36 protein-coding genes and 7 tRNA genes (2 of these 43 running past the window's edge) are annotated in these 57671 nt (G+C 34.0%); 23 read left to right on the top strand and 20 right to left on the bottom strand.

Features of this window, described 5'->3' with window-relative positions; all coding sequences use genetic code 11:
* Both RT99_RS02290 and RT99_RS02285 read right to left on the bottom strand, forming a co-directional pair.
* Positions 1–918, bottom strand: the 5' portion of a protein-coding gene (locus RT99_RS02290; protein WP_042563109.1) for an LETM1-related biofilm-associated protein. 285 nt of this gene lie to the left of the window's left edge; only the first 918 of its 1203 coding nucleotides appear in the window; its start codon is at positions 916–918; the stop codon falls past the left edge of the window.
* A 106-nt stretch (positions 919–1024) separates the two neighbouring features.
* Complete coding sequence (locus RT99_RS02285; RefSeq protein ID WP_042563108.1) at positions 1025–1552, bottom strand: superoxide dismutase family protein; 528 nt, start codon at positions 1550–1552, stop codon at positions 1025–1027.
* Positions 1553–1740: 188 nt separating this feature from the next.
* Between RT99_RS02285 and RT99_RS02280 the strand changes: the two genes are divergently transcribed.
* Both RT99_RS02280 and RT99_RS02275 read left to right on the top strand, forming a co-directional pair.
* Positions 1741–2166: an META domain-containing protein gene (locus tag RT99_RS02280; RefSeq protein WP_042563165.1), complete on the top strand. Its 426-nt coding sequence runs from the start codon at positions 1741–1743 to the stop codon at positions 2164–2166.
* A gap of 5 nt (positions 2167–2171) precedes the next feature.
* A complete protein-coding gene (locus RT99_RS02275) occupies positions 2172–2690 on the top strand; it encodes a DUF4251 domain-containing protein (RefSeq protein ID WP_042563107.1) in 519 nt (172 codons plus the stop codon).
* 54 nt (positions 2691–2744) lie between these two features.
* On the opposite strand, the gene RT99_RS02270 is transcribed toward RT99_RS02275, so the two are convergent.
* The 6 genes from RT99_RS02270 to RT99_RS02245 form a co-directional block, all read right to left on the bottom strand.
* Positions 2745–3839 carry a glycoside hydrolase family 18 protein gene (locus tag RT99_RS02270; protein ID WP_042563106.1) on the bottom strand — a complete coding sequence of 365 codons (1095 nt, stop codon included), beginning with the start codon at positions 3837–3839 and terminating at the stop codon, positions 2745–2747.
* A 335-nt stretch (positions 3840–4174) separates the two neighbouring features.
* Positions 4175–5980 (bottom strand): acyl-CoA dehydrogenase family protein, encoded by a 1806-nt coding sequence (locus tag RT99_RS02265; RefSeq protein ID WP_042563105.1) that lies wholly within the window; start codon positions 5978–5980, stop codon positions 4175–4177.
* Positions 5981–6216: 236 nt separating this feature from the next.
* A complete protein-coding gene (locus RT99_RS02260) occupies positions 6217–7398 on the bottom strand; it encodes an acetyl-CoA C-acyltransferase (protein WP_042563104.1) in 1182 nt (393 codons plus the stop codon).
* Positions 7399–7501: 103 nt separating this feature from the next.
* Positions 7502–9892 (bottom strand): 3-hydroxyacyl-CoA dehydrogenase/enoyl-CoA hydratase family protein, encoded by a 2391-nt coding sequence (locus RT99_RS02255; RefSeq protein ID WP_042563103.1) that lies wholly within the window; start codon positions 9890–9892, stop codon positions 7502–7504.
* Positions 9893–9962: 70 nt separating this feature from the next.
* Positions 9963–10409: a MarR family winged helix-turn-helix transcriptional regulator gene (locus tag RT99_RS02250; protein WP_042563102.1), complete on the bottom strand. Its 447-nt coding sequence runs from the start codon at positions 10407–10409 to the stop codon at positions 9963–9965.
* A 248-nt stretch (positions 10410–10657) separates the two neighbouring features.
* Positions 10658–11671: a YafY family protein gene (locus tag RT99_RS02245; RefSeq protein WP_042563101.1), complete on the bottom strand. Its 1014-nt coding sequence runs from the start codon at positions 11669–11671 to the stop codon at positions 10658–10660.
* Between the two features lie 278 nt (positions 11672–11949).
* On the opposite strand from RT99_RS02245, the gene RT99_RS02240 reads away from it, so the two are divergent.
* Together RT99_RS02240 and RT99_RS02235 are read left to right on the top strand one after the other, a co-directional pair.
* Entirely contained in the window at positions 11950–16350 is a 4401-nt protein-coding gene (locus RT99_RS02240) for a T9SS C-terminal target domain-containing protein (RefSeq protein ID WP_042563100.1), read from the top strand.
* 15 nt (positions 16351–16365) lie between these two features.
* Positions 16366–17370 (top strand): type IX secretion system membrane protein PorP/SprF, encoded by a 1005-nt coding sequence (locus RT99_RS02235; RefSeq protein ID WP_042563099.1) that lies wholly within the window; start codon positions 16366–16368, stop codon positions 17368–17370.
* 75 nt (positions 17371–17445) lie between these two features.
* On the opposite strand, the gene RT99_RS02230 is transcribed toward RT99_RS02235, so the two are convergent.
* A complete protein-coding gene (locus tag RT99_RS02230; protein ID WP_042563098.1) occupies positions 17446–18060 on the bottom strand; it encodes a hypothetical protein in 615 nt (204 codons plus the stop codon).
* A 506-nt stretch (positions 18061–18566) separates the two neighbouring features.
* Here RT99_RS02230 and RT99_RS25240 point away from each other — a divergent pair.
* The 7 genes from RT99_RS25240 (at position 18567) to RT99_RS25235 (ending at position 27630) form a co-directional block, all read left to right on the top strand.
* Positions 18567–18683, top strand: a tRNA-OTHER gene (locus tag RT99_RS25240).
* 245 nt (positions 18684–18928) lie between these two features.
* Positions 18929–21169, top strand: coding sequence for a prokaryotic RING finger family 4 (locus tag RT99_RS02225; RefSeq protein ID WP_042563097.1), 2241 nt, complete (start codon positions 18929–18931; stop codon positions 21167–21169).
* A gap of 395 nt (positions 21170–21564) precedes the next feature.
* Positions 21565–22986 carry an RtcB family protein gene (locus tag RT99_RS02220; protein WP_042563096.1) on the top strand — a complete coding sequence of 474 codons (1422 nt, stop codon included), beginning with the start codon at positions 21565–21567 and terminating at the stop codon, positions 22984–22986.
* A gap of 234 nt (positions 22987–23220) precedes the next feature.
* Positions 23221–24021, top strand: a complete 801-nt coding sequence (locus tag RT99_RS02215) for a TatD family hydrolase (protein WP_042563095.1) — start codon at positions 23221–23223, stop codon at positions 24019–24021.
* A gap of 211 nt (positions 24022–24232) precedes the next feature.
* Positions 24233–25189, top strand: a complete 957-nt coding sequence (locus RT99_RS02210) for a hypothetical protein (protein WP_042563094.1) — start codon at positions 24233–24235, stop codon at positions 25187–25189.
* Positions 25182–27242, top strand: a complete 2061-nt coding sequence (locus RT99_RS02205) for an AAA family ATPase (RefSeq protein WP_042563093.1) — start codon at positions 25182–25184, stop codon at positions 27240–27242. The genes RT99_RS02210 and RT99_RS02205 overlap by 8 nt, the downstream gene beginning before the upstream one ends.
* A 241-nt stretch (positions 27243–27483) precedes the next feature.
* Entirely contained in the window at positions 27484–27630 is a 147-nt protein-coding gene (locus tag RT99_RS25235) for a hypothetical protein (RefSeq protein ID WP_165587173.1), read from the top strand.
* A 128-nt stretch (positions 27631–27758) separates the two neighbouring features.
* Here the strand turns inward: RT99_RS25235 and RT99_RS02200 are convergent, their stop codons facing one another.
* Both RT99_RS02200 and RT99_RS02195 read right to left on the bottom strand, forming a co-directional pair.
* Entirely contained in the window at positions 27759–29087 is a 1329-nt protein-coding gene (locus tag RT99_RS02200; RefSeq protein WP_042563092.1) for an SWIM zinc finger family protein, read from the bottom strand.
* A 5-nt stretch (positions 29088–29092) separates the two neighbouring features.
* A complete protein-coding gene (locus RT99_RS02195) occupies positions 29093–32185 on the bottom strand; it encodes a DUF6493 family protein (RefSeq protein ID WP_042563091.1) in 3093 nt (1030 codons plus the stop codon).
* A 903-nt stretch (positions 32186–33088) separates the two neighbouring features.
* Between RT99_RS02195 and RT99_RS02190 the strand changes: the two genes are divergently transcribed.
* The 6 genes from RT99_RS02190 (at position 33089) to RT99_RS02180 (ending at position 35537) form a co-directional block, all read left to right on the top strand.
* Positions 33089–33161 (top strand) — tRNA-Asn (locus tag RT99_RS02190).
* Between the two features lie 20 nt (positions 33162–33181).
* Positions 33182–33254 (top strand) — tRNA-Asp (locus tag RT99_RS25230).
* Between the two features lie 120 nt (positions 33255–33374).
* Positions 33375–33446, top strand: a tRNA-Pro gene (locus tag RT99_RS02185).
* A 5-nt stretch (positions 33447–33451) separates the two neighbouring features.
* Positions 33452–33534: transfer RNA gene (locus RT99_RS25225), tRNA-Tyr, on the top strand.
* 373 nt (positions 33535–33907) lie between these two features.
* Positions 33908–33969, top strand: a tRNA-Ser gene (locus tag RT99_RS25220).
* A 470-nt stretch (positions 33970–34439) separates the two neighbouring features.
* The gene (locus RT99_RS02180; RefSeq protein WP_042563090.1) at positions 34440–35537 is read left to right on the top strand and encodes a slipin family protein; all 1098 of its coding nucleotides are present in this window, start codon (positions 34440–34442) and stop codon (positions 35535–35537) included.
* Between the two features lie 136 nt (positions 35538–35673).
* On the opposite strand, the gene RT99_RS02175 is transcribed toward RT99_RS02180, so the two are convergent.
* A complete protein-coding gene (locus RT99_RS02175; RefSeq protein ID WP_042563089.1) occupies positions 35674–35991 on the bottom strand; it encodes a hypothetical protein in 318 nt (105 codons plus the stop codon).
* Between the two features lie 23 nt (positions 35992–36014).
* Positions 36015–36551, bottom strand: a complete 537-nt coding sequence (locus RT99_RS02170; protein WP_042563088.1) for a hypothetical protein — start codon at positions 36549–36551, stop codon at positions 36015–36017.
* A gap of 220 nt (positions 36552–36771) precedes the next feature.
* Between RT99_RS02170 and RT99_RS02165 the strand changes: the two genes are divergently transcribed.
* The gene (locus RT99_RS02165) at positions 36772–37401 is read left to right on the top strand and encodes a hypothetical protein (protein ID WP_042563087.1); all 630 of its coding nucleotides are present in this window, start codon (positions 36772–36774) and stop codon (positions 37399–37401) included.
* Positions 37402–37458: 57 nt separating this feature from the next.
* Here the strand turns inward: RT99_RS02165 and RT99_RS02160 are convergent, their stop codons facing one another.
* From RT99_RS02160 to RT99_RS02140, 5 genes are all read right to left on the bottom strand, one after another.
* Positions 37459–39237, bottom strand: a complete 1779-nt coding sequence (locus RT99_RS02160; protein WP_042563086.1) for a long-chain fatty acid--CoA ligase — start codon at positions 39235–39237, stop codon at positions 37459–37461.
* 168 nt (positions 39238–39405) lie between these two features.
* Positions 39406–39837, bottom strand: a complete 432-nt coding sequence (locus tag RT99_RS02155; RefSeq protein WP_042563085.1) for a hypothetical protein — start codon at positions 39835–39837, stop codon at positions 39406–39408.
* 751 nt (positions 39838–40588) lie between these two features.
* A complete protein-coding gene (gene purL / locus RT99_RS02150; RefSeq protein ID WP_042563084.1) occupies positions 40589–44254 on the bottom strand; it encodes a phosphoribosylformylglycinamidine synthase in 3666 nt (1221 codons plus the stop codon).
* Positions 44255–44665: 411 nt separating this feature from the next.
* Positions 44666–46510 carry an endonuclease gene (locus tag RT99_RS02145; RefSeq protein ID WP_042563083.1) on the bottom strand — a complete coding sequence of 615 codons (1845 nt, stop codon included), beginning with the start codon at positions 46508–46510 and terminating at the stop codon, positions 44666–44668.
* Positions 46511–46879: 369 nt separating this feature from the next.
* Complete coding sequence (locus RT99_RS02140) at positions 46880–48394, bottom strand: hypothetical protein (RefSeq protein ID WP_042563082.1); 1515 nt, start codon at positions 48392–48394, stop codon at positions 46880–46882.
* A 220-nt stretch (positions 48395–48614) separates the two neighbouring features.
* On the opposite strand from RT99_RS02140, the gene RT99_RS02135 reads away from it, so the two are divergent.
* From RT99_RS02135 to RT99_RS02115, 5 genes are all read left to right on the top strand, one after another.
* Entirely contained in the window at positions 48615–49043 is a 429-nt protein-coding gene (locus RT99_RS02135) for a PaaI family thioesterase (RefSeq protein ID WP_042563081.1), read from the top strand.
* 4 nt (positions 49044–49047) lie between these two features.
* Positions 49048–50553: a P-loop NTPase fold protein gene (locus RT99_RS02130; protein ID WP_042563080.1), complete on the top strand. Its 1506-nt coding sequence runs from the start codon at positions 49048–49050 to the stop codon at positions 50551–50553.
* Between the two features lie 74 nt (positions 50554–50627).
* Complete coding sequence (locus RT99_RS02125) at positions 50628–51710, top strand: chorismate-binding protein (protein ID WP_042563079.1); 1083 nt, start codon at positions 50628–50630, stop codon at positions 51708–51710.
* Positions 51711–51858: 148 nt separating this feature from the next.
* Complete coding sequence (gene bshB1, locus RT99_RS02120; protein ID WP_042563078.1) at positions 51859–52575, top strand: bacillithiol biosynthesis deacetylase BshB1; 717 nt, start codon at positions 51859–51861, stop codon at positions 52573–52575.
* 76 nt (positions 52576–52651) lie between these two features.
* Positions 52652–52725, top strand: a tRNA-His gene (locus tag RT99_RS02115).
* A 358-nt stretch (positions 52726–53083) separates the two neighbouring features.
* Here the strand turns inward: RT99_RS02115 and RT99_RS02110 are convergent.
* Complete coding sequence (locus RT99_RS02110) at positions 53084–53932, bottom strand: neutral zinc metallopeptidase (protein ID WP_042563077.1); 849 nt, start codon at positions 53930–53932, stop codon at positions 53084–53086.
* Positions 53933–54021: 89 nt separating this feature from the next.
* Positions 54022–57671: the 3' portion of a response regulator gene (locus tag RT99_RS02105; RefSeq protein ID WP_042563076.1), read on the bottom strand. Its footprint extends 34 nt past the window's final position; only the last 3650 of its 3684 coding nucleotides appear in the window; its start codon lies beyond the right edge, outside the window; its stop codon occupies positions 54022–54024.

Genomic DNA, 57671 nt, shown 5'->3' with positions numbered 1-57671 from the left:
CATTTGGTCGTAAAAATGCTTTACTGGGTTTGAGTAATTAAAATAAGGAATTTTATGTTTATGGGTTGTAATAAAACTATGTGTAGTATCAATACTTTGCGTTACAAAATTATCAGAAACGCGCAACATCGATCCTAATGAATATAGAAAATAAGCTTCTTCATTTTCTACAACACCATCGCTCCATAAAGCCATTCCTGCCATATCAATCAAATAGTATTGCTCTAATCTGTTGATGAAATAGTCTAATTGTAAGGTTTCTAAAGTCTCAACAGTAACTTTTGAAAATTTTGAATAGCGAATAGAGGCCTCAAAAAGTTTAATCAATAAATCGTCATGTTGTGATTTTACTGTTTTGGTTTTTAAAGCCAAACCAACAATACCAAGCACCGTTTCTTCAATTCGTTTTAAATATTTCTCGGGAATTTCACCATGAGCCAAATATTGTCTGAAAGCCAAAACATCAATAAACAACAAAGCGTTGGTTACTAAATGCGAAAAGTTTTTACTAATAATACTATCATTAGTCTGAACTCTTTCATCGATTATATTTTCTAGAGAAAGGGAAGGAGTATCTTTTGGAAGTAAAATTTTAAAAAGATTAAAGCCTTCAGGATTCATTTCATTGTAAAATCTTAAAACCTCTGCGATAAAATTTTTTGGTTCCGAATTTCTTTTTTCTAAACAAAAAACACCATATAAAGTATTTAATAAGGCAATTTTAGAAATTTCGGTTTTAAACCAGCCTTTTATCGGAATTGGAATTTGGGAATCAATCGAAATAATGTGTCCATAGATAAAGCCGGTTTCTCTTACTTTATAGTAAAAAGAATCCACAGTTTCAAAAGGAATTGCTTCTGAGAACTTTTGTTCGCTAAAAAATTTATCGATCCAGCCGGATGCCGATGGGTTAATCATTATTACTAGTTTGAGGCTACAAAGCTATATCTTTTTCTTGTGGTATGTTTAAATTTTAAATGAAATAACCACTAAATTTTGTGAAAAAATAGTGGTTATTGTGTTTTTACTTGATAATTCCTGCACAAGCCGCTCGACCGCCTGCATTTCCGGTTGGCTGAGTGGTAAAATCATCCGTTCCCTGATGCACGATTAAACCTTTTCCCAGGATATTTTTGGTTTCATCTTCACATCCTATACACCATTCGTCAGTAGTCAATGTGATAGAACCATTACCCTGAGCATCTGCGGTAAAGTTTCCGATATCACCTTTGTGATATTCTCCAACGCCCCATTTTCCGTGTTTTTTAAACGTTGGGTTCCAGTGTCCGCCTGCAGAACTTGCATCAGCAGCAGAACAATCTGCTTTTTCGTGAATATGTATAGCGTGAACTCCGGGTTGTAATCCGGCCATTTTTGCTGTAAATGTTACTTTTCCATTTTTCTCAGTAAAAGTTGCGGTTCCGGTAACAGTGCTGCCACTTTTTGGTTCCAGTGCAACTGTTAAAGTTTTAGCATCATTAGATTTTGTACTTGTTTTACAACCAACAATTAAGGCTGTAATTATAGCGAAAGAGAGGATTATTTTTTTCATTTTTAAGGCATTTAATTAAATAATAAGTAAATTTAGCATAAAATTACTGAAACTCTCTGAGGCCAAAAGTTAAAAAAAACCAAAACTATTGGTTTTGCTTTGTTCCTGTTTTTATAAAAATGATTCAGTTCTGGGTACGATTTTACGTAAATAATTCAATTGAAATTTTTAATTTAATCAGTAATATTATGATAAAGAATGCTTTAATTTTAGTTTTTTTAGGGCTTGTATTGATCTCATGTAAATGCACAAAAACAGGTACAGTTTCTAAACTTGACGGAACCTGGGAACTTAATTATATTTCAGGACCAAGAATTGCTTTTGATGGTTTATACCCAAATAAAAAACCAACAATAGTTTTTGACTCAAAAGAAAACCGTGTTTCGGGTAATAGCAGCTGTAATTCATACACAGGAAAATTGAGCGTTGACGGTAACAAAATTGATTTTACACAACCAATGGCAATGACCAAAATGATGTGTGGAGATGGACAAGGGGAGCAGACATATATGAATACGCTGCAAAAAATAACTTCGTACGATATTACAGATGATGGCAAAACACTGAATTTAATTTCCGGTGATATTGCCATGATGCGATTCACTAAAAAATAGAAATCATGAAAAGGGTAGCAATTTTATTGATGCTGTTTTGTTTCTTTAGCTTTGATGGTTTTGCGCAGGAAAAAACCAAAAAAGAATTAAAACAAGAAAAAGAGCTTCAAAAACAAAAAGAAATTGAAGCACTTATCAATTCTAAAAATTTTGTTTTTGATGCAGAGAAAGCGTATCCGCAAGGAACCAGAATGCTTAATTTAGATTACAATACCTATTTTATAAAATTTACTTCAGAAAATGTAGTTTGCGATTTGCCTTTTTTTGGAAGAGCATTCAACGTAGGGTATGGGGCAGATGGCGGAATAAAATTTGAAGGAAAACCGGAAAACATCAAAGTAGAACAAAAGGGAAAAAAATACCTGATCAAAACAACCGTTAAGGGAACAAATGATGTGTATGATCTTTTGTTTACTATTTTTTATGATGGCGGTATATCGGTTAGTATCAATAGTAATAACAGAGCATCCATTTCTTACGATGGAAGAATTCGTGCTCCGAAAGAGAGCGAAACTAAAAAATAAAAAAACGGCAGTTATCTCTAAGACAACTGCCGTTTTTTATTCTTTTAAATGAATTTATTTAGCCGTTTTAACTTCATAAATAGCATTAAGCATTCCGTTTTTTGGGCTATCCAAAGTAAGTTCCCAGAACATAATTCCGCCTAATTTTTTAGCTTTTACATATTCAGTTTTTGCTTTGATAGACTTAATATCATCAGATGTTGCAAATGTTTTTGTACCCGCATTATACCAATATGGTGCTTGTGCTTTTTCATCATAAAAATATTTCCAACCGTTTGCTTCTGTATAAGTGGTAGCAAAGTTTTTGAAATCAGCACCCTGAATATGTTCTCCGGCTTGATATAGGCCATTATTTACGTTTTCTACATTTTTCCATGTTCTAGAATAAAAGGCACCGCCAATAATCAATTTTTCAGCAGGAACTCCTTGTTTTAGTAAAAAAGTAACGGCTCTGTCTGTAGATTCTTCATTCGGGTTTGTGCTGTATAATGGCGTGTGATGTCCGGTAACTTTAGAATAACCGTTTACCAAATCGTAACTCATAATATTGATACGATTTACTAATGGCGCAACAGTTTTCCAATCGATAGATTCGTCAAGATATTTTTGAAAACCTCCGGCAGCAAAACTCAATTCGTATTTTTTTCCTAAAGTAGAACGCAGTATTTTAATTAATTCCGTAAAATTAGGTTTGTCGGCAGGTTGGAATAAATGACCAGGAAGTCCTTCAATTGCAGGATATTCCCAATCAAGGTCTAAACCGTCAACTTTAAAATAAGTACTTACTTCTTTTACAGACTTTGCAAATTTCAATCTTCCTTCAGCAGTCGAAAATGCAGCAGAACAAGGTTCGCAACCTCCCCAGCCACCAAGTGACAGCACAATTTTAAGTTGTGGATTTGATGCTTTTAATGAAACCAGATGTTTAATAGTGGTAGAATCCTTAGCAGAATCTACACTTAGTTTTCCGTCTTTTAGATGACAAAAGCTAAAAATAATTTGATCTAGTTTTTTTACTTCGTATTCGTTAATTAGTTTATCATCACCAGTATAGTAAGCAATGACATCCATTTTTTTATTTTTTTGTGCAAAAAGATTTGTAGTAAGAGCACAAAAGAATAAAAGGGCAATCAGGTTAATTTGTTTCATTTTTAAGCTATTAGTTTTTTGAAATGCTAAATATAAAACATTAGAATATAAAAATCGCTATAGAATGTGTAACAGAATTGTAATTTTAATAAAGATTTGTGATTGTTTAAACCATATAAGTTATATAAGAAAATATAAGCTATATGTTTTAAATGCGTTTTAGAAAATATAAGTAATTAAAATCGCAAACAATATCGGCAAAATATATTTAAATGAACTTATATAACTTATATGGTGAAAAAAAAATCACATAGTGAAAAAATAAAAAAAATAAACCCGCACTGTTTCGGATTAGTGCGGGTTTAAACAAATTAAAAGCTAAAAACTATTTTATATTAGAAGCAGTATTCGTTTTCTGCAACTAATTTATTGGTAATTGTTTCTCTTAATGCCACTACGTTTGGCAAGTTGGTGTATTTTGTAAAACGTTTTAATCCCATTAACATCATACGTTGTTCGTCACCTTCAGAGAAAGAAGCGATTCCTTCTTTTCCTCTTAAGTTCACGATATCTACAGCTTTGTATAAGTATAATTTTGCCATAGCAATTTGCTCTTGTACTTTAGCTTCACCTTGATTTTTGGCTAATTTTTCAGTTCTAAGAATAGTACTTTCAGCCATATAGATCTCAATTAAGATATCAGAAGCAGCCATTAATAACTGTTGGTGAGAATCCAAATCCGGACCATATTTTTGAACTGCACTTCCGGCAACCATTAAGAATACTTTTTTCAGGTTAGCGATGATTCCTTTTTCTTCAGCAAATAATTCAGAGAAATCCGGAGTATCAAAAGATGGAATCCCCATTAATTCTTCCTGAACTTTCATTGCTGGTCCAAGTAAATCAACATGGCCTTTCATTGCTTTTTTGATTAACATACCTACAGAAAGCATTCTGTTGATTTCGTTTGTTCCTTCGTAGATACGAGCGATACGGGCATCTCTCCATGCACTTTCCATTGGAGTGTCTTCAGAGAATCCCATTCCACCAAAAACCTGAATTCCTTCGTCGGCACAATTCTGAACATCTTCAGAAACAGCTACTTTCAAAATAGAACATTCTATAGCATATTCTTCAACACCTTTCAATTCAGCTTCCTGATGACTTGTGCCTTCTGCTTCACGAGCAGCGATTCTGTCTTCGATATCTTTTGCAGCTCTGTAAGAAGCACTTTCTCCGGCATAAGCGCTAGTTGCCATTTCAGCCAATTTAGAGCGAATTGCTCCAAAAGATGAAATTGCAGTATTAAACTGGATTCTTTCGTTAGCATATTTTACAGCTCCAGAAGTAACTCTTCTTTGTGCATCAAGACATGCAGCAGCCAATTTAATACGACCAACGTTTAATGCGTTCATTGCAATTTTGAAACCGTTTCCTCTTTCAGACAACATGTTTTCAACCGGAACTTTCGTTTCGTTGAAGAAAACCTGACGTGTAGAAGAAGCACGGATTCCTAATTTATGCTCTTCTTCATTCATAGAAATTCCGTTAGACGGATCGTTTTCAACGATGAAACCTGTAATGTTTTTATCATCTCCAATACGGGCAAAAACGATGAAAACGCTGCAGAAACCTGCATTCGAAATCCACATTTTTTGTCCTGTAATTTTATAATGCGTTCCATCTTCAGATAAAACAGCTTTTGTTTTTCCTGAGTTAGCATCAGATCCTGCGCCTGGTTCTGTTAAGCAATAAGCTCCAAACCATTCTCCGGTAGCTAATTTAGGAACGTATTTTTTCTTTTGTTCTTCAGTTCCATAAAGTGTAATTGGCATAGTTCCAATTCCTGTATGTGCACCAAAAGCAGTTGAGAAAGATCCTGTAGCACCAGAAATGTAATCGCAAACCAACATTGTAGATACGAATCCCATTCCTAATCCGCCGTATTCTTCAGGAACAGCAACTCCTAGAAGTCCTAGTTCACCAGCTTTACGCATACTTTCTTCTGTAAATGCGTAATCTTTTTTCTCAAAACGATTTTTGTTAGGCCAAATTTCTTTGTCTACAAACTCTTTCACAGAGTCACGCATCATTAACTGCTCTTCCGAAAAATCTTCTGGTGTAAAGATATCTTCGCACTTTGTTTCTTTAACTAAAAACTGACCACCACGGGTTACGTTTTTTTCGATTGTATCTGCCATTGCTTTTGTTTTTTGTATGTTTTTATATTTTTATAACCTTGTTATAATTTAGTATTTCCGGCTTTTTTGTCATTCCGACGGAGGAGGAATCTCCGCAAGTAACTCCGTAACGATTAACAAACTATGCGGATAATTGTCGCGGAGATTCCTCGTTCCTCGGAATGACAAACTAGATGGTTACTTTGTCGAAATACTAGTGCGATTTCTCGTTAGTCGAAATGACAAACAAGACGTCTTTACAATACTTCGTAAATTCCAGCGCTTCCCTGACCCGTTCCAACACACATCGAAACAATTCCGTATTTACTACCTCTGCGTTTCATCTCATCGAATAGCTGAACAGAAAGTTTAGCACCTGTACATCCCAGAGGGTGTCCTAAAGCGATTGCTCCACCGTTTACGTTTACGATATCAGGATTTAAACCTAACTCGCGAATTACAGCCAAAGACTGAGAAGCAAAAGCCTCGTTTAATTCAACCAAGTCAATATCTTTCAATTCTAAACCGGCTTGTTTCAATGCTTTCGGAATTGCTTTTACAGGACCAATACCCATAATTCTTGGCTCAACACCAGACGAAGCAAAATTTACTAATCTGGCGATTGGCTCAAGGTTTAATTCTTTAACCATGTCCTCACTCATGATTAAAACAAAAGCAGCACCATCACTCATTTGTGATGAGTTACCTGCTGTAACACTTCCGTCAGCAGCAAAAACAGGTCTCAATCCGGCTAAAGCGGCAACTGATGTTCCGGCTCTTGGACCTTCGTCTTGTTTTACAACGTATGATTTAGTTTCTTTTTTACCATTTTCATTGATGAAAGTCTGATCAACAGTAATCGGAACGATTTGTTTGTCGAATTTCCCTTCAGCCTGTGCTTTCAAAGCTTTCATATGAGAATTGTAAGCAAACTCATCCTGATCTTCTCTTGAAATTTTGTATTGGTTAGCAACCGCTTCAGCAGTTAAACCCATTCCCCAATAGTAATCTTCGTGACCTGCAGCAGCAACTTTATAATCCGGAGTTGGTTTGTAACCTCCCATTGGAATAAAACTCATGCTTTCAGCTCCACCAGCAATGATACAATCTGCCATTCCAGATTGGATTTTAGCAGTTGCCATTCCGATAGTTTCTAATCCGGATGCGCAATAACGGTTAACCGTTACACCAGGAACGTCTTCAACTTTTAATCCCATTAAAGAGATTAAACGTCCAACGTTAAGTCCTTGTTCTGCTTCCGGCATGGCATTTCCTACCATAACGTCATCGATACGTTTTTTGTCAAAATCAGGCAGTTCATCCATCATAAACTGAATGGTTTCTGCTGCTAATTCATCAGGTCTTTTAAATCTAAAAACCCCTTTTGGTGCTTTTCCAACTGCGGTTCTATATGCTTTTACTATATATGCTGTTTTCATTTGTTTTTGTTTTTTTAAGATTTTTAGAAGAAAGAGGCAAGAGGCAAGAGAAAAGACAAAACTAGTTTTGAAGTCTTGCTTCTTGCATCTTTGTTCTATTTTTCTAATTACGAAGTGGTTTTCCTTTAGTTAACATATATTGAATTCTCTCTAAAGTCTTTCTCTCAGTACATAAACTCAAGAAAGCTTCACGTTCGATATCTAATAAATATTGTTCAGATACTAAAGTTGCTTCAGATAAATCACCACCGGCCATTACATAAGCCAGTTTGTTAGCGATTTTTTTATCGTGCTCAGAAATGTATTTTCCAGCTTCCATTTGGTCTGTTCCAACTAAGAACATTCCAAGTGCTTGTTTACCTAAAACCTTAACATCAGTTCTTCTGATAGGCTGTGTGTAACCCGCTTCTGCCATTAACAAAGCATGTTTTTTAGCTTCAGCGATCTGACGGTCTTTGTTTACTACAATAACATCTTTACCATGCTGCAAAAGTCCTGTATCAAAAGCTTCATAACCAGAAGTCGAAACTTTTGCCATAGCGATTGTTAAGAAATATTCTTGAAGAACGTTCAATTCCACGTCGTTTTTGCGGAATAAATCTGAAGCTCTCAAAGCCATTTCTTTAGATCCGCCACCACCAGGAAGTACACCAACACCAAATTCAACTAATCCCATATAAGTTTCAGCAGCAGCAACGACTTTATCAGCATGTAAGCTCATTTCGCATCCACCGCCAAAAGTCATTCCGTGAGGCGCAACCACAACCGGAATTGAAGAATAACGAACGCGCATCATCGTGTCCTGGAACAATTTAATAGCCATGTTCAATTCGTCATATTCCTGCTCAACTGCCATCATGAAAATCATTCCGATATTGGCTCCAACAGAGAAATTCGCTGCCTGATTACCAATAACCAAACCTTGATATTCTTTTTCAGATAAGTCGATTGCTTTATTGATAGCCTGAAGAACATCGCCACCAATTGTATTCATTTTAGATTGGAATTCTAAGTTCAAAATTCCATCTCCTAAATCCTGGATAATTGCACCACTATTGCTCCAAACTTTTTTACTTTCGCGAATGTTGTTCAGAATAATGAATGAATCTTGTCCAGGAACTTTTACTTGTGATTTTGTTGGAATATTGTAGAAGAAGGTCGCTCCTTCTTTAACAGAATAGAAACTTTCGCTTCCGGAAGCTAACATTTCAGTAACCCATGCAGCAGGCTCTAAACCTTCAGCTTTCATGATTTCGATTCCTTTGGCAACACCAATCGCATCCCAAATTTCGAATGGACCATTTTCCCATCCAAAACCGGCTTTCATAGCATCATCAATTTTGTATAATTCGTCTGAGATTTCAGGAATTCTGTTTGACACATAAGCAAACATTCCGGCGAAACTCTTACGGTAGAATTCACCCGCTTTATCTTTTCCTTTCACTAAAACTTTAAAACGATTGATTGGTTTATCGATAGTTTTAGTTAGTTCAAGCGTAGCAAAATTTGCTTTTTTAGCAGCGCGGTATTCTAATGTATCTAAGTCTAAAGAAAGAATATCTTTATCTACTTTTTTATAAAAACCTTGTCCTGTTTTGCTTCCTAACCAATTATTTTCCATCATTTTGGTGATGAAATCAGGAAGTTTAAACAATTCGTGTTGTTCGTCTGTCGGGCAGTTTTCATAAATACCGTTGGCAACGTGTACCAAAGTATCCAAACCAACCACGTCAACGGTACGGAAAGTAGCCGATTTTGGACGACCAATTACCGGACCAGTCAATTTATCTACTTCTTCAATCGTTAATCCCATTTCTTTTACCAAATGAAATAAACTCTGAATCCCGTAAATACCAATTCTGTTTCCAATAAACGCCGGAGTATCTTTAGCAACAACCGAAGTTTTTCCTAAAAATTTAGAACCATATTCGTTTAAGAAATCCAATACTTCAGTAGAAGTTTTTGGACCAGGAATAATTTCAAATAATTTTAAGTAACGCGCAGGGTTAAAAAAGTGGGTTCCGCAGAAGTGTTGTTGAAAATCTTCGCTTCTTCCTTCGCTCATAAAATGAATCGGAATACCAGAAGTGTTAGAAGTAACCAAAGTTCCCGGTGTACGGAATTTTTCAATTTGTTCAAATACCAGTTTTTTGATATCCAAACGTTCAACTACAACTTCAATAATCCAGTCAACATTGGCAATTTTTGCTATATCATCAGTCGTATTTCCAGTCGTGATTCGGCTTGCAAATTTTTGACTGTAAATAGGAGACGGTTTCGATTTTAATGAATTCGCTAAGTGCTCGTTTACCACTCGGTTGCGAACAACTTTGCTTTCAAGCGTTAATCCTTTTTTAGTTTCAGCTTCTGTCAACTCGCGTGGTACGATGTCAAGCAGTAAAACTTCAACACCAATATTGGCAAAATGGCAGGCTATTCCTGAACCCATGATTCCGGATCCAATTACAGCAACTTTTTTAATCGTGCGTTTCATAGTAGTTAATATTTGTTTTTTATTTGAATTTGAAGTTTCCCGTTTTGATAAAAATCAGGTTATTCATTTTCTATTTTTCTGTTTGGGTAAATATGTTTTTGTCCTGAATTAATTCGTTTATAATTTCAGAAACTTCGATAAAATGTTTCAGTTTTTCGTCAGAAACATGTTTTCTAATTGTTTCATTAAATTTCAGAACTGTATTTTTAGATAAATCTCTTTTTTCTTTTCCAAATTCAGTCAGGTAAATTAAAACACCGCGACCATCACTTGGGTTTTTTTTGCGAACAATCAAACCTTTGTCTTCCATAGATTTCAATGTTCTGGTAAGGCTCGTAGCTTCCATTCCCATTCTTGGCCCTAAAGCTGTCGACGGGGTTCCTTCTTCTTTGTCAATACTTAAAAGAGCAAATCCGGTCGCCATTGTTGCGTCGTATTTGGCTGCTTCTTCATTATACATTCTTGATACAGCTTGCCAGGTGGCTCTTAAAATATAATCTATCGTTTTGTCTTTCATATTGTAACTATATCGATTTCAAATATAATCAAAAAATACTATGCATGCATATAATTTTTTAATAAATTTTTGGTTAGTAAAAAAATCCCTCTGAAATAGAGGAGTTTAGGGTTAGTTTTGGAATTGAAATATACTATTCTTTTTTGAGATTTATACAAATTTAAGATTCTAAAAAAAGATTATGCCTCTTAAATAGCCCTTTAATTATTCTTTATGTAAAATAATAAGAGTTTAAATGCGAATAAATTTTATTCATCATAACGGTTTAATGCCTTTTGAAGTATCTTTTTCATGCGATTTCGAAGGTTTTCCGGACGCAGAATTTCGATTCCGTCGCCAAAGCCCAATAAAAGGCGTTCCATTTCATAATTAGGCGAAATAAACAAATGCACAATAACACTTTTATCTTCGTTTTCCTGAATCAGTCTTTGACTTTGATGCAAGGGTTTCGTTAATACATAAGGTGCATTTTCAGGGTTTACCCAAAGTTCAATGCGTCGCGGCTGCAAACCAGAATTTACCGTTACGCCAATAATATTCTTATAAAACGATTCAGCATCAAAATCTTCTTCTAAATACGGAAGATTAAAATCGTAGTCAATCGCAATAATTCTGTCCAAAGCCAAATTGCTCACAGGAGCAGAGCCTTTTTTCTTCCCGATAAGAAACCAGCGATTATTGAATTCTTTTAATATAAAAGGATGAAAATGAAACTTACTTTCCTCAATAGATTTAAATGATTTATATGTAATAACAAGCGTAACCTTTTTAATAATCGCCTGATAAATTTCGTCCAGATAATGAAGTCCTTTTAAATTGTCGTTTTTATCGAGATAAATAACCGGTTTGGTATGCGATTTTTCGGCGTAGATTTTATCCTCCAAACGCTGCAGAATATCTGATACATCATTAAATAACGAGAAATCCTTAAATTGTTTCAACATCGAAACCGTCTCCGTCAAAACATTCATATCGGTTTCCGTTAGTGGAATATCCGTTATCGAAAATTCGTCATCTTCATATTTGTAATACTTTTTATCGTAAACCACAATTGGCGCGTTATAACCCAGTTTTTCACTTCGCATTAACTGAATATCCATTTGAATGGTTCGTTTGCTAATAGAGTTTTCGCGGCCTTCGTATTCAAACAAAGCTTCAGAACAAGCTTCAATCAAATCCTCCAAAGTCCATTGCCGGTATTTATTTTGTAGACATTTGTCTATCGTTTTATACCGAATTAAGGCGTTTTTATTTTGAGACATTTTTATATGTTTAAACTTTAAATTATGAATTGATTTTGATTACTTTTTTAGTGTAAATAAAATCTTATAATTAGCTGATTGCGTTATTTTTATTAAAATTTATTGAATAGGCATTAATTCTTGATTTGTTAACTTAAGTGCTAAAAATACACTTTTTATTGTACTGCGCAAAATACTTGCGCATTGGGTTGGTTACTTCTTTTTAAAATGGGTATTTGTACTATTTTTTTGTTTAAGAAAAACGTATACTTTTACGCCTCAAAAACAAATTCTTTTCTATGAGGAAACTCTACCTATTACACCTATTTTTTGTTTTATTAATTACTTCTTCGGTTTTCGGTTTTAATACAACCGATAAGAATTTACCAATTCATAACAACAATATCAACTTTGTTGCACCACCCAATGTAGATTTTACTTTTACCAATGACGGTGCATGTTCCGGAGCTCCGGTTAGCTTTAATCCTGTTGTAAGCGGCGGTGCTGCCCCATATAAATATGTATGGAATTTTGGAGATGGAACTCCTAACTCAACAGAAAGTAATCCGAGTCATAGTTACACAGCGTTAGGTTGTGGTTTTCAAAATTTTAATGTAACACTTACCGTAACAGATGCTAATGGCGAAGTAAACTCGAGAACAAGAACTGTTTCTGTAAAACAAAAACCCGATTTAAAATTTGTAGACCAGAATAATCCAGGATCTAGCAAACCTTTTGAAAGATGTGGAGATAATAACTCGAATCCTAAATATACGATCAATGTTGGAAATAATTCTACTTCAGTAGGTTGTATATCAGCATACAATGTAGATTGGGGCGATGGAACTTCTGAAGCCAATGTTATTTTTCCAAAAACGCATGAATTCCAAAAATTGGGTTCTTTTAATATGGTCATAACCGCAAACGGAAGTAATGGTTGCAGCAATTCAATTACGTATGTCGTTAAAAATTCCAATAACCCAATTGGAGCTCTTATCGCTCCGGGTAATACAACCAATTTATGTATACCGGTTCCGGAAATGAATTTTGCGATAGGATCGTGGGGATTAAATCCCACAAGTACTAGATATGAGATTAATTATGGCGATGGTGCGGGACAATCATTTACGCAAGCTCAATTAGAAAGCTCATCTTACTATAATGCAGCAAATCCTCAAGCTTCATTAAATTTCCCTATACCTCATAAATTTACCAGAGCTAACTGTCCAAATGGAAATAAAGTTACATTAATTATATATAATGATATTTGTGGAACATCTACAATTCTAGAAGCTGGACCTATTATTATTTTAGATGTTCCACAAGTAAGTTTTAATGTAAATAGTATTGCATGTGCTAATACATACACCTCTTTTAACAATACAACTTACGCAGGATATACTAACGGATGTAGTACTACGAATGTTTACACCTGGAATTTTGGTGACGGAACTCCTGTATCAAGAGAAGTTAACCCAACGCATGTTTATACAACACCCGGTACATATACCATTACATTAAATGCAACAACGCCTTGTGGAGCAGGAAGTGCATTTCAAAGACAAATATGTGTAGAGCCTATACTAGAGCCTAATTTTACTTATGGTAATGCTTGTGCGTCGAGTAATCTTCAAATTACAAATACGACAAATACCACTTTAAGCTGTGGAACGGAAACTTATTATTGGGAAGTTTATTATTATGTTGAAGGTTTTTGTGGTAAAGAAGCAGTTACTGGAACCGGAAGAGGCCAGTGGAATTTTGCCAATGGAACCAATTACTATTCTAAAGACCCTGTTTTTAATTTTATAATGCCGGGCACTTATTATGTTAGGTTAACAACAAGGAATTCTTGTGGAATAGACCGATCTATTTCAAAAGAAATACAAGTTAAAAAACCGCCTGTTATTACTTTGGCACCTATTTCTGATTTTTGTAATTCGGCAACCATAAAACCTGTTGGAAAGGTAGAAGAAACTTGTTCCCCAAATAGTGAAATTACTTATAAATGGACTTTTGACGGAGGAACTCCATCTTCCTCTACTTCGTTGAATCCGGGATCGATAAATTACACCACGAGTGGGGATTATAAAGCTGTTTTTGAAGTTACAAATAGCTGTGGTACTACTAGAGCGGAGAGAAATTTTTCGGTCAATACTGTTCTTTCGCCAGTAATAACGCCAAAAACAATACAAATTTGTAGTGGTTTGTCGTTTCAGGTTACGCCGTTTTCAAACGGAACAGACAATGTACCTGCAGGAACAACTTATATTTGGTCTACGCCAATAGTTTCGCCACCAGGTGCTGTAAGTGGAGCAAATGCACAATCAAGTCCTGTTTCAACAATTAGTCAGTTTTTAACCAATAATACAAATAGCCCTGCTACCGTAACGTACACAATATCGCCGATATCTAAGGTTTGTCCGGGACCTAATTTTACCATTACCGTTACCGTTGATCCTTTGATAAAAGTGGTAGAAACTATAAAAACCGTAACCTGTTATGGGTTAAGTGATGGGGCAATATCAATAACCGTAGCTGGAATTCCTTTTCCTACTGGAAATCCGTACAAATTCTCGTGGACAGGTCCTAACTTTAGTAGTACAGATCAAAATATTTCGAATTTAAAAATGGGTACTTATTACTTGACTGTTACCGATAACGGAAAATGTCCTTTTGTAAAAAGCTATTTTGTTGGCGAGCCAGATCAATTTCAAATTCTATCACAACCTAAAACGGACATTACATGTTTTGGAGCAAATGACGGAAGGATTAATCTAAATGTTATCGGCGGAACTCAGCCTTATAAATATGTATGGACAAAAGACGGAGCTGCGTTTCCAATTAACTCCGGCAATCTTTCTAATTTAGCACCCGGAAAATATGATGTAATTATTACAGAGGCAAATAGCTGTAATACGCTAACAGGAAGTTATACCATTATCGAACCGCCATTATTAGAATTAACCTATATAAGCCAGACTAATATTTTATGTTATGGATATGCTACGGGAGAAATTAATGTAAAAACAGTTGGTGGTCGGGTAACCGAAATATCTCCGGGTGTGTTCAATTACAGATACAGATGGACAGGTCCAAACGGATATGTAAGTACAGTTCAAAATCCGAGAAACTTGTATGCAGGAACTTATAATTTAACCGTTACCGATAATTCTGGTTGTACGGATAATTTGCAGGTTGTTGTACTTCAAAATGATGAAATAAAATTAAACTACACCAAAACAGAGATCGCCTGTTATAATTATGCCGATGCTTCGATTACCATTAATAGTATTACAGGTGGAGTTCCGTTTACAACCGGAGATCCTTATATTATTAAATGGAGCAATTTAGGTACAGGACTTGTGCAGAATAATTTATCTGCAGGAACGTATATAATTACCATTACAGATTCATTGGGTTGCCCTAAAGTGTTTACCATAATTATTGACAATGCGCCTGTATTTACCATTAATCCAAACGTAAAACAAATTACTTGTTTTGGGCAAAAAGACGGGCACATCCGTTTAAATCTAGTTGGAGGAAAAGCCCCTGTTAAACTCGTTTGGGATGATGATGCAACAGCAGGAATTGAAAGAAATAATATTGGGCCCGGAGATTATTCGGTAACGATTACCGATGCCAAGAATTGTCAAATAAAAGAAACATTCAAAATTGTAGAGCCTTTATTGCTGGAGATCAGAGCAGATGTTTCGAATCCGTTAGAGTGTGAGAGGGCAGATACTGGGCAAATCAATTTGGTAGTAACCGGTGGTACGCAGCCGTATTCATACAGTTGGTCAAACGGACAAAGAACCGAGGATTTAGCGAATCTTGTACCGGGAAAATATACCGTAACCGTAACAGATGCCAATGGCTGTAAACAATCAGATACCTGGACAATTACCCGATTTGACCAGCTTACGCCAACTGTTGAGGTTTTAACCGATTTTAATTGCGAGACTAAATATGTAAAACAAACTTTCGTTGGACACGTAAAAGGTGGTATTCCGCCTTACACCTTAAGCTGGTCTGATGGTGTTATTACAGGAGCCAATAACGAAATTATGAATACCGAGAATAACGGTTTAATCATCTTTAGTGTTACAGATAGTTTTGGCTGTAAATCAGATTATGCATTGAATGTCGATACGCCTGTTTTGGGTGAGGCTAATTTTTCAACGGGTTCTTATGGTAAAGAAATGTTCGATTTATACTCGATTTATGATCCGGTGAAATTTACAAATCTGGCAACAGGCGATTTCGTTAGTACTTCATGGGATTTTGGAGATGGTGTTTTTTCAACAGAAGAAAGTCCGGAACATATTTATACCCGAGTTGGAACTTATACCATAAAACAAACCGTTAACTATCCTTTTGGATGTCAATACAGTTATAGTGCAACAATAGTGGTTGAAAAAGGGTATAATCTTATTATGCCGAATGCGTTTACACCTAATAATGATGGTTTCAACGATACATTTGCGCCCGTATTTTTGGGATTGTCCGACATTACTCTTGACGTTTTTGATACGTGGGGAGCCGTTGTATATTCAGAATCCGGGATAAATATTAGAGGATGGAATGGAAAGATAAAAGATTTAGATGCCGAAAACGGTAACTACTATTACAAAATCACCTTAAAAACCTTTTACAATCATACGGTAGTAGAAAAAGGACCATTCACATTAATTAAATAAGCAACAAGATTTACAATGAAATTAAAACTATTTTTTATACTAATAACATGTTGCTTTTTTTCGCAGGCAAGAGCGCAAGATCCAATTTTTACACAATATTTTTTAATTCCCGAAACGCTTAATCCAGGATTTTCGGGTTTTATGGAAACCACTTATGCCGGTATAATTCACCGCGAACAATGGCCGGATCTTGATCTGAGAATAGATACAGATTATGCATTTGTAAACACGTGGAGTGATGAAATTAACAGCGGTTTTGGAGTCAGTGTCTTAAACCAGAGAGAAAATGTAACCAATTATAATTTTTTTGAAATCAATGCCAATTATGCGTACAAAGTACGACTAAATGATTATTGGTTCTTTAGACCTGCTATAGAAGTAGGTTACGGAATAAAATCGTTTGCATTTCAGAATTTATTGTTAGAAGATCAGATTAATATAGGAACGGGCGTTATAAATCCAAATTCAAACGACCCCATTTTATTAAACAGTAAAGTCAACTTTTTTGATGTTTCTGCGGGAATGGTTTTTAATACCGATGAAATCTGGATTGGACTTTCGATGAAACATTTGAATAAACCCAACATTGCCTTTAGCTCACAAGGAAATCTGCCTTTAAATACTTTTTTCTCCCTAAGCGGTGGTTACGAATTTCTTATTGCAGATTATATAGATGCGGTATTCCTGCCGTATGAAACTAAGTTTTTTGTAACATCAAACTACATGCAACAAGGTCGTTATAACCGATTTGATTTGGGAGCTTCGATACTATTCGAAAAAATATTTTTTGGTGCTACAGCCGTAACAAATCCTGCAAAAAACGGAATGAATGGCGATTTGCTAACCTCTGTAAACTTATTTACGGGATTGCAGTATGAAAACCTAAGACTAGGATTATCATACGATTTAAACACTACCAAAATTGGTAAAACGGGAGGTATTTATGAATTATCCCTAACGTATCAATTTAGCTTAGCTAAAAAATGTTTTGGCTGCCCAAATTACGAAGGCAAAAGATAAAAGAAAAAGACATTTTTACGTATAGCAAACCCGACAGGTTTTAACAACCTGTCGGGTTTAACAACTGTTACGATATCAAGTCAATAACAAAATCTCCTTTTCAATATTCGTTCTCGCTTTTTCTTCAAACAAATCTCTAAAGGTTTTAGTTTGAAAAATAAATTCATTTTCCAAAAAATGTTTCAGGGCTTTTGCGCGTCCGGGTTTGTATAGAAAATCAGGATAAATGCTATATTCCTTTCTAATCTGTTCAAAATAAATTTGATATTCATTCCAGTCTCGCGCGAGAATTTTCAAATCAAAATCAATTAGCCAGTTAATATCTTCAATTTTATTGCGTTGATGAAGCTGCGTAGCGCAAATCATATCAAAAACCAATTTTGCATTGAGATTGGTTTCTTTCGGAAGAATCTTTACGGCATATTCGGCACTTTTCAGTTCATTATCTTTTTTACTGCTTTTATAAACGTAATCGTGATAAAAAATAGAAAATAAAACTTCGTTGGGAAATTTTAATTGATTACCATACGTTTCAAAACATTCAATCATGTCTTTTATATGAGTCAGATTATGATAATGTCTTGATTTATTGGAATATGCCTTTTCTAAATCTAACCAATTTTGCTCAATTTCACTTTCTCTGAAACCAATATTGGTCAATAATTCAGAATATATTTCTTTTAAATTCATGTTGTTTTTATTTAAATCTGATGAAAAGCTCTATCGGAGTTTCATATTTATAGCCAATTTTATACGGTATAGTAGTTTAGCTCCAGCGGAGCGTAATATTTATAGCCAATTTGTAAGGGATAGTAGTTTGGCTCCATCGGAGCGTAATATTTATAGTTTATTTAGGTATTCTACAAAAGCTCCATCGGAGCGATATTTTAGGTTTTTATTTTTATTAATAAAATAATCCCACCCCCATGGGTTTTTTCAATAAATTCCTAAAAACTATAAATATGCTGTTCCTATGCGACTTAAGCTATTTTGATAAAATAATCTTTACTCAAATATAAAATTCTTTTTTTACTGCGCAAAATAATTGCGTAGTGATATTGAAATCTTTGTTCAAGAAATAAAAACAAACGTTCATACAAATAAAAAAAAAGAATAAAACAGGTCAAGTTTAAGTTACTTCGAAAACACTTTCCAATGTACACACTTACACCATTACCTTTTATTCAATTTAAATTGAGGCAGTAGCTCAGCGGTAGAGCAGGTAGTTTTGAAATTATCCTTCAAAGGTCAATCACAACTTACTTCGTACACTTTTAATGTCCGGGTCGTGGGTTCGAATCCCATCTGCTTCACTATTAATGGTCAATTAAAACTTACTTCAGAACACGGCTAATTTCGGTTCGAATCCGAACATAGTTTTAAAATCATCATTAATAAAATGAGGGTCAAGATTAACTTACTTCTTCGGGGAAACCCGACAGCCCATTTATGTTAGTTAATCCATTACACTCAAATTTCAGGTCAAGTGTTTCTTACTTCAAAATCTTTTAGGTAGAAATCAGAAACGCAATTATCTAAATTTTAAAAATTAAAAAAAATGAAAACAAAAGAATTATTAAAAATCAGTTTGCGTCAAAACGCTATTTTCATTCCATCAGAAATGATTGCGAATGACAACAAAAATTTATCAGGAACAACATCGGTTTTATTGGCCAATGTTTCAAAACTTGGATTTACATTTTCTGAATCGTTGTTATACGCTTTAAACAATGTAAAACCAAATTATAAAGTGGAAGTTTTAGAAGTACTAAGAGAAGTTTTAGGAACCGATAAAAACTGGACGCCTTTGGTGAAAGAATGGAATATCCCAACGGGAGAATCTGTTTTAGATCATGTTGTGACGTATTTCTGGAATGTTTTAAATATAAAAAGAGGCACAACTTTGCAATGCGGACATATTATTCCGGATAATACTTTTCCTTTAGAAAGATACAACGGTTGTCCGTTTTGCGGAACTCCGTTTGAATTCGGTAAAATCGAAAACTTAGGTCAGGGAAGTAAATTAAAAGTATTGGATTTATGGTCAGAAAAAGAATTGCAAGATTTCTATAAATCGTTATTGCAATCCAAAACTGCTCTTGACGCTACGCAGGTAGAAAGTTTAAAAACGGCTTTGAAATATTTGCCTTTGCCAAAAACAGATATCGCCATGAAGGAAACTTTAATGTTGGTAATCGATATTTTAATTGAAGAAGGTCAAGCCGAAAATGCATCTCAGTACTTTAAATCGCCAACAGATATTTTAAGATATTTATGGTTTAAAAATACAGGTTTATTGCAGATAATCGAACCAAAAACAATAATCAAAAGAACATCAAAAAACGCCCAACATTTTTATAATGTTTTGGATACAAGCGCGCAGGCAAAAATTGCATCTCAAAAAGATTTGAAACTTAAATATTCAAGAAAAGAATGTTTGATGGTGGCAAACTGGTTGAACAATCTTGATATGGATGTTGAAACGATATGCGAAATCATGCACCCAAAAAGAGGAATGTGGGTTCGTGTGATCAGAGCGTTGCGTTTGGCAGAATACAGCAAAAGAAAAGGCTTTGAAAAATTGGCTTTTTTAATGGATGTATTTTACAACCAGGTTTATGACGTTTGGCAAAGTAAAGTAAACACATCAAGATTGAAGTTTGATGCCGATAAAACATTTGCGTTGTTAAAACAACGTCCAGGATTGTTTGCGCGTTCTTTATTTTCGAATATGCTTTGGTTTGGTGCAGACGAAACGGTGGCACATTTTGAAGGAATTATTGATAAAGTTCCGGCCAGATTAGTGTTTACTTTAAATATGTATGCACAAAATTATTTTGATAAAAACATGCAAAGAAGCGTGAAACCTTTAGGCGGAACAAACAAACGTATTGCGCCAAATGCATTATTGAATTTGTACGACGAAGCACAATTAGAAGCGATGAAAAATCAAATTGAAGCGTTGTGCCTTTTAGCGATGAAGCAGCGATTTGTGGCAATCGCAAACCCAAACAAAACGATTTATATTGATCCGCAATTGTTTAATATGCCAGTTTCGATTGGTGATAGAAGCGAGACGGTTCAGGATTTACCGGTTGCTTTGATGGGAACACGTTTCCCGATTGAAGGTAACGAAGTACGATTGTTTATGCAATGGGGAAAAGATTTGCAGGCACAGCATTTAGATATGGATTTAAGCTGTCATATCGCTTATGAAGATAAAGCCGATATCTGTTCTTTCAGCCGATTGGAAACTGTTGGTTGTAAACATAGCGGTGATATCAGACATATTCCGAATAAAATTGGAACGGCAGAATACATCAACATCAACATCGACGAATTGGCGAAAGCCAGCGCCAAATTTGTAACTTTTACCTGCAATGCGTACAGCAACGGAAGTATTACACCAAATTTGGTTGTGGGTTGGATGAACAGCAAATACCCGATGAAAATCTCTGAGAAAACCGGAGTTGCCTACGATCCGTCGTGTGTAGATCATCAGGTTCGCGTTACGCAAAATGTTGCCAAAGGTTTGGTTTTCGGAGTGTTGGATGTAGCCAAAAGAGAAATCGTTTGGTTAGAAATGACTTTCGGAGGACAAGTTGTCGGAGGTTTGGATTTTAAAGGAGTTCAGGCATTATTGGCAAAATTAAGCAGTAAATTGAATATTGGTAAATTGTTAGAACTTAAAGCAGAAGCCCAAGGTTTAACAATCACCGAAGATCAAAACGCTGATGAGGTTTATGATTCAAAATGGGCGATAAATGCTGCGGCAGTTACGCAATTATTAATTGATTAGTAAGAAGGTACAGAGTTACAAAGTGACAAAGGTTTTTGTGGAGTAGCGCTGCAGTGCATTTTCGCAAAGTGTGGTAAATTTAATCTCGCAAAGTCGCGAAGTCGCAAAGTTTTATTGAAGCTGTAAACCTACTGTTTGTCATCTCGACAGAGGAGAGATCACATAAAGTGAAGACACACAGTACGTCGCTCTCTGGATGCGATTTCTCCTCTGTCGAAATGACACAAAATGAGTTGACATAAAATAAGGAAAGAAAATCTGCTCAATCTGCTCAATCTGCGTGAACAAAAAAACTTTGCGCCTCTGCGTCTTTGCGCGAAAATTAATAAAAATAAAACTACGCAAAATAACTGCGCAGAACAAAACAACCTTTGTACTATCAAAATACAAAAAACATGAAAACACAAATAAACGGTACAGATATAATAGAATTAGGATTCCCTGAAGGAAAAATAATTGGAATCGCATTAAAAATAAACAGCAAAAGACACGGGTTTAAACGTGATGAAATGATAGCCAATTTCAAAAACGTTTTAGAAACACCGGAAAATTATATAGACGACGCTATTTTTAGCAAATTAGCCATTGCCTTAATCGAAAAAGCAAATGAAAAACCGGAAGATTTCATCGCTTTAAATCAAAACCCGAATGCATATGCTTCTTACGGAGCAGAACATATCGAAGACGGCGCGAGAAAGCAAATGGAAGTAGCGATGCAATTGCCCGTTACGGTTGCCGGAGCATTAATGCCAGACGCGCACCAAGGTTACGGATTGCCGATTGGCGGAGTTTTAGCGACCAAAAATGCCATTATTCCGTATGGTGTTGGAGTTGATATTGGGTGTAGAATGGCGTTATCGGTTTATGATATTGCAGAAGATTTTTACTTTGAAAACGAAGCCAAATTCAAAAAAGAATTAATTGCCAATTCCATTTTTGGAGCGGGTCACGGTTTCCACGGACAATACAAATCAGATCACGCGGTTTTAGAAAACGATGCTTTTAATATGACTCCGTTTGTGAAGAACTTAAAAGATAAAGCGTGGTCGCAATTGGGTTCTTCCGGAGGTGGAAATCACTTTGTCGAATTCGGAATCATGGAATTTGCAAAAGACGATGCGGTTTTGAATATTCCGAAAGGAAAATATGTCGCTTTGTTAACGCATTCCGGTTCACGCGGAATGGGCGCCACAATTGCCGGACATTATACGAAAATCGCCAAAGACGTTTGTAAACTTCCAGAAGTGGCTAAAAATTTAGCCTATTTGGATATGAACTCACAATTGGGTCAGGAATATTGGATGGCTATGAATTTGGCGGGAGATTACGCTTCGGCTTGTCATGAAATTATCCATAACAAATTGGAACGCGCTTTAGGTGCCACAATTTTAGCCAAAGTTGAAAACCACCATAATTTTGCCTGGAAAGAAATCTGGAACGGCGAAGAAGTGATCGTGCATAGAAAAGGCGCAACTCCGGCCGGAAAAGGCGTGATGGGAATCATTCCGGGAAGTATGACAGCACCGGGATTTTTGGTGAGAGGAAAAGGTGAGGAGAACGCTATAAATTCGGCTTCGCACGGAGCAGGAAGACAAATGAGCCGAACACAAGCCATAAAAAACATCACAAAAAACGAGATGAAATCGATTCTGCAGCATCACGGCGTTACGCTTATCGGAGCAGGTCTTGACGAAGCCCCAATGGCCTACAAAGATATCAATCAGGTGATGGAAGCGCAACAGGATTTGGTTGATGTTGTAGCAAAGTTCACCCCAAAATTGGTAAGAATGGCGGATGACGGAAGTAGAGAAGATTAAAAAGAGATGCAAGAAGAAAGAAGCAAGAGAATAGAGTAAAGAGAATAGATGCAAGAAACAAGAAGAAAGAAACAAGAGAATAGAGTAAAGAAAATAGACTTTAGAACTAAGTTTTGTAGAGTCTTTTTTCTTTCATCTTTGCTCTTTTCTCTCTCTTAAAACAAAAAACATAAAGACTAAAAGAGCTAAAACCATAGAACCTTAGCCTCTTAGAATCTTAGTAACTTAAAAAAAATGAAAACATACATAGATATCGGAATTAATTTAACGAATAAACAATTCCACAACGACATAGACGATGTCGTACAAAACGCTTTAGATGCCGACGTATCGCAAATGATACTAACCGGAACAAGCGTAAGAAACAGCGAAGAATCATCGCGGATAGCAAAAGAATATCCCGGAATATTATATTCCACAGCTGGAATTCACCCGCATGATGCGCAGCGTTTTGATGCGCAAAGCATTTCGAAACTGCGAAATTTACTAAAACAAAAACACGTAGTTTCAGTAGGCGAGTGCGGACTCGATTTTGATCGTGACTTTTCGCCCAGAAATATTCAGGAAACGTGTTACAAAGCTCAATTAGAATTGGCGATTGAAGTGCAGAAACCTTTGTTTTTGCACGAAAGAGCTGCTTTTACAAAGTTTCTGGACATTACAAAAGACTATTTGCCACGATTGCCAAAAGCCGTTGTGCATTGTTTTACGGGAACTTTGCCCGAAGCCAAAACCTATCTCGATAACGGATTCTATCTTGGTTTTACCGGAGCAATATCCGACAGTAAACGTTTTGATCATTTAAAAGAAGTGATTCAGTACGTTCCGCTTGACAGAATGATGATCGAAACCGATGCGCCATTCATGCTTCCGAAAAATACACCAAACAATCTCCTCAAAAAATACCACGAACGCCGTTGCGAACCTGCTTTTCTGCCTTTTGTTGCAGCGACGGTTGCGCAGTTTAAAGGGGTTTCTTTGGATAAAGTAGTGGAGGAAACAACTCTAAGTTCTAAAAGCTTTTTTGGGATTTAAGGTTTTCAAACCTTTTAGATATTTTTATAGAGATTTTATTTGTTGGCTTTTAAATTCAGGTATTTGTACTGGGTTTAGAGGCTTTTTGTTTATATATATTTGATGAAGAAAATGTTTAAAGAATTAAAAAAGTTATGAAAAACCGTAAAATAATTAGTGAAATTTTGTGCATCTTTGATGAAAGTGATCTTTAAAGCAACAGCAACAGGCTATGATTTATATAAACCCAAATGATGATAAAATTAAAGAGGCTTCAATAAAACATTATCATTTTATTAGATATGTTATAAAAAAAAAGCTAAACGGAGATATTTTTGATGAAATAAAGCCTCACGAAGACATTCCAAGAATTTATAAGGTCAAAGTTTCAGGGAAAATTTTAAATTTCCTTAATGATGAAGATAATTTAAGAAAAATTTTAATTGGAATGCCTGATGAATTAAATGAAATTAAAGATTTTTTTTCTGGGGATGAAAACAAATCTTTAAAACTTCTTTTTAATTATGATAATTGGGTTAAAAAAGAAGCATTTTATGAGTTTTACCATCCATATGATTTGGCAAAAAGTTTAAATATTAATACCTGTATCTATTGTAATAGATTATATACAAAAACTGTAATAAAAGAAGATACAACAACAATTACTAGACCTGAATTTGATCATTGGTTTCCACGAAGTGAGTTCCCTCTTTTAAGTCTTTCTTTTTATAATTTGATTCCAAGTTGTCATGTCTGTAATAGTTCTGTTAAAAGAGCTAATTTAATGACTTTGGAAAATCATTTTCATCCATACTTAGATAAAAATTCAGTTATCAATGAAGAAATTAAATTTAGTTATTATAATAAATCACTGAATGAATATGGATTTAAGTTAATAACAAAAGAAAATTCAAAAGGAAGAAATACAGTTGAAGCTTTTAGACTTCAAGAGATTTATCAAACCCATGAGGATGAAATTGTTGATTTAAGAAAAATTAGAGATACTTATTCTGAAAGTTATTTGCAAAAACTTACTACCCAATTTACTGGACTTGCTATTTCAGAAGAAGAGATTTACAGATTGGCTTTTGGAGTTTACAAAGATGAGTCAATGTTTGATAAAAGACCATTAAGTAAAATGAAGAGAGATATTTTAATTGAATTAGGAATAATTAAAAAAGATGGATAAAAAAAATATAAATAATTTTCAAATTATTGCTATTAAAGCTTTGCCAAAGTGTTCGGATGATTTTACTAAAATTTTAGAGAAAGATAAACTATATTATTTTTACCAAAATTATGAAATTAAGAAAATTAAAAGAGTTGAAACTATTATTCAAAAAAATAAAGAAAGTTACCCTGAAAGTTTGTTTGACATAAAAGGTGAAAATGGTGATATTTCGATAAATGTTTCGGCAATTGTTGGTAAAAATGGATGTGGAAAAAGTTCGATAATTGATTTACTATTTAGAGCAATAAACAATATTGCCTATAATTTTAAATATGTCAAAGACGATAAGCATAAAACTATAACCGCTGATTTGAAAGTAGTAATGGGAATTCATGTTGAATTTTATTTTTTTACGGATAAATTTTATAAAATAGTAGTTGAAGATGAAAAATATGAAGTTTTTAATTTTGACAATAAAGGAAGAATAATTCAGAAATCTAATAAATATTTTTTCTCTTTAGAAGATTTTTTTTATACTGAAGCAGTAAATTATTCCCATTATGCTTATAATAGTAATGAATTTGGATTTATTCATAAGAGTAAATTTATTGATTGGTTAAAAGAATTATTTCATAAAAATGATTCTTATCAAACACCTTTAGTTCTTAATCCTATGAGAACTAACGGTGATTTTGAAATCGCTAGAGAAAATGAATTAGTAAAACAGAGAATTTTAGGAAATTTATTAAGACCCATTAAAAATGGGAATGTAAATTTCAGAAAGATTGGTGATAATTTGATAGCTACTAATCTTAGTTTGAAATTAAAACCAATAAAAAATAATGTCGAATACTGGGACAAAGAGATAAAAAATAAGAATAATAGGCCACATATATTTGATTTAAGTGTTTTTACAACAGAGGAAAGAAATTATATAGTTAAGATATTAATGTGTAAAATTGTTAATGTTCACAATTTTGATTTAAATATTTTTTCAGAAAAAAAATATAAAACTGCCAGATCATATATCATTTATAAATTAATAAGTATTTGTAAAAAATACGATGATTATAAAGACTATTTATTACCAAAACATCTTAAATTCGATTTGACATTATTTATGCAATTTATTGATAAATTATGTCTTGATACAAGTCATATTACTTTTAAATTAAAGCAAACATTAAATTATTTAAAAAATGATTATTTAAATTTTACGGATAATAGTACAGAAATAACTTTAAATGAAGTTTCTAAATCAATTGAAGAAATTAGATTAGATAATCAATCAATATTAGAATTAATTCCCCCTCCAATTTTTGAAATAGAAATATTGTTAACACCCATAATTGGAAATTATAAGATAATAAAATTTAGTTCTTTAAGCTCGGGTGAAAAACAACAAATTTACATGGTAAGTTCATTATTGTATCATTTAAGTAATTTAGATTCTGTTGCTGGCGATAAAATAAAGTATAAAAATATAAATATTGTTTTAGAGGAAGTAGAATTGTATTTTCACCCTGAATTACAAAAAACTTTTATTAAGTATTTTTTGGATAGTATTGCAAGAATTGAGTTGAAAAACATTAAATCTATAAATATCTGTTTTGTTACTCACTCACCATTTATTTTATCGGACATTCCAAGAGATAATATTATGTATTTAGAAATTGAAAAAGGAAAAACGACTCAGATACAAAAAGAGAGAAAGTCATTTGGAGCAAATATTCATGAATTGTTAGCCGATAATTTTTTTATGTCAGATGGTTATATTGGTGCATTTGCTCAATTTAAAATAAACAAAACTATAGAATGGTTAAATGATGAACTTCAAAGGAAAAATGTAGTAAAAAAACAAAACGAAAGTATTAGTTTTATATATAAATCTCAGCCTGAAGAATTATTATATCACAAAAATTTAATATCATTAATTGACGAACCAATTGTAAAAATAAAACTTGCCGAAATGTTGGCAGAAATTAATTCTGATGAAGATATTTACTTCGATGCATTGATCGATGAGCAAATAAAACAATTAAATAATCGCAGGAAGATTATAAAACCATGAAATATCTAAGCTCTGACATTCTAATTCAGCAAAACCTCCTGACTTCGTCTTAAGAGTAAAAGGTAACCTTTTCCCTTTCAGCCAAAACCAAACACTCATAAAGCCCAACAACTTTATCAAGAGGATTTAATGAAATAAAAATATAAGTGTTTTTGATAAATATGGTTTTTCTTGCTTTTTATGTAAGTAAAGTAAATAGTAATTTTCAATCTTTATATTTGCATTATAAACTTCATGAAAAATGAATTACAAAATATCATTTCAGGAAAGAGCTAAGTTAGGCATGGAAATACTTGCAAAGCAAGGTCCTGTAACTTTAGAACAAGCAAGAGCACAGGTAAAACGGCTTAAAGAGGCGAGTACATCAAAAGTGAAGAAACAGCTTTAATATTAAATAAAAATAGCAATCTAAAAAAAATCCGTATAAATCAGCGTTTTCGCGAAAGCGAATCCGTATTATCAGCGTCTAAAATCGCCCCAACATCAGGGCGATTTTCTTTAATATAAAATCTAATATCAGGAAACCATCATCTTAACCCCCAAAATATGCTTGCAAATTCCTCTTTTGCCCTGATAAGCCGTAAACCAGTCGCAAGTACATTTTTGCGAATTATTGTCGATAATTACTTTGTGTACAACGCCGGAACCTTTTACTTTGGCTTCGATATAATCGGCTCTTCGCTCGACGATTTCGATGTCTTCGTTAGCTAATAGTTTTTTGGCATTTTTAAGTCTTGGGTTTAGTGATAAAATGCGTTCGGTTTTAAAAGGGAGACGACGGTAGAAATGCGCTTTTTCGCTTAAATCATAACCCAATAATCCCATTGAGGATAAATTAGATGTCAAGTTATCCATCGTGCCAAAATCAATGTCATTTTCGATAGAAAGCATCGTTGGGTCAAAAGTTTCGTTTGATTTTAATAAACTGTTCAATCCGTAAACCCATTCTATGGGTAAGTTTTCGGTCATGGTTTCCAGTACATTTCCTTCGCCCGAAAATCCTCGGTACAAATCAGGAGAAAAAGCCATTAAAAGCTGCATTTTTCCAAATTCGGCGACTATCGCACATGTTTGTTTGTCTGACGATTCGTAGATGAAAATTTTATCTACAATAGCCAGAATTCCTTCTAACAAGCGCAACCTTTGAACGCCTCCAATTCTAACACTATCGGCTGTTGCCAAAGTCGAAAACATAAATTTTCCGGCTCTTTTGGTTATGAAAAAATCGCCTTTTACAGACCCTTTTGGTAAACTTTGAAACAACTGAATCGTCTGAATTTTATTCAATTCAAACTTAATATCCATATCTGCCAGATACAACTGAACGCTCGTTAAACCTTTTATCCAGCGCATCGGTAAGGTTACTTTTTTCTCGGTCACTTTTGCTTTGCTCGTAATAACCTGAACATCCTGCTGACCAACGGCAAGTGTTACTTTTTCGTTTTTCTGAATTGCATTTAAAGCATTCAGCATCGGATCATTAAAATCGACATTCGTTGTTCCGTTAGCAATAAATTCACCATCGATCGCTTCGGGTTTCATATCCAGTCGTACATAAACGCCGTTGCAGGACGAAAACCCTTCGAAACGTAAACGCTCAGATCCTGCCGAAACAATAGGATCACGAAGACTTGGCGGAATGGGGCCAAAACTGGAACGAACCACTTTGGCAATCGTAGTCCAGCATTTTGCGGTAACATAAGGATCGGTTAAACTTCCCCAGAAAAAACACGGAATGTTATTGACTTCTTCGATTTCGGTTTGATGTGCCAAAACCAGATTATTAATGCCTTTGGTTTTACTGTAAGTCGAAATTCCTTTATAATTATATTCTAGATCTGTCATTTTCTTTATTTTAAAATTTGCTTAATCAATGATTTAAGCGATGCATTATCTTTCCATTTTTCGAAGAAAACAATGGCTTCCGCAGATGGTTTCTGATTGGTTTTGGTTAAAATATCAAGATAGTTTTCGATGATTTTCTTGAAGTTCGTTGGCAATTTTTCCTTTAAATCAAGAGTTGAAAAGAACGAATTAAACAATTTCAATAAGGCATTGTTATGCAAAGGCGAAACATCTTTCAGGGCAATTAATCCGTCGACCAATCTTAAAAAAACACCATATTTTTCTGTTGTGAGATACGCTATTTTCTGAGCAAAAAGTTCAACATCAATAGCTTGTTTTTCGATTAGCTGAATCAAAACTTCGGATGCCAGTAAGCGTAAATCTTTTTTCTCCTGAAAGAAAGTACATGCAAACAATAGCAGACTAATATCCGAGAATCGAAATTCCGGGCGGTTTATAATCTCAAGAAATCCTTTTAATTCTGGTTTTGCTCCATCGCCGGTTACGCAATTTTGCAATAAAGTCAATGCCAGTGCATCTGAATTTTGGGGTGTAAGACTATGCCAGAAATAGGTGTTTCCTGCATAACTTAGTAAATAATCCCAATCGTTTGACCGCTGATAAGCATCAAGGCTGTACAGCAAATAATTTGGAATTTTAGAATAATTAGGCAAATCAAATTTTAGTTCGTACCACGATGGCGTTCGCTCTTTTTCTTTGGTTTGATAATTTGTCCATTCGTTCCATTTTTCTTTAAACTGAACATTTGGTTTAAAAGGAGACACCACAAACGGAATGTCTTTCAGATACGTATTTTCAAATTCAGCAAAAGTATCGTTAGGATAAAAAGTTCTTGCCGCAACTGCCCAAAGCGATAATTTTCCGGTTTCTTTGGTCGTTTTTCCCATTGTTGCCAATAGTTTCGAGAACATAGAAGTCTCGTCTAATTCGATTTTAGCGTTTACGCCCAGACAAAACGATAATAGGGATTTGAGTTCACCTTCAATTTTATCCAATAACGGAATGGCATCTTCGACATTTTCTCTCGGCATACGCGCGATTGCAATAGCAAGATCGACAGAATCAATTTCTTCATTGGTGTTTTGATACGCAATAACCCTTTCTAACAAAACTTTTGGAGCAACCCAATACGGTTTATGACTCGGTAAAGAGAGCAGGGGCAAAGTAGAATTTGAATCTATTTTTTGCTGAACTTTTTCGAGTAAAGGCTGCATCAACAAAGTGGTATTAATCTTTGAATAATGATTGACTTTACTATTGAATTTGTTATCGATGTTGGCGATTTTAGATTGCAAAAAAGCCTTCACAAAATTTTTATGAACTGCTTCAAAATAATGTTTCTGCAATTGTTTTTCATAGGGCTGCAATTGCGCTGCATAATCTGCCGGAAACAAATCCCGTTGTGAGATATAAATATTCAAAAGAATTTCTGCATCTACAGTTTCATCAGAATTTATGAAATTTCCAAACTGAAAAACAACATCATTCCAATCCTTTGGCAACTGAACTTCGTCTGTAAGCAATAACTCTTTTTGAGGTTCAAATACATATTCTTCTAAAGCAGAATGATCGACAACCAGACTATCTTCATCTAAAAATTGCGTTAATCCTGATTTTATATTTCCCTGCATCATTGTTACGTACGAAGACAATTTCTCTTTAAGAACCTTATCTTTTACGTTGGCAATTTTGGTGATAATTTTGGTAGTGCGTTCCTGCAAAGCCAAATCTGCAATGACATAAACATCAGCAATAATGGATGCGATTGCCGGGCTTAGTTTCGGGTTTGATTTGGTTATTTTTTCTAATATTGGCAGAACGTTTTTAATGGCCGCTTTGCAATCGCTGCGCATCATTAAAGGTTCCAGCCATTCCAGGAATGATTTAGTTTTGAATTTTGGATGATCGTACATTTTCTTGATCAATTCAATTCCGTAACTTGTTATTGGTGGATACGGATTGTGTAAATAAGAGAATATATTTTCCTGATGAATGATAAGTTCATCGGCTGTAACATTAAATTCTTCGATTCTTTTTCTAAAAAAAGATTTCAGGTTATTGTTCCATTCTTTGGTTTGAATCAGTATGGCATTTTCGATAAAAAACGCGCGATCCATCTTTTTTTCTTCTAATAAAGATTGATAAATAACGGTCCAGGTCTGAAATTCATCATGTTTTTGAGCATCATTATCTCTAAAGAAACTATTGTGCAGAATCGTTTCATAGTTAAACAATTCCGGAATATCCCTTTGATAAGTTAGTTGGTCGTTTAACGAATTATTTACAAATTTCCGGGTTTTCATCTTGGCGCGCCACTCATTAGTTGCCGCAAGAGTCAAAGCGTATAATTCGGCATTATATTGCAATAAATCCTGCTCTTCTAATTTGCGCAGAATATGATAATTAAATCCAACCCAGTCTTGTCTTTTTACTTTGTCTAAAATAAAGGTATCTAGCCAATTGGGTTTTGCCCACAATAAAACATCCAGAACAGTAGGCCTTTCGTCTATTTCATTCAATAAACTCAAAGCTTCATCCCAGGAATTGATTTCGGTTTTATCGAATAATGCAATGGCACTAAGGGTAATAATATCACTTTGTTTTTTATCGCCGCGGGTTCCCCAGCCATAATCGTGTTTGTCTTTTTTTACATAACCCGGATCTTTTGTAAGATCAGTATATGTCATAAAGTAACGCTTACTTTTCTTAATCTGTTTTTTTAAAGCCTCAATATTTCCTTTTAATTTTTCTTTTAGAAAAGGCAAAAGCAAATCAATATTTTTAGATTTTATGATAGTGTCATATTCTTCAATAACTTCATCAGACTTATTGCTTTTAGCTGTTTTTGGTTTTGAATCCACAGCAACATCACCGGTTTCTGAATATCCTTTTTTTACTTTTTCGGCAAGTATTTTTTCTGCTGATTTCAGACATTCTTCGTCTGTAGAAAATGATTTGGTTTGAGAAGTTCCCGAAGTTCCGTTTTTGCCGTAAGTCACCGTATATTCTAATCCTGTAACTTCAATTTGCCAAAACTTATCGGAATTTCCATCGATGTATTTGAGGTATTTTTTCATATTTGTTTATGGGCTGAATGAGAGTGCGTATATTCTCAAAAATATAAAATTATTAAGGTTTTGTCGGGCTTTTCAGGGAAAATTTAGGTTAAAATTTTTAAACAATCCGATAAATATTTCAGGACTAATACTATAGAATTGTTAAATTATATTAATAAAACGCTTACATTTGCCCCGAAATGAAAATGAAAAACATACATATCAATCTGTCAGTAAGACAATGTAGCGATCGTTTAGCGGGATTTCCTCCAGCTAAATGCTCAGGATGTAGTATGTATTTTAATGAATTGAAGTGTAAATTGTAGTTACAAACTCAACATAAATATATAAAAGCGTCCTTATCGGGGCGCTTTTTTTGTTTTAGATGCCTTTGGCATCTCTCAGTTTGAGAAATATTGATCGCTCAGTATGGCATAAAAATGATAAAAAATAACCCTTAACTAAAAATAATTAAAAAAATAATTGACCAAATGTTTAATGATTAAACCAAATAGCGAAATATAATCTTGAAAAGTAATCTGATGAGAGACAGTCATTTGATAAAATTAAGGATCTGCACAAGTATGCGGACAGGAATTTTTATGGTTTTAATTAATTGGTAACTATTTGATTGTCAATAGAATAATTTTAAAAATGATTTGGATAATTGGTTTTTTAGACTTTATCTTTGCCGAAGAAAATCTGAAACAAGAATTTCAATACTAACAATGATTTCAAAATATAATACAACATATAAAATGGCTTTTAATAAAAACATACATAACGCAAAACTGCTAAATCCGAGTTCATATCTTGGATGTTTAACAATACAGGTGCATGAATACAGGCAATAGGATAGTTATATCGTATTTAATCTCATGAAGCACCTTTAACCGGGTGCTTTTTTTGTGTCCAAAAATAAATGATTTCGTAGCTCAATTGGCAGAGCGCTTGACTGTTAATCAATAGGTTGAAGGTTCGATTCCTTCCGAAATCGCTCGTTCTCTAGAAAGAACTGGCTCATTGGGGTTACTGGCTAACCTTCCCGACTGTCTCTCGGGAGAAACGGGTTCGACTCCCGTATGAGCCGCTTTTTTAAAGGTGCTGAGGTTCTGAGGGACTAAGGTTCTGAGGAAAAAGGTGAAGAGGTAAAAAGGTACAAGGTTGAAAAAACTTAGAATCTTAGTCCCTCAGAATCTTTAAAAAAAAACTGGGAAGATAACGGTGGTTGTTTACCCGCCTTGGACGCGGGAGGTCGCAGGTTCGAATCCTGCTTCCCAGACAAATGGAAATACGCTAAAGCTGGAGAGTTAGGGCGGTCTGTAAAACCGTTGTCTTTGACTGAGTAGGTTCGAATCCTACTATTTCCACAAATTTCAGGTTTAAATCCTGAATAATATTCCGAACATAACCCGATTTGAAGACGTTAGACAAGTCTATTTATCGACTATAATTGATTGGATAAATTAAAATATTATACTGCGCAGAATTATTGCGCAGTGTCATTTGAATATTTGCTGAGGAAATAAAAACGTTCTTTTAAAAATCGAAATACATCAAAGAAAACTTTGATTTACAATATCAAACAAGTCCTGTTGCGTGTTTCTGTATAGCACCATTGTAGGGAACTTTCCGCGAAAGCGAATTATGTTTTTCTATGCAACTTGATTTGAAGGTTTCCGATAGTTCGCCAAAAAACTATCCCACACTCTATGTGTCGTGGGTTCGATTCCCATTCGCAGCAATGCGATAGCTCAGTTCGGTAGAGCAATAGAAATTGCAGGTTCGATTCCTGCACCATTCCTGAAGGGATGGTTGGACGAATGGTAAGTCAACAGACTGTAAATCTGTCAGAGCGCATCACTCTTAAAAAGATGCTCATTAGGAAAAAACTGATTTGTCTTTGTCAGTGAAGCTAGGATTTTGGGATCCGAATTTCACACTCACGATAAAACCAGTGCGAACAGAAATGTATTTTGAGATACTCTTTTCCTTTTCGGTTTGATTGTCTTAGCGATTTTTTTAGAATTTAGAATCGCTTTTACAAAATAGAATCGCAAACAATTGGAGTAAACAAAGTACAAACTATTCGTCCGTTTTTCTCGGAGGAGAAAGGCAAAGAGGTTTTTTTTATTTAGAAAGAGAGAAAAGAAAATAGAATATAGAATATAGAGAATAGACTTTAGAATAAAGAATAAAGAATATAGAATATAGGTTTTTCAACGGTTTCATAACTTTAAACCTGAAACAAAGAAAACCTGAAACAAAAAATATTATGATAAAAAGAATTAAAATCGAAGCTTACCAAGTAGGATTGGTATTCGAAAACAGAAAATTAATTAACGTATTAGAAGAAGGTTTGCATTGGATTTTTGGAAACAAAAATGTAATGATTTACGATATGAATGCATCATTTCAGGCGCCGTTTGAGTTGAATATCTTATTGCAAAATGAAATGCTTACAGCAATATTAGAAGTTGTAGAAGTTGCGGATAATGAAATTGTATTGCAATTTGTAAACGGTAACTTTAAAGAGGTTTTAACTGCCGGAAGATATGCTTTTTGGAGAGGAATTGTAAAAAATGAATTCATAAGAGCAGACATTTCTAAAATTGATATTACAGAAAAGATTCCTGTCAATCTATTAGAAAATGCGAAGCTGAGGTTGTTAATTAGAAAATTCATTGTTTCCAGCAATGATAAAGCTTTGCTGTTTGTAAACGGAACTTTTATAAAAGAGCTAAAAGCCGGAACGCATTATTTCTGGAATAACGCCATTACGATCGAAGTTAAAACTGTTGATGCCAGACAGCAGCAAGTAGAAATTTCTGGTCAGGAATTGTTGACCAAAGATAAAGCCGGATTGAGAATCAATTTCTTTGTGAGATACCAGGTTGTTGATGTCATGAAAGCGTTGGTCGATAACAAGGACTTTGATAAACAATTGTATGTAGCCATGCAATTGGCTTTAAGAGCTTTTGTTGGCGGATTAACTCTGGATGAATTACTGGCTAAAAAAGATACAATTGCCGAGGCGATTTTAGCTGAAGTAACTACTAAAATATCTGATTTAGGTTTGGTTATTTCTGATGCCGGAATTCGTGACGTAATCTTGCCGGGAGATATGAAAGAAATCATGAATCAGGTTTTGGTTGCCGAGAAAAAAGCACAGGCCAACAGTATTATGCGAAGAGAAGAAACCGCAGCAACAAGAAGTTTGCTAAACACAGCAAAGCTGATGGAAGAAAACGAAATGTTGTGGAAATTGAAAGAGATGGAATACGTAGAAAAAATTGCCGATAAAATTGGCGAAATTACGATTTCAGGAAGCGGTAACGTGATCGGACAATTGAAGGAAATCTTCGTGAAATAAAAAACGGCTGTCTTTGTGAGACAGCCGTTTTCTTTAATTTTGCGCATTTTATATATAAATCCTATTAAAGAATATTATTTTCCTCTCTAAATGTTCAACCTTTTTTCTTTCAGTCAAAACCCAATGCTCATAAAGCTCAAAGTGGTTCTTGCTCTATTAGTTTTCCTTTTTCGTCCCACTGCGTAAATGTATTTTTGATTCCGTCTCGAATAATACTAACTTTTCCATTTTCATAATATCCTTTATAATAAATCTCTTCCGCATTTTTTACTTCACTTTCATATTTTAGATTCCCATTATCATAATAAGCATAAAATTTTCCATTCGGAATTCCATTTACAATATTTTCAAAATGTGAAATTTTTCCATTGTTAAAATAGCAAATGATTTTTCCATTATATCTTAAATTGTCTTTAAAAAGAATCCTTTTTCTATAAAGTCCTGAAAAAACCAAACCTCCATTTTCATTAAAATATTCTACGTTATATTCACCTTTTTTTTTGTTTTGGGTGTATATTTTTCCATAAAGTTGCCATTGAGATAATGATAACTTTGCGATACGTTTTCTACGAATTTAAATTTTGGTTTTCCATTTGGCCAATAATCGGTTGATTCTTCTTTTTCATTATCATACTCATGTTCAAGGCTTCCATTTTCTCTAAAATTAATGTTTTTTCCTATCTGTACTCCATTATTGTCATATTTACGGACCCATTTAGGTCTTCCATTTTCGTACCAATCAATAATTGTATCATAAATTTGATTATTATTTTTAATATTGACAATTGATTTCTTTTTTCCCGATTCGTAAAACCCAACCATAATGTAATCTGATTTTTCTTTGTAAAACCGTAAAGTTTTTATTTTTTTACTTTCATAAAAAAATGTGTCGATTACATTATAATTTTCTTTATTAATTCCTATTGTATCTAATTCATTTTCAATTATTGTTTTTTTCTTACAACAAGCAAATGGTAAGCAAATTAATAGTGATAATAAAATATTTTTTTTCAATTTTCTCTTTGTTTAATTGGTTTCACCTAAGGTTATAATTTTTCATTATTTAATCTTTGAAGTAATCAATAATATATTTATTTATTTTTTTGAATTTTTTTTAATATGATTAAATACGGTCTTGGTTGTTTTCGCGTATTGTAAATATATGTTTTTTCTTACTTCAATTGAATAGCCAATAATACTAACTTTAAATCTTTATATTTGCATTATAAACTTCATGAAAAATGAACTACAAAATATCATTTCAGGAAAGAGCCAAGTTAGGCATGGAAATTCTATCCAAACAATCTCCCGTTACCTTAGAAAAAGCAAGAGCGCAAGCGGAACGTTTGAGTCAGGCAAGCAAATCAAAAGTGAAGAAACAGCGTTGATAAAAGAATTTTGTAATCGAAACAGTTTTTGGATTACTTATATAAATATTAATGCTTTTATCTCTTCTGGCGCTGAGCAAAAAGTTTATCTTCAAAACAAACACAAAGTAATCAAGCTAAACGATAGTATTTATTATGAGTCTTGGAAAGATTATTTCAATAATTTATTATTAAATAATTACTTTTTTCCTGATACAGCTTATCAATTAATTGGATTTTATGAACAAGATGATACACTTTATGCTGTTGTAGAACAGAAATTTGTAGAATCTAATTGTGATACGGAATTAGAAAATGTAAGGCAGTTTTTAATTTCTAATGGTTTTGTTAATACTAGAAATAACGATTATTTTAATCCAGAAGTTGGTATTATTCTTGAAGATTTACATGATGAAAATGTTCTAACTTTTAATGATAATTTATTTTTCATAGATACAGTTTTCTATCTTACAGAAGCATTTTATAAAGACCAATAAAAAAAACGGCTATCATTTGATAGCCGTTTTCCGTTGGTTTGTATTATCTTGATTTATTTAATTTTGACCATATATTTTAGCGTAAAGATCTTTGTAGATTTCTTTGATAATTTTACGCTTTAATTTTAAAGTAGGAGTCAGTTGTCCGCCGTCGATAGACCAAACATCCGGAGTAAGTTCAAAACGTTTGATTTGTTCCCAGTGTCCAAATTTTTTGTTGATTTCCTCAATTTCGTTGTCAATACGTTTTACAACTTGTTCGTTTTTTACGATTTCTTCGTTAGAACTTCCTAAAGTTACTTTATGTAGTTTTGCCCATTCTTTTACGAATTCAAAATTTGGCTGAATAAAAGCTGCCGGCATTTTTTCGCCTTCACCAATTACCATAATCTGCTCAATAAAACGAGATTGTTTCATGGCGTTTTCAATAAGCTGAGGTGCAATATATTTTCCGCCCGAAGTCTTGAACATTTCTTTCTTACGATCGGTAATTTTAAGGAAACCTTCTTTGTCAATTTCTCCGATATCTCCCGTGTGGAAATATCCGTCTTTTAAAGCTTCATCTGTTTTTTCCTGATCTTTATAGTAACCCAACATTACGTTTGGTCCTTTGCAAAGAATTTCACCGTCTTCAGCAATTTTTACTTCAACGTTGCGAATTACTTTTCCAACAGTTCCAATTTTAAAACCTTTATTTCTTTGATCGTTTACAGCAATTACCGGCGATGTTTCAGACAAACCGTAACCTTCCATAACCGGAATTTCTGCAGCAGCAAAAACTCTTGTTAAACGTGGCTGTAAAGCAGCACTCCCGGAAACCATTAAATCTAATTTTCCACCCAAACCTTCTTTCCATTTACTGAAAATAAGTTTTCTGGCAATTTTTAATTGAAATTCATACCAAAAACCGTTTGCTCCGTAAGGCTCGTATTTTAAACCTAAATCTATAGCCCAGAAAAATAGTTTTTTCTTAATTCCGGTTAATTCACCGCCTTTGGCATAAATTTTATCGTAAACTTTTTCAAGAAGTCTTGGTACCGCTGTAATTACAGTTGGCTGTACTTCTTTTAAGTTATCACTAATTTTATCAATTGATTCTCCAAAATAAACTGAAACTCCATAATATTGATAGATGTACAAAATCATTCTTTCAAAAATATGGCAAATAGGCAGGAAACTCAAAGCGGTGCTTTTTCCTGCATCAAACGGAATTCTTGGCGCACTGTCTAAAACATTCGACACAATATTTTTGTGCGATAACATAACACCTTTAGGTTTTCCTGTAGTTCCGGATGTGTAGATTATGGTGGCTAAATCATCTGTTTTAATACTGTCTTTTATACCCTCAACTTCAGCCTGATTGCTTTCGTCTGCGCCTAAAGTCAATAATTCAGACCAATGTTTGGCGCCCGCAATTTCATCAAATGTATACACTTCTTTTAAAGTGGGTACATTCGCTTTTATGGCATTTACCTTGTTCAATACTTCGGTATCCGAAACAAAACAGTAAATACTGCCGCTGTGGTTTAATATATATTCGTAATCTTCTTCGGCAATTGTTGGGTAAATTGGAACATTTTGTGCTCCCGTTTGTAAAATACCAATATCCATGATATTCCACTCCGTACGATTATTAGAAGTAATTAAAGCAATTTTGTCATCTTTTTGAACACCCATGCGCAATAATGCTCTCGAAACAGCATTAGCTTTTGCAATATATTCCTGTGTGGATGTTTTTTCCCAAACCCCGTTTTTTTTAGTTGCCAAAGCAACCGGAAGGTTATAAGTCTCTTGTTGATAATAAGGAAAATCAAAAAGGCGTGTGATTGAAACCATGTTTAATATATTGAATTTTACTGCAAATTAAATAAAAATAAGGTATAATTTTTATTTTTATGAAATTTTATGGGAAAAATTATAGGTACTATTGAAAATGAACGAAAACGTTTTCTTTTTTGTAGCAAAATTTAGAAAAAACAAAGAAATATTTAAATTAATGCACAATTATTGTACGTTATAATCTTCATATTCTTTTACTCTTTCTCCCATCAGGAACATTCTTTTCTTAAGGAAATGTATAGAAAGCTGTGTGTAATTCCACTCTTCGCTGTCTGTAATTCTGTACCAGAAAGTATAAGATGCACTATTAAAACCTTCCTTAAAAATGGGTGTACCTTCGTCTGTACATTCAATTCCCCAGTTAATTTTACTTTTACTTAAATCTGCATTCTGGATAACGCCCGTTCCATCAGGGTTTAAGACTGTACTAGGCGCTTTTTGACCTATTGGTAAATAAGTTCCCGGAACCGGATAATTAAGTGTAGTTGTTATATAACGCTCATGATTTTTGTAATTAATGGCATCTACCTGAACTTGTGAATGAGATTTTGTAGCAATAAAAAATAATGCAATAAGAAGTATTCTTAGGATTTTCATTGTATGTAGGTTTTAATGTTTTTGGGTTAAAAAAGTTTTCGTGGCAGGAACTTTTTGGCGAATATAGTTCAAATTTCAATAGAAAAAGAAATCGGAAATAAATATGAATGCGTTTTTTTAAACTTTTTATTTTAAGAAGGTTTTTATTGAATAAGTAACTGATATTCTTTTGATTTTTCTGAATTATGCAGTTTGTGAAATCTCAGAACTGTTTTTTTCGAAGAAATGAAAAAAGGGTGTTTTTCCCCTATAAGAAACGGGAAATTCCCTTATTATTTCTTTGAGGTAAATAGTAGTTTTACCTCGCTAAAATTAGTAAACGGAAAATTAAAACGGGCAGCTATTATTCTTGAATATTGAAACTGCTTTTTATATAAAATGAGTAAGTGTGGAACTAATACTCAAATTTGTGGAGGCGTTTTATTAAAAAAAAGACGCCGCCACCAGATGCAGAACCTTGGTGGACCGTTGCAGCGATTGACTCAGGCTTGTTGGTCGGAGGACAAGAGACGTATTGTTTAACAATACAATCGTGGAGAATCTTTTTTTGGGGGACAAGATACGATAACTTCAGGGCTGTTTGTTTTAAATGCCTCAAATGTTGTAACAGGAGTTGCTTCGGCACCAAAAGGTTTTAAATAAAAGTGCCTCAGCTAATAGGGATAGTGCTGAGGCATTCTTTTTGTTTTATTTTTTCGCCACGAATTCACGAATTAGTTAAAAATAAATTCGTGAATTCGTGGCGTTTTTTTTAGTTATTCTCAATCCATTTTCTGGCGTTGATAAAAGCTTCATGCCAAGGTGTAAACTCGTCATTTCTGTCTTTTGGATAATGTGCCCAGTTCCATTGAAAAGTCGAACGCTCAATATGAGGCATTGTAACCAAATGTCTACCTGTTTTATCACACATCATGGCTACATCGTAATGAGAACCATTTGGGTTTGCAGGATATCCTTCGTAAGCATATTTCGAAACAATGTTGTAGTTTTCTTCACCCATTGGTAAATTAAATTTTCCTTCTCCGTGAGAAACCCAAACTCCCAAAGTAGTTCCGGCCAATGTCGATAACATAACCGAATTGTTTTCCTGAACTTTCACAGAAGTAAAAATACTTTCGTGTTTGTTACTATCGTTATGAAGCATTTTTCCGTGCACTTCATGCTCCGGATTAATAACTTCTAATTCCATAAACAACTGGCATCCGTTACAGATTCCAACAGATAAAGTATCTTCTCTTTTGAAGAAATTATCCAAAGCTGTTTTTGCTTTTTCGTTGTATAAGAAAGCTCCGGCCCAACCTTTTGCAGAACCTAAAACATCTGAGTTAGAGAATCCTCCAACAGCACCAATAAATTGAATGTCTTCCAATGTTTCACGTCCAGAAATTAAATCTGTCATGTGAACGTCTTTTACATCAAAACCTGCCAAATACATTGCATTTGCCATTTCACGCTCAGAATTACTTCCTTTTTCACGAATAATAGCCGCTTTTGGTCTTGGTTTAGAAGCATCAATTACAGGCGCTTTTCCAGTAAAATGAGATGGGAAAGTATAATTTAAAGCTTGATTTTTATAGTTTTCAAAACGTGCTTTTGCAGTTCCGTTTTTAGATTGTTTTTGATCTAATAAATAAGAAGTTTCAAACCAAACATCTCTATACTCCGCAATATCCAAATTATATCCCGAGGCTTCGGGACCAAATTCCAAACTTGGCGTACTTTGAACTGAACCAATTTTGAAGAATTCGATATTATTAGCTTTCAATTTCGCTTCAACAGTTGCATCTTGTTTTGCCTGGAAAACGATTCCGATGTTTTCAGCGAAAAGAATTTTCAATAAATCTTTTTCTGCGAAAGCTGAGAAATCAATTTTAGCTCCAAGGTTTACATCAGCAAAACACAATTCTAATAAAGTTGTAATCAATCCACCACTTCCGATATCGTGACCTGCTAAAATTTGGTTTTCACCGATTAATTCCTGAATGGTATTAAAAGCATTTTTGAAGAAAGAAGCATCTTTTATTGTCGAAGTTTCTTTTCCGATTGTGTTTCTGATTTGTGCAAAAGAAGAACCTCCTAATTTGAAATCATCCTGAGATAAATTGATATAATAAATAGAATCTCCGTTTTTCTGTAAAACCGGTTCAACCACTTTTCTAATATCTGTACAGTTTCCTCCTGCAGAAATAATTACCGTTCCCGGTGCAATTACTTCGTCATTTGGATATTTTTGTTTCATCGAAAGAGAATCTTTTCCTGTCGGAATATTGATTCCCAATTCAATAGCAAATTCAGAACAGCCTTCAACAGCAGCGTACAAACGAGCGTCTTCACCTTCGTTTTTACAAGCCCACATCCAGTTGGCAGAAAGTGAAATTCCTTTCAATCCGTCTTTAATTGGTGCCCAGATAATGTTTGATAATGATTCTGCAATAGCGTTTCTGCTTCCTGCAACCGGATCAATCAAAGCAGCAATAGGAGCGTGGCCAATAGAAGTGGCAATTCCTTCTTTACCTAAATAATCCAAAGCCATAACGCCAACATTATTCAAAGGCAATTGCAAAGGTCCTGCACATTGTTGTTTGGCAACTTTTCCACCCACACAACGGTCTACTTTATTCGTTAACCAGTCTTTTGAAGCAACAGCTTCCAGACGTAAAACATCTTTTAAATAACTTTCGAAATTGGCGCCGTCGTAAGTAACATCAGCATATTTTCTGTCGATAGTTTTATCGGTCATAACCGTTTTTGGAGAACTTCCAAAGAAATCTTCCAAAGCATAATCCATCGGTTTTGAACCATTTGATTTAGATTGAAAAGTAAAACGGTGATCTCCCGTTACATCTCCAACCTGATACATTGGCGAACGCTCTCTGTCGGCGATTCTTTGCAAAATATCAATATCTTTTTGACCAATAACCAATCCCATTCTTTCCTGAGATTCGTTACCAATAATTTCTTTTGCAGAAAGTGTAGGATCTCCAACAGGCAATTTGTCTAAATCGATTAAACCTCCGGTTTCTTCCACCAATTCAGAAAGACAGTTTAAGTGTCCTCCAGCTCCGTGATCGTGAATAGAAACAATTGGATTATGGTCGCTTTCTACCAAACCACGAATGGCGTTTGCAGCACGTTTTTGCATTTCAGGATTCGAACGCTGAATGGCATTTAATTCAATTCCTGAACCGAAAGCACCAGTATCTGCAGAAGAAACCGCAGCTCCACCCATTCCAATTCTATAATTTTCTCCACCCAGAATTACGATTTTATCGCCTTCTTGTGGTTTCTTTTTGATTGCCTGATCTAGTTTTCCGTAACCAATTCCGCCCGCTTGCATGATTACTTTATCGTAACCAATTTTACGGTCGTTTTCTCCATGTTCGAAAGTTAAAACTGAACCTGTAATTAACGGTTGACCGAATTTATTTCCAAAATCAGAAGCTCCGTTTGAAGCTTTGATTAAAATATCCATTGGCGTTTGGTACAGCCATTTTCTTTCTTCAACAGCGTTTTCCCATTTTCTGTCGTCGTTCAAACGAGAATAAGAAGTCATGTAAACCGCTGTTCCGGCCAATGGCAAAGAACCTTGACCACCTGCTAAACGGTCACGAATTTCTCCTCCGGAACCTGTTGCAGCTCCGTTAAAAGGCTCAACTGTTGTTGGAAAATTATGTGTTTCTGCTTTTAAAGATAAAACCGAATCAAATTCTTTGATCTCGTAATAATCTGGTTTGTCAGCTGTTTTTGGTGCAAACTGCTGCACTTTTGGTCCTTTTACAAAAGCAACGTTGTCTTTGTAAGCAGACACTATATCATTAGGATTTTCCTGTGATGTTTTTTTAATTAATTTGAAAAGAGAAGTTTCTTTTTCTTCACCATCAATTACAAAAGTTCCGTTGAAAATTTTGTGACGACAGTGCTCTGAATTTGCCTGAGAGAAAGCAAAGATTTCAGAATCAGTAAGTTTTCTTCCCAATTTTACAGCAAGATTATCTAAGTAATCAACTTCTTCCTGACTTAAAGCCAAACCCTCAACTTTGTTGTAAGTCGCAATATCATCGATTTCCAAAATCGGTTCTGGCTGAACATTGATGGTGAAAATCTCCTGATTTAATTGATTGAATTTTTGAAAAAGCATCGGATCAAAATCAGTAAAATCTTCCGTTGCCGGAAAAAATTCTTCAATTCTGATGATGCCAGGAATACCCATATTCTGAGTAATTTCTACAGCATTTGTGCTCCAGGGTGTGATCATTGTGGCACGTGGACCAACAAAAAAATCCGACAGTGCGGATTTCTCGATCTTATTGGAGTTGGCAAAAAGCCAGTTTAATTTTGAAATGTCTTGAGCCGAAATTTCGTTTTGCGTTTGTACGGCAAAAACAGTTTTGCTTTGGTTTTCAAAGAAATGGATCATTGTGATGTGTAGTTTGTTGTATTGAAGGTGCAAATTTAGTTTAAATAAATAGCAAGCGCAAATTTGAAAACAAACTCTTTTAAAGTTTTTGCCACGAAGGCGCGAAGGCGCAAAGTTTTTTTTTGTTTCACGCAGATTTGGCAGATTGAGCAGATTTAAATGGATTGTAATTTTATTGTAAATCTGGGTAAATTTATTCAGTTTGTTTTTTTTAATCTCGCAAAGTCGCAGTGGCGCAAAGATTAATATTTGGTGAATAGGATGAAAAAATAAATCAAGGAAAAAGGCTTAAGCAAAACTGTACCTGTTTGGCTTAAGCCTTTTATAATCCTATTTCTAAACCTCCAGCTGAAGCTGGAGGCAATTCAAAAAAACTTCAATTTCTTATATCACTTATATGTTGAAAAGAACTTAATTGATTATGATTTTCTTAATTATTGTTTTTGAATCTGTAATGATTTGCACAACATAAATGCCTTTTGCCAAATGGCTAACTGCAATCGCATCATCAGTAGTATTTTGTTTTTCGAAAACTTTTTGTCCTGCAAACGAAATAATTTCAATAGAATAAGTCGTATCCAAATTATCAAAACCAACATAGAAGTTTCCGTCAGAAGGATTTGGGTAAATGATAATTTCATCAGAATCAGTAATTTCTTCGTCGATTGGTTTCGCAATTTTACTTGCCAGATTATTGCAAGTGTCAGTTGCATACGAATCCCATTGCGAACTTAAATTGAAAGTTGTCGATGGAGAAGTTACAGTCGATTTTCTTCTTAAAGTAACATCAATGGCAAAGTTTGCTGTTCCGCCGCTAAAAGTTCCAATGATGTCAATTAAAACACCATTTTTGAATAAACCTACAGCATCATTTCCATTAAACATTAATTCCGTTCCAGAAGTTGAAATATTAGCGGCACTTGTAGAATAACAAGTAGAAGAAATAGAACTGTTTACAATTACGAATTTACTTCCTGTGGTTAAAGTTCCGCTTAAAGCCAAACCAGTACTCCACGAACCCGCTCCATTGGTTTGTTTTTTAATCGTGTAAGCCGATAAGCTCACAGAACTTCCTGTATTATTGGCGATTTCCAGCGCTTTGTTATTTCCTGAACCTTCAATGTATTCAGAGAAAAGCAAATCTGTTGCAGTTCCGCCTGTTCCGCTGCTGTTCGTTGTTACGGCAATTGTACCGCTTGATGCAGAAGCATTTCCGGCCGCATCTTTTGCTTTTACATAAATAGAATAACTTGTTGAAGCCGTTAATCCTGTTATTGTTGCTGATAATCCGGAAACAGTTGTTTTTAAAACACTGTTGGCATAAACATCATAACCTGTAACGGCTACATTATCTGTAGATGCATTCCACGCAAGTGTAATTGATGTTGAAGTTTTTGATGTCGAAGCCAGACTCGTTGGAGCCGTTGGGGCCTGAGTATCTGTAGAAGAAGTTCCTCCCCAAATTTGATTCACATATTCTGGATGATCGATGTATGGATTTCTGTTATTTTGACGCCCATAAATGGCATTGTTTCTCGCAATTTCTCTCGCACTTACAGGATCTTGAGCATGCCACGCCAAAAGAACATTTAAGAAAGCTGTTGTAAATACTTTATTGGCAGAACCGTCAAACATTGGAAAAGAATAACCAGAAACGGTATTTTCATAACGTGTTGCAAAATAAAAATACATTCGGGCAATATCGCCCTTAAAAGCATTTACAGGTTCAAAAACAGTTCCCGAATATCCCGATACAGAACTTGATCCCAATTTGCTTCCGTTTTGAGAAGTGTAAGTTGCTGAACTCACCGTGCCATGCGGATAGTTAGAACGCATTCCGTTTACTTTTCCGTCGGTTGGCGTAATAAAATGCGCATCGGCAACCATTGGAGATTGCTCATTAAATACTGATTGCGGAATAATATGTTCTCTGTTGTAGCAATCGCCCTCCACAGAATAATTTCCGCAGCGTTGCGTACTTCCTGTACTATAATTATAAGGATCTGTTCCTGATGGATTTTCAGAATACATGTCCAGTACAGTTCCGTCGTTTTCATAAAAATTATCAACGTCAGAAGTTTGATAAGTCGTGTACAAACCTGCATAACCGTTATCAGTATGACCTTTAATAATGTTGTATAATTGAGTTTTTAAAGTGTAACCTGTTCCTGTTGCGGTGTTGTAATAACCACTTGGAATCTGCGCGAAACTGACTGTGAAAAGTAGTAGGAATAAAAAAGAGTAAAATTTTTTCATAAAAATAGTTTTTAGGTTTGGTTGAAAATACTTCAAAATAAACTTTTCAATAAATTGATTATGAGAAGTTTAATTTTGTAATTGTAACAAATCTACTACTTTTATAAATACGCTGAGTTAAGGAATGATTATTTTTAGATATATTTTCTTACGGTTGTGTTTTTTTGCCACGAAGGCGCCAGGGCACGAAGTTTTTCTCTCATTTTATGTCATTTCGAGGAACGAGAAATCACACTAAAACTCCGCATAGTATGTCGCCAATCTTTGTCGAGTTCTAGTGTGATTTCTCGTTACTCGAAATGACAAACAGTACGTTTAATAATTACTTTTAAAAAAAACTTCGTGCCTTAGTGCCTTCGTGGCAATCCTTTACTCAGGAAAAACAGCATTTTGATAAGCCCCCAAATCCGGAGGAGAAGTTCTCGCTACACCAATAATATCCAACGGTATTATATAAATCTGATTTCCTTTCGCGAAAGCGGGAGAAGTATTGTCTATGTTAAATTTATTGAGATTGACATTATAAAACTTCGGATTTTCGTTTAGAATGATTTGGTTATAATGTTCCGTATCGGTTTTAAACTGATAATCTGGATTTGATGAAGAACTGGTAAATTTTAATAGACAATTGTTTAATTGATATACAAAAGGTGCTGCAGTATTTTTGTTCAAATTAAATTCGCTGGTATTCGAACCATAAATGATACAATTATTGAAAGTCGCCTGCGTTAACGGATTTGTTTCGGGAGTTGCGCCGGCCAAACTGTTGCTTAAATTCACCGAAAAGTGTGAACTGCTTTGCCAATTATTGTAAAAAGTACAATGCGTAAAACTGTAATTTCCACCATAAACACAAGACAAACTCGCTAAACCGGAATAATTGATAACAATGTTTTCACCATTAAGATGAGCATTTTGAGCTAAAATTCCATATTCGGCGCAATTGTAAATTTGAGTGTTTTTGATTTGAAAAGCTGTTTCATCCTGATTTTGGATTGATAAACCAATTGTTGCATTTTTCAACGTTAAATGATTGATCGAATGATTGGTGCTTTCTTTAGAAAAAATAACCGAACTCCATTGTCCGGGAACATCAGAATATTCAGGTTCCAGACGATCGCCTTCAAAAACAACTTCGTTTTCCAGTTTTTCAGTCGTTGAAACATTTCCGTTAATTTGAAGAGAAGCATTATTATCTACAAAAAGTCCTGAATTGGCATGAAAATGAACTCGCGCTCCGGCTTCAAAAGTGACAGTTTTACTTTCCGGAACTCCTGCAAATCCGTAAATTACATAAGGTTTCTGATTGTTGAAGATCAATTCATTTCCGTTTACGGCATCATTTTCATCCAAATAAAAACCATCAACTGATTTTCCGTCAATCTCGATTTTTTCTTTAGTTCCGTCAGGATTTTGTTTCGGATAAAGAAAAATAGCATCCTGAATTAAAGTGACCAAAGCTACTTCCTGAAGATTCGAACCTCCATCAAACTGAATTTCATCGGTATATAAAAAATCTGTTGGATTGGCATCTGTAATATCCGCCGTTGTTTCTATAAAAATATACAAACTGTCTTTTGCCAAAAGCGTTACGTCATTGAAGATTTTGCCATTGTTTCCGTTCATTCCGTCAACCGTCATTCGGTATTTAGAATTCAATCCTTTTTTAAGCTGAATGGTTGGAATCGAAATATCATCTTTACTTTTATTGTACACTTTTAGTTGATACGTGCTTGAACCAATATTTTTAAAAACGGTATCTAAATAAACGGTATCTTTTGAAAACTTTAAATTTCCGGAACTGGCAACGGTATCAAAATCAGTTCGGCAGGAACTAAAAGTTATAAGCAAACCAAGAATGAAGAATGTAAAGTATTGACGCATTTTAATGAAGTTGTTTTTTGCCACAGATTGCACAGATTTAAATGATTTTCTATTCTTTGCTAATAAAATTTAATCTGTGTAATTTGTATCAAATATTTTTATTGTTCTGTAAAAATAACAAAAAACTTACATGTTTGAAGCTGATTTTAAATAATAGAATTGGATTTTCGAATTTGTAACTCATCTTTTCTTTAATTTTACGATTTTAAAGTCCATTTTAATGAATTATACCAAAGAACAAATATTAGAGCGCTGCAATCAGTTTACCAAAAACACCTTGATGGAGACGCTAAAAATCGAATATATTGATGCAGGCGAAGATTTTTTAGTAGCCAAAATGCCTGTAAATCCAAGCGTTCATCAACCAATGGGACTTTTACACGGAGGCGCTTCGGTTGCTTTGGCGGAGAGTGTTGGCAGTGCAGCGTCTTTCTTCTTTATTGATACAAAATTACAGGAAGTCCGCGGCATCGAAATTTCGGCAAACCACTTAAAAAGTATTCGCGAAGGCTGGGTTTTTGGTACCGCACGAATCATTCACAAAGGAAGAAGTATTCATTTATGGGAAATTAAAATTACCGATGAAGAAGGGAATTTGATTTCACTTTGTAAATTGACTAATATGGTTTTAGATAAAAAGAAAGATTAATTAAATGGAAAAACTTCAAGGAGAAATTAAAATTGAAACGTCCAATATTTTAAATGATTTTAAAAAGCATTTAGAAATTGATAATAATAAAAGAATACTTTTTTCTGGTCCTTTTGGAACAGGAAAATCAACTTTCTTAAATGAATTATCTCAAAATGAAAATGATGATTATTTCTATTTAAAAATATTTCCAGTTAATTATTCGGTTTCTGCAAATGAAGATGTTTTCGAGCTTATAAAGTTTGATATATTATTTCAATTAATAGGAAATTATTATAATCAAATCGACTTGGAAAAAGAAGATTTTACATTGCTTTTAAAAAGTCAAGTCTTTATCATGGAGCATCTGAAGTTTATGCCTCTTTTGTATGCAATACTTGGGTTTAGTGAAAAAATTGGTACTCCAATTGTTGATTTTATAAAGGCATTAGAGCAAACCGTAGGAAACTTTAAGAAGTTTAGTAAAGATATTAAGATTGATGAAGAGGGTGATATTAAAGCTTTTTTAAAATCAATTGAGGAAAAAAAAGGAAATACTTATGAAATGGATGCAGTTTCAGGGTTGATTTTTGATTTGATACAAAGAGTAAAAAAACAGAATGATAAACAGTCAGTATTAATTATTGATGATCTAGATCGATTAGATCCAGAACATATATTTAGACTTTTTAATATTTTTAGTGCTCATTACAATCAAATCAATGGAAATAATAAATTCGGTTTTGATAAGATTATTTTTGTTTGTGATATAGAAAACATTCGAAAAATATTTCATCATCGATATGGTTTTGATGTTGATTTTTCAGGTTATATTGATAAGTTTTATTCAATCACCCCATTTGATTTTGACAACAGAAAATACGTTAAAAATAAAATTAGAGAATTGTTACAGAAAGTAAAACTTGATACCCAATTAGATTTTTATAATTTTCATACTAATCAGAGATTTTTTATCGTCGTAAGAGCTGTTGTTCAAACATTGATAGATGCAAAACTATTAAATCTAAGAATGCTATTATCTTGCCCTGATCTTATGATCCCGGATTATTATTATGGAAAAAAAACGGGTAATGCACAAAGCGTACTAAATTCACCTCTAATAGTTTTATTTTATCTGTTAAAAATTTTTTATGGTTCATTTGATATATTAGAAATGAAAATAAAATTTCTATATGAATCTTTTGATCGTGAAACTTTTAAATCGGATCATAATTATCAATATATAATAAGTAGTGAAAGTGATGTAGAAAATTTAGTGTCTTATTGTTTACCATTTTTATTACCAGAAGATGTTGCATATGAAAAAGATGTACAAGACAAAACTTATTATCTAGAAAATTATGGTTGTACCATTCATTATAATGGATTCAATAATAATTATGTAGGCTTTAAAAATTTTCAAAAGGCAACCAGAGGGGATAATGTAAATTCAGAAGAAATTGAATTAAATCCTTACTTGATTTTATTTGATACGTTTACTAGATGTAAAAAAAGAGGAATATTAAAATAAATTAAGAAGTATTTATAAAAGAAATTCTATTCAATAAATATTTATTATAAAATACCGAATACCATCAGATAACAATGAACGACTTTTTTTCTACAATCCGAAAACATCAGGAACAAAAATTACCTTTTGTTATTTATTCTAAACCCAATTCGTCGCTTCTTTTTGCCTTTTTACAGCAAGACGATACTTTATATACAGTTACAGATTACAGCGAACAGGGATTTGTTTTTGCCTCTTTTGATGAAAAACAATTGATTTTAATTCCCGAAAAGCAATCTAAAATTATAAGTACCGAACAAAAGGAAATTAAATTTGATTTTAATGAAATTGATGATTTAGGTTTTGATCCTGAAGCAAAAACTCAATATGAAGATTTAGTTACAAAAGGAATCGACGCCATTAAAAACGAAGAATTCAAAAAAGTAGTTTTATCCCGAAATGAAAAACTGGAATTGACAGATCTTGATTTTGTCATCACTTTTCAGCGTTTGATTCATTTGTATCCAACGACTTTTTCCTATTGCTTTTTTCATCCCCAAATTGGATTTTGGATGGGAGCAACACCAGAACAATTATTAAAAGCAAATGGAAATGTTTTTGAAACCACAGCTCTTGCCGGAACTCAAAAAGCAAATCTGGAAGAAGAAATTCTTTGGCAGCAAAAAGAAAAAGACGAACAGCAATATGTTACTGATTTTATCGTAAAAAGATTGCGTGAAGTAGCGTTATCAGTTATTGTTACAGAACCTTACAGCATAAAAGCCGGATCGATCTGGCATATTAAAACCGATATTTCGGGAGTTTTAAATGATAATTCTACACTTGAAGAAGTTATCGATACATTGCATCCAACTCCTGCCGTTTGTGGCTTGCCAAAGAAAAAGGCAAAAGCATTTATTATTGAAAATGAAAACTATGACAGAACTTTTTACACCGGTTTTCTGGGAGAATTAAACAGCAGTTTTGCGCGTAAAACAGTAAGTTCTGATTTATTCGTAAATTTACGCAGTATGCAAATTCAGGAAAAAAGCGCCATTTTATACATGGGATGCGGCATTACCAAAGAAAGCATTCCGGAGAAAGAGTGGGAGGAAAGCGTCAATAAATCGATGACGATGAAAAGAGTTTTGAATATAAAAAAGAATAGTAGTTGTTAAAAAATAAAAGTTTCAAGTTTCAGGTTTCAAATTTCTTGGAACGGGAAACCTGAAACTTGAAACAAAAAAAAACAAAAAGATTATTTAGTTTTCAGCCACAGTTTAGAACTTGAAACTTAAAACCTGAAACAAAGAAAACAAAAAGCAGATGAAATTAGACATATTAGCCTTTGGTGCACATCCGGACGATGTAGAATTAGGTTGCGCAGGAACTATATTAAAAGAAGTTTCCCTTGGGAAAAAAGTGGGAATCGTTGATTTAACCCGTGGCGAATTAGGAACGCGCGGAACAGCTGAAACAAGAGACGAAGAAGCAAAAGCTGCGGCAAAAGTTTTAGGCGTTTTAGTACGTGAAAATTTAGAAATGCGTGACGGTTTTTTTGTAAATGATGAAAAGCACCAGCTTGAAGTTATTAAAATGATTCGTAAATACAAACCAGAAATCGTTTTGTGCAATGCGGTTGACGATCGCCATATCGATCATGGAAAAGGAAGTAAATTAGTTTCTGACGCTTGCTTTTTATCCGGGTTAATGAAAATCGAAACTTCCATTGACGGAGAGCAACAAGAAGCCTGGAGACCAAAAGTGGTTTACCATTATATTCAATGGAAAAACCTGGAACCCGATTTTGTTGTAGATATTACAGGTTTTGAACAAAAAAAGGTAGAGGCAGTTTTGGCTTATAAAACTCAGTTTTACGATCCGAATTCAAAAGAACCTGCAACGCCAATAACAAGCAAAAACTTTCTGGAAAGCCTAAATTACCGTGCACAAGACTTAGGAAGGCTTGTTAACAAAGATTTTGCTGAAGGTTTTACTGTCGAAAGATGTTTGGCAGTCAATAGCTTAGAAGATTTGATGTAAAAAGTTCAATATTTTTTCAATTTTTTATTTGCGGAAGTAAACATTAGTTGTATATTTGCAACCGCTAAGCAAAATGGTGGTTGTAGCTCAGCTGGTTAGAGTAGCGGTTTGTGGTGCCGCGGGTCGCCGGTTCGAACCCGGTCAGCCACCCAGAAATTTAAAGCCTTGAAGAAATTCAAGGCTTTTTTTGTGCGCCTAATTTAAATTCTAAATTTTATCCCGAGGCTTCGGGGCCAAATTCCAAAAACCAGATTCAAATTTCAAATCCCAACTCCAATTTTGAATATAGCCCGTGGTTTCAACCACGGGGACGCTACGATCTACAAACAAAATCGCCAATCTTTGTCAAAGTTTTAAACTTTGACAAAGATTACTCCACATAATTAAATGAACTTATATAACTTATATGGTTCAAAAACACACAACATTGGAATATTTATTTTTGTGAAACAAAAAAAGCATGACGTTTAAATCATGCTTTTAGTTGGTTTATTATATTTGGTTTGTATTATCGAATCTCCTCAAAAGTAGTTCCTTGTTTAATATCGCCTGTTTTAAAACCTTTTTTAAACCAGTACATTCTTTGTTCTGATGTTCCGTGAGTAAATGAGTCCGGGACAACCTGACCGCTCATTTTGCTTTGAATGGCGTCATCACCAACAGCATTTGCAGCACTTAAAGCTTCGTCGATATCATCAGTATCTAAATTTTTCTGATTGTAGTGTGTCCATACTCCGGCGTAGAAATCTGCTTGCAGTTCTAATGCAACCGAAAGTTTATTAGCTTCTGCTTCGCTTTTTCCTTCTTGTTCCTGATGCATTTTAGCCGAGGTTCCTAATAAGGTTTGCACGTGATGCCCAATTTCGTGTGCTATAACATACGCAATTGCAAAGTCACCACCTTTAGCCCCAAATTTTGTTTTAAGCTCTTCAAAGAAACCTAAATCCATATATACTTTTTGATCTCCCGGACAATAAAATGGTCCCGATGCGGAAGAAGCCCCGCCGCAAGCTGTTTGAACAGAACCTCTAAAAAGCACCAATTTTGGGTTTTTATACGTCATTCCGTTTTCTTCAAATATTTTACTCCAAATATCCTCGTTATCAGCCAGAATTACCCTGACAAAGGCCCCCATTTCCTCATCTTCCTTGCTTAATGGTGCAGCGGCTTCAGTTTGTTGTTGACCGCCTTGGACTTGCTCTAAGACATTTCCAATAGTTTGGCCTGTTTCGCCGCCAAAAACATTTAATAACAAAATGATGATACCAATAACTCCACCACCAACAGCTACTTTTCCTCCAGAAAGTCCTCTTCTGTCCTCTACGTTATCACTTTGTCTTCTGCCTAGCCATTTCATATTTATTATATTAAAAGTTATTATAAATTTTGTTGTACGAATTTATATATTTTTTTGTAAAATATGTTCTATTAAAATGATTTACTTTATTATTTTATCCATTTAGATAAAGCTTCTTCCACAGTTCCGCGAATGATTGGTTTAGAAATATAATCGTTCATTCCGGCCGAAATACATTTGTTTCGCTCATCTTTCTCGGCGCCTGCCGTAACAGCAATTATGGGAATATTTTTGCCGCTTAAAGTATTTCTAATCGCTTTTGTGGCTTCATAGCCATTCATAATTGGCATCTGAATATCCATAAAAACTAAATCAGGATTAATGTTTTCAATTTGATTTACAGCTTCATAGCCATTTTCGCATTCAAAAATAATAGTATTTAAATTAAGGTTTTTTACAATTGTTTTTAAAAGAAGCATGTTTACTTTATTATCTTCAACAATCAAAATATTTAGTTTTTTTTGATTAGAATAATAGTTCAATGCATAATCAGGATTTCTGTTTTTTAGAATTTCTTTGTATTTTTCGTTGATACTTTTATGACTAATATTCAAATTCAAATCAAAATAAAATGTACTTCCTTTGTTAATTCTGCTTTCAAGCTGCAAACGGCTTTCCATTAAAGCCAGTAATTGATTCGAGATCGTGAGTCCCAAACCTGTCCCTCCAAATTTTCTCGTTGTAGAACTATCTTCTTGTGAGAAGGCCTTGAAAATTTTCTTCTGATTTTGCTCTAATATTCCAATTCCGGTATCAACAACAGAAAAGCGAAGAATATAATTTTCTTCTGATTTCTTTTCGATTACCGAAACATTTAGTTTTATAGATCCTTCGTTGGTAAATTTTATGGCGTTTGATAAAAGATTGATCAAAATTTGTTTCAATCGCACAATATCTGTCCAGATATATTTAGGAACATTCGGATCAACATTTAATTCAAGATCAAGATTTTTTTGGTTCGATTCAAAAATAATTAAGTCAAATACTTGTCCCAGTATTTTTTGAATATCATACAAATCAATAAAAAGTTCGAGTTTTCCGGCTTCAATTTTAGAAAAATCAAGAATATCATTGATAATTTCAAGTAATGAATGTGCCGATTGATTAATGGTTGTCATGTACTTTTCCTGAATTTCTTCAAGATTCGTTTTCATAAGCAAATGCGTAAAACCGATAATTCCGTTTAACGGAGTTCGTATTTCGTGCGACATGTTGGCCAGGAAATCCGATTTAGATTTATTTGCCGCCTCTGCCAGTTCTTTTGCTTTTATTGCATCTTCACTTTCCTTGATTTTTGCCTGATTTCTGTTTCGGTCCAACGCCGATGAAATATTATTGGCAAGTGTCTGGAAGATATAAATTTCATCATCAGACCATTTTCTTTCCCTCGTGCAATCATCAAAACCAATAAAACCCGAAAAGTTATTATTGGCAAACAGAGGCAAAATCAATATCGATTTAATATTATTGGTAATGAGTAAATTTTTAAAGTAGGTATCTTCCAGATTTCGGGTTAAGGTGCTTAAAACTTTTTTATTTTGAGAATGCAAGATGATTTCCTTTAAATTGTCTTCGGTAAAATTTTGCAGTTTCGTTATTTGACGCTCAATTCCTTCCCGGGTCCATTTGTATTTTTGGCTAATGGTATTGGTTTCAAAATTTTTTTCGTAATAAAAAATGTGATCTACTTTTGATGCCTTTCCAATAATTTCATAAGTTTCCTGAAACATTTTTTGCGGACTTTTGCTCAATAAAAATTTCTCTGTACAAAGCGCCAAAGCCGATAATAATTCACTTTTAAGTTCCAGTTTTTTCTCGGCCTTAAGCCTCATTTGAGAAGAAATTGCCAATGAGATTACATCCGAAATTGTTCTCGCATAATTAATATCTTCATTATCCCATTCTCTTTTTTTCTCGGTACTTTCAAAACAGGCAACTCCTGCCAATTGTCCGTTTAAAAAAATCGGAACATCAAGCATCGATTTTATTTTGTTTTTGATGAAGTAAATTTGCTGAAATTCAGATGTTTCCAGTTTATTAAATACATCAGAAGCATTGATGATGGCTTTGCTTTTTAAAGTTTCAAAATAGATTGGATAAGATTCTTTATCGAGAATGTTTTTATCGTTTAAACTTTGATTGTCCCGGCTGAATAAATTTCGACAGGTTATAGTATCGTTTGAGTATTTCCAAAAACTGACTCTGTTTGTTTTAGAAACTGTTGCCGCTTCCTGAATAATAAAATCAATTACGGTTTGCAAATCGCTGTAACCGCGAAAATCTGTTGTCGATAATTTTTTGGTCGAATTATTGTAGGCTTCGATTTTCTCAAGACGTCTTTTTTTCTCGTTTTCGATGTTTTTTATTTCCGTAATATCTCTTGCTATACCTGCGTATCCATTTGTTTCGCCCAAATCATTTTTGCGAATAATAACTTTTTGTGAAATCCATAGTTCTTCGCCGTTTTTCTTTATAACCGGAATTTCAATGGTCGGATAATTAAGTTCGTTTCGTTCTAAATTCTCATAGAAATCAACGGCATTTTTGATGTAATCTTCATGAATAAAATTTGAATAATGCTGCGAAATCACTTCTTCTTCTGCATAACCCAAAATAGAATATCCAAACTCATTGATAAAAGTAAAATAACCGGCGACATTAATTTCAAAAATAATATCGGTCGCGGTCTGAATCAGGTTTTTGTATTGATCCTGAACGATAATTTGTTCTGTAACGTCTTGTCCAATACTGATAATTAAATCATTAGAGAATTTTTTATCTTTCCATTGAATGTATTTGAATTCGCCGTTTTTACTTTTTAGTTTTCGAATGTAGAGTTTATTATCAATATAAGTTTTGTGATAATTCTCTCTTATAAATTCCGGATCTTCGGTTAATTTCCAAAATTCCATTGCCATTACTTCGTCAGGCGAATATCCTAAAATTGTTGTTATGGTTTCGCTGCTAAATAATACTTCGCCTTTTTTATTTGTAGCAATCGTTAATGAATTTCCTTTATGAACGATTTCGTTTGTAAACCTGAAATTATCCCTGTTGTTTAGTAAAACGGCATAATTTACGTGATTAATAATGAAAACAATAATGCAAAAATTGATCAGTAAAATTGATGATTTTAATGGAATTGCATGGAAAACTAAGGTTGCAATAAGGTATAAAAAGACGATTGATACGAAAGCCCAATAAATTTTTATGGGTTTTAAAATACTGTAAGAGAAAAAAAACGAAAGTAGAAAAGTAATAATCGGGATAACATCATTTTGCAGATATATAATGTTACGGGCAACATACGCAATGTAAATGAAGAAGGAAATAATGAAAATTCTCTGGGTTCGGTCCCGTAGAAATTTGATTTTATCAGTAACTAAATAAAGCAGTAAAACTGAAAATCCGATAATTACATTAAAAACTAATAAACTTCGTGGCCGAATCTTGAATATTTCATTAATAATTTCGATTACAATAATTGAAATTCCAAAGAATAAAGCATACAATTGATATTCTCTATGTGCAGTTTCGCTTTCCAGTTTTTTCTCGATGAAGTAGCCAATTTTGGCTTTAATTCTAAAAAACTGATAAATCAATAAACCTATAAAACCGAATAATGACAGCCCCAAAATGATGAGTTTGGGATTATTGTAGAAAATAATATCGGATTTAAAAACAAACCAATTTGTGGCAATCGATTTTAAGGCATCACCAAAATTGGCGATTCCTAAAA

The sequence above is a fragment of the Flavobacterium sp. MEB061 genome, from assembly GCF_000834715.1.
Taxonomy (GTDB): domain Bacteria; phylum Bacteroidota; class Bacteroidia; order Flavobacteriales; family Flavobacteriaceae; genus Flavobacterium; species Flavobacterium pectinovorum.
Note: the sequence above shows the minus strand (reverse complement) of the source record. Positions and strands in the feature narration are given on the sequence as shown.

Excerpts from the sequence above, each read along its gene's own strand:
- RT99_RS02230 (WP_042563098.1), bottom strand. The coding sequence starts at position 18,060 with ATGAATTTAAAAGAAATATATTCTGAATTATTGACCAATATTGGTTTC.
- RT99_RS02270 (WP_042563106.1), bottom strand. The coding sequence starts at position 3,839 with ATGAAACAAATTAACCTGATTGCCCTTTTATTCTTTTGTGCTCTTACT.
- RT99_RS02255 (WP_042563103.1), bottom strand. The coding sequence starts at position 9,892 with ATGAAACGCACGATTAAAAAAGTTGCTGTAATTGGATCCGGAATCATG.
- RT99_RS02225 (WP_042563097.1), top strand. The coding sequence starts at position 18,929 with ATGAAAACAAAAGAATTATTAAAAATCAGTTTGCGTCAAAACGCTATT.
- RT99_RS02110 (WP_042563077.1), bottom strand. The coding sequence starts at position 53,932 with ATGAAATGGCTAGGCAGAAGACAAAGTGATAACGTAGAGGACAGAAGA.
- RT99_RS02285 (WP_042563108.1), bottom strand. The coding sequence starts at position 1,552 with ATGAAAAAAATAATCCTCTCTTTCGCTATAATTACAGCCTTAATTGTT.
- RT99_RS02135 (WP_042563081.1), top strand. The coding sequence starts at position 48,615 with ATGAATTATACCAAAGAACAAATATTAGAGCGCTGCAATCAGTTTACC.
- purL (WP_042563084.1), bottom strand. The coding sequence starts at position 44,254 with ATGATCCATTTCTTTGAAAACCAAAGCAAAACTGTTTTTGCCGTACAA.
- RT99_RS02140 (WP_042563082.1), bottom strand. The coding sequence starts at position 48,394 with ATGCGTCAATACTTTACATTCTTCATTCTTGGTTTGCTTATAACTTTT.
- RT99_RS02160 (WP_042563086.1), bottom strand. The coding sequence starts at position 39,237 with ATGGTTTCAATCACACGCCTTTTTGATTTTCCTTATTATCAACAAGAG.
- RT99_RS02130 (WP_042563080.1), top strand. The coding sequence starts at position 49,048 with ATGGAAAAACTTCAAGGAGAAATTAAAATTGAAACGTCCAATATTTTA.
- RT99_RS02165 (WP_042563087.1), top strand. The coding sequence starts at position 36,772 with ATGAAAAATGAACTACAAAATATCATTTCAGGAAAGAGCCAAGTTAGG.
- RT99_RS25235 (WP_165587173.1), top strand. The coding sequence starts at position 27,484 with ATGAATTACAAAATATCATTTCAGGAAAGAGCTAAGTTAGGCATGGAA.
- bshB1 (WP_042563078.1), top strand. The coding sequence starts at position 51,859 with ATGAAATTAGACATATTAGCCTTTGGTGCACATCCGGACGATGTAGAA.
- RT99_RS02250 (WP_042563102.1), bottom strand. The coding sequence starts at position 10,409 with ATGAAAGACAAAACGATAGATTATATTTTAAGAGCCACCTGGCAAGCT.
- RT99_RS02210 (WP_042563094.1), top strand. The coding sequence starts at position 24,233 with ATGATTTATATAAACCCAAATGATGATAAAATTAAAGAGGCTTCAATA.
- RT99_RS02235 (WP_042563099.1), top strand. The coding sequence starts at position 16,366 with ATGAAATTAAAACTATTTTTTATACTAATAACATGTTGCTTTTTTTCG.
- RT99_RS02245 (WP_042563101.1), bottom strand. The coding sequence starts at position 11,671 with ATGTCTCAAAATAAAAACGCCTTAATTCGGTATAAAACGATAGACAAA.
- RT99_RS02215 (WP_042563095.1), top strand. The coding sequence starts at position 23,221 with ATGAAAACATACATAGATATCGGAATTAATTTAACGAATAAACAATTC.
- RT99_RS02145 (WP_042563083.1), bottom strand. The coding sequence starts at position 46,510 with ATGAAAAAATTTTACTCTTTTTTATTCCTACTACTTTTCACAGTCAGT.
- RT99_RS02205 (WP_042563093.1), top strand. The coding sequence starts at position 25,182 with ATGGATAAAAAAAATATAAATAATTTTCAAATTATTGCTATTAAAGCT.
- RT99_RS02195 (WP_042563091.1), bottom strand. The coding sequence starts at position 32,185 with ATGAAAAAATACCTCAAATACATCGATGGAAATTCCGATAAGTTTTGG.
- RT99_RS02155 (WP_042563085.1), bottom strand. The coding sequence starts at position 39,837 with ATGAAAATCCTAAGAATACTTCTTATTGCATTATTTTTTATTGCTACA.
- RT99_RS02265 (WP_042563105.1), bottom strand. The coding sequence starts at position 5,980 with ATGGCAGATACAATCGAAAAAAACGTAACCCGTGGTGGTCAGTTTTTA.
- RT99_RS02260 (WP_042563104.1), bottom strand. The coding sequence starts at position 7,398 with ATGAAAACAGCATATATAGTAAAAGCATATAGAACCGCAGTTGGAAAA.
- RT99_RS02240 (WP_042563100.1), top strand. The coding sequence starts at position 11,950 with ATGAGGAAACTCTACCTATTACACCTATTTTTTGTTTTATTAATTACT.
- RT99_RS02125 (WP_042563079.1), top strand. The coding sequence starts at position 50,628 with ATGAACGACTTTTTTTCTACAATCCGAAAACATCAGGAACAAAAATTA.
- RT99_RS02275 (WP_042563107.1), top strand. The coding sequence starts at position 2,172 with ATGAAAAGGGTAGCAATTTTATTGATGCTGTTTTGTTTCTTTAGCTTT.
- RT99_RS02180 (WP_042563090.1), top strand. The coding sequence starts at position 34,440 with ATGATAAAAAGAATTAAAATCGAAGCTTACCAAGTAGGATTGGTATTC.
- RT99_RS02220 (WP_042563096.1), top strand. The coding sequence starts at position 21,565 with ATGAAAACACAAATAAACGGTACAGATATAATAGAATTAGGATTCCCT.
- RT99_RS02200 (WP_042563092.1), bottom strand. The coding sequence starts at position 29,087 with ATGACAGATCTAGAATATAATTATAAAGGAATTTCGACTTACAGTAAA.
- RT99_RS02280 (WP_042563165.1), top strand. The coding sequence starts at position 1,741 with ATGATAAAGAATGCTTTAATTTTAGTTTTTTTAGGGCTTGTATTGATC.